This window comes from Pantoea sp. 18059 (assembly GCF_902706165.1).
Lineage (GTDB): Bacteria > Pseudomonadota > Gammaproteobacteria > Enterobacterales > Enterobacteriaceae > Pantoea > Pantoea agglomerans.
In genome coordinates this window covers 287,973-345,643 of the sequence record NZ_CACSJS010000002.1, presented here as the reverse complement: position 1 = coordinate 345,643, position 57,671 = coordinate 287,973, and the positions used below count along the sequence as shown (strand labels likewise).

Below are 57,671 nucleotides of genomic sequence, written 5' to 3'. Positions count from 1 at the left end.
GCAGCGGGATGTTTGGCTCCCGTAACAGCGCCAACTTCTTTGTGCGGCTTAAAGATTTTGATCAGCGCGATGCGACCGCCACCGAGGTGGCCAACCGGCTGACGCGCAAAACCAGTCACATCGCCGGGGCGCAGATGTTCCTGATGGCGGCGCAGGACCTGCACATTGGCGGACGCAGCGCCAACGCCACGTATCAGTACAGTCTGCAGGCGGACGATCTCGATCTGCTGCGCACCTGGACGCCGAAAGTGCAGGCGGCGCTGGCGGCGATCCCCGAGCTTAACAGCGTGGACTCCGATTCGCAGACCGGCGGCCAGGAGGTAGAGCTGAACATCGATCGTGATCGCGCCACCCGGCTGGGCGTCAACGTGAACATGCTGGATACGCTGCTGAACAATGCGTTCAGCCAGCGGCAGATCGCCACGCTCTATCACACCCTGAATCAGTATCACGTGGTGATGTCACTGCAGGATAGCGACACTGCCAATCCCGAGACGCTGCAGCAGCTTTATGTGATTAACGACAGCGGTGACCGCGTGCCGCTCTCCGCTTTTGTCCGCTTCAGCGGCGGCAACGCGCCGCTGTCGGTGGCGCATCAGGGCCAGTCCGCGACCAGCACCCTGGCGTTTAATCTCAACGAGGGGGTGTCACTGGAACAGGCGCAGGAACTGATAAAACAGGCGATGGCGAAGCTGGGCCTGCCGTCGACCCTTCATGCCGGTTTTGCCGGCACCGCCGCCGCCTTTTCTCAGCTGACCGCGACCATGCCGTGGCTGATTCTGGCGGCGCTGGCGGCGGTCTATCTTGTGCTCGGCGTGCTCTATGAGAGCTACATCCATCCGCTGACCATTCTTTCGACCCTGCCGTCAGCGGGCGTCGGCGCGCTGTTACTGCTGCTGCTGACCGGCACGCAGCTCACGGTGATCGCGCTGATTGGCATCATCCTTCTGATCGGCATCGTGAAAAAGAACGCCATCATGATGATCGATTTCGCCATCGACGCGGAGCGGCGGCAGGGCATGTCGCCACAGCAGGCGATCACCCAGGCGTGCCTGATGCGCTTCCGGCCCATCATGATGACCACGCTGGCCGCCTTTTTCGGCGCGTTGCCGCTGGCGCTGGGCAGCGGCGGTGATGCCGATCTGCGCAGCCCGCTGGGCATCGCTATTGCGGGCGGACTGGCGCTCAGCCAGCTGCTCACGCTGTTTACCACGCCGGTTGTTTATCTTTGGCTCGATCGTCTGGGCCGTGCCACTCAACGTCAATGGCGTCGTCTGCGCCCTACGGAATCCTGATCCATGAAACCGCTTATCCCCTTTGTTGTGATGCTGCTGCTGGGCGGCTGTAGCGTCGGTCCCGACTATCAGCGCCCCGCGATGGTGATGCCGGTCCACTATAAAGAGGCCAGAGGCTGGCAGCAGGCGACGCCGCTTGATGCGCAAAGCAAAGGCGAATGGTGGGCGGTTTATCACGACGCCACCCTGAGCGGCCTGCTGAACCAGGTGAGCATCTCGAACCAGAACGTGGCGAATTATGCCGCGCAGTACCGGCAGGCACAGGCGCTGGCGAGTGAGTCACGCGCGGCGCTGTTTCCCTCGCTGGGCTATGACGGCAGCGCGACGCGCAGCGGCAGCCACGCGACTGACAGCAGCTTTCGCACCACCAGCAGCAGCCATCAGGCGGAGCTGAGTGCCAGCTGGGAGCTGGATCTGTGGGGCAAACTGCGACGCACGCTGGAGGAGAACCGCGCCAGCGCCTCGGCCAGCGCGGCGGAACTGGCCAATATCACCCTGAGCGCCCAGTCTGAGCTGGCGCAGGACTATTTCCAGCTGCGCATCATGGATCAGAAAATCGCGCTCTATCAGCAGAGCGTTGACGCTTATCAGCGCTACCTGAAAGTGATTACCAGCCAGTATCAGGCGGGCACCGCGTCGCGTGCCACCCTGGCTCAGGCGCAGCTGCAGCTGGAGAGCGCCAGCGCCTCGGCGCAGGATTATCAGTGGCAGCGCGCGCAGATGGAGCACGCCATTGCGCTGCTGGTCGGCAAAGCACCCGCTGAATTCAGCCTGACCGCCGCACCGCTGACGGCCACGCTGCCCGCGATTCCGGCAGCCCTGCCGGGCGAGCTGTTGCAGCGCCGTCCCGACATTGCTTACGCCGAACGTAACATGGCCGCGGCCAATGCCGCGGTGGGCGTGGCGGTGGCCGGTTACTATCCCGACCTGACCCTGAGCGCCAGCGGTGGCGTCAGTTCTTCCGTGCTGCATTCGCTCTTCTCGCTGCCGAATCGCGTCTGGTCGCTGGGTCCTGAGCTGAGCGGCACGCTGCTGGATTTTGGTGCGACCGCAGCACAGGTCGATCAGGCACGAGCGAGCTGGGATGCCAGCGTTGCGACCTATCGTCAGACGGTGCTGACCGCAATGCAGGAGGTGGAAGATAAGGTGGTGGAGCTGAACACGCTGCAGGGTGAGATCGCCGCGCAGCAGCGCGCCACCGAAGCGGCGCAGACCTCGGCGCGGGTAACGCGTTTGCAGTATGAGGCGGGCATGATTACGTATCTGGATGTGGCGACCACCGAAAACAGCCGCCTGAGCGCGCAGCAGAGTTTGCTGACGCTGCAGAGCACGCAGTGGGTCAGCAGTGTGGCGCTGATTGCCGCGCTGGGCGGTGGCTGGCAGGCACCCTGAAGGCGGCGTCAGGTTACCGATAATTCTGTTGTCGAACCGCGTCAAATCCTGCATCGTGAGGGGCTATTTTCACGATGCTAAGGAGCCGGCATGGTTTTCACACTATTGCGCCTGATATTTCGCCTGTTATGGCGGGTCGAACTGCGTGGCGACGTCGCCGAACTGCATAAGCAGAAGGTATTGATCACGCCGAACCATATGTCGTTTCTCGACGGCATATTGCTGGCGCTATTTTTGCCGATTAAGCCGGTCTATGCGGTCTATTCGACCATCAGCGAAAGCTGGTTTATGCGGCTGGTTAAACCCTTTATCGACTATGTGCCGCTCGATCCCACCAAACCCATGGCGCTCAAACAGCTGGTCAGGCTGATCGACAGTGGCCGTCCGGTGGTGATCTTCCCGGAAGGACGCATTACCGTCACCGGATCGCTGATGAAGATCTACAGCGGGGCGGGTTTTGTCGCGGCGCGTTCGGGCGCGAATGTGGTGCCGATGCGCATTGAAGGCGCAGAGTACACGCCGTTTGGCCGTCTGGCGGGCGTGTTTAAACGTCGCCTGTTCCCGCGCATCACCCTGACGATTCTGCCCGCCACCCGCATTCCGATGCCGGAGGCGAAACGGGCGCGCGATCGGCGCGTGCTGGCCGGTGAGCATCTGCATCATGTGATGATGGAAGCGCGTATGGCGGTGCGTCCGCGTGAAACCCTGTTTGAAGCGTTTCTGGCGGCGCGTACGCGTTATGGCGCGTTTAAGCGCTGCATCGAAGATGTCAATTTCAAACCTGACAGCTACAACGGACTGCTGAAGAAGGCGCTGGGCGTGGGCCGTATTCTGGAACGCTACAGCCAGCCGCGCGAAGTGGTAGGGCTGCTGCTGCCCAATACCACCGTCACGGCGGCGGCGATTTTCGGAGCATCCCTGCGCGGACGCGTTCCGGCGATGCTCAACTATACGGCCGGCGTGAACGGCATGCGGGCGGCACTGACCGCCGCGCAGATCAAAACGGTCTTCACGTCGCGCCAGTTCCTGGACAAAGGCAACCTGTGGCATCTGCCGCAGGGGCTCGATGATGTGCAGTGGATCTATCTGGAAGATCTGAAAGATACCGTGACCAGTAAGGACAAACTGTGGATCGTCGCCCATCTGCTGATGCCGCATCGCGCACAGCTGCCCCAGCAGCCGGAAGACGCCGCGATGGTACTGTTTACCTCCGGCTCGGAAGGCAATCCTAAAGGGGTGGTGCATTCGCATAAAAGCCTGCTGGCGAACGTTGAACAGATCCGCACCATCGCCGACTTCACGCCGCGTGACCGCTTTATGTCGGCGCTGCCGCTGTTCCATGCGTTTGGTCTGACCGTCGGGCTGTTTACGCCGCTGATGACCGGCGCGCAGGTGTTCCTCTATCCCAGCCCGCTGCACTATCGCATCGTGCCGGAGCTGGTCTATGACCGCAACTGCACCGTGCTGTTTGGCACCTCGACCTTCCTCGGCAACTACGCGCGCTTTGCCGCGCCCTATGATTTTGCCCGCCTGCGCTATGTGGTGGCGGGGGCGGAGAAGCTGCAGGAGAACACCCGTCAGCTCTACATGGAGAAGTATGGCATTCGCATTCTTGAAGGCTACGGCGTAACCGAATGCGCGCCAGTGGTCGCGATTAACGTGCCGATGGCGGCGAAGGCGCACACCGTCGGACGCATTCTGCCGGGCATGGATTCGCGGCTGATGTCGGTGCCGGGCATTGAGCAGGGCGGACGGCTGCAACTGCGCGGACCGAACGTGATGAAGGGCTATCTGCGGGTTGAGAATCCAGGCGTGCTGGAAGTGCCGGTCGCCGACGATGGCGAAGGCAATCAGGAAGCGGGCTGGTATGACACGGGTGATATCGTCAGCTTTGATGACGGCGGTTTCTGCCAGATTCAGGGACGTGCCAAACGCTTTGCGAAGATTGCCGGTGAGATGGTGTCGCTGGAGATCGTCGAGCAGATCGCTCTGAAAGCGTCGCCGGACAAACAACATGCCGCCTCGCTGCGCCCGGATGGTCAGCGTGGTGAGGCGCTGGTGCTGTTCACCACCGACGCTGAACTGGCGCGCGACAGCCTGCAGAAAGCGGCCCGCGAGCTGGGTGCGCCAGAACTGGCGCTGCCGCGTGATATCCGGGTGATGAAGCAGTTGCCGCAGCTGGGCAGCGGTAAACCCGATTACGTCACGCTGAAAAAAATGGCGGAAGAGGAGCAGGCATGAGCCTTGATCGTAATGCGCCGCTGATGTCACGCGGCATGATCGCCGTGATTATCGCCCAGTTCTTTTCGGCCTTCGGCGATAACGCGCTGCTGTTTGCCACGCTGGCCGTGCTGAAAAGCCAGTTCTATCCCGACTGGAGCCAGCCGGTGCTGCAGATGCTCTTTGTCGCGGCTTACATTCTGCTGGCACCCTTTGTCGGTCAGGTCGCGGACAGCATGGCAAAAGGGCGGGTTATGATGCTCGCCAACAGCCTGAAGCTGCTGGGCGCGCTGGTGATCTGCTTCGGCTTCAACCCCTTCCTCGGATATACCCTGGTGGGCGCTGGCGCAGCCGCTTACTCTCCGGCTAAATATGGCATCCTCGGTGAGATCACCCACGGTGAGAAGCTGGTGAAAGCCAACGGGCTGATGGAGGGATCGACCATCGCCGCCATTCTGCTCGGCTCAGTGGCGGGCGGGATGCTGGCTGACTGGCATCTGCTGGCGGCGCTGGGGATCTGTGCGGTGACCTACGGCATTGCCGTGGTAGCCAACCTGTTTATCCCGAAACTGCAGGCGGCGCGTCCTGGTCAGAGCTGGCAGCTGGGTATGATGGTACGCAGTTTTTTCAGTGCTGCCGCGCTGCTATGGCGTGATGCGGAGACGCGCTTCTCGCTGCTAGGCACCAGCCTGTTCTGGGGCGCAGGCGTGACGCTGCGTTTTCTGCTGGTACTGTGGGTGCCGGTGGCGCTGGGCATCAGTGACAACACCACACCAACAACCCTGAATGCCATGGTGGCGATTGGCATCGTGATTGGGGCGGCGGCGGCGGCGAAGCTGGTGACGCTTGAAACGGTGCGTCGCTGTATGCCAGCCGGTGTGCTGATTGGTGTGATGGTCGTCGTCTTCGCGCTGCAGCATTCTCTGCTGAATGCCTATCTGGTGCTGATGCTGATTGGCGCGCTGGGCGGTTTCTTTGTGGTGCCGCTGAATGCACTGCTGCAGGCGCGGGGCAAAGAGAGCGTCGGTTCAGGTAATGCGATTGCGGTGCAGAATCTGGGTGAGAACAGCGCCATGCTGATCATGCTGGGGCTCTATACGCTGGCGATCAAGGCGGGTGCCCCTGCGGTGGCGACGGGCGTCGGTTTTGGCGTGCTGTTTGCGCTGGCGATAGCGCTGCTGTGGCTGTGGCGTCCGGCTAAGCGTTAAGCGATTCACCGCCTCTCTCCGGGATAGCCGGAGAGAGGCGGGCGCCCTCGTTAACAATAGATGTTAACAACGTAGATTAGCGACGAAGGGCAATCGCTTCGATTTCGATCTTCACATCTTTTGGCAGACGCGCCACTTCGACACAGGAACGCGCCGGGAAGTGCGCTTCATGCTCGGTGAAAAACGCCTCATAAGCCGCATTGACCGTGGCGAAGTCATTTAAATCCTTTACGAACACCGTGGTCTTCACGATGTCGCCGACCTTCAGACCCGCTGCTTCAACAATCGCCTTCACATTTTCCAGTGACTGACGCGCCTGTGCGGCAACGTCATCCGCCACCTGGCCGGTCGCCGGATCCACCGGGATCTGGCCAGAGGTGATGATCATGCTGCCCAGATCGACACCCTGAACATAGGGGCCGATAGCGGCAGGGGCTTTTTCAGTACTGATTTCACGAGACATCATTGCTCCTTTGATTACGTCGTCAGGCGGCGATGCCGCCGGTGTTGCCCATTATAAGGTCGGGCAGGGCGATTACCAGTGACCCAGCACCACATGGCGGGCGAACTCTTTTTCGCAATATTTGCACTTCAGATGCACATCGTCGGCGCGCTGCTTCACGGCAAAGCTGGAGAAGACCGGCTCGCTGCGGCTGATGCAGTTGCTGTTGGGGCAGGTCAGTACCCGTTCAACGTGGTCCGGCAGCGTCGGGGCGATCTTCGCGACCACTTCATAGTCGTCGATGCGGTTGACCGTGGCATGGGGCGCATAGACCGCCAGCTGATTGACCTGATCGTCAGTGAGAAAGGTGTTCTCAATCTTGATCAGATCTTTGCGGCCCATCTCGCCCGAGGGCAGATTCAGGCCAATGGTAATGCGCTGATCGGTTTCGGTCAGCCGGAACAGGGAGAGCAATTTAAAGCCGATCTGCGCCGGAATATGGTCGATGACCGTGCCGCGTTTGATCGCTTCGACCTGCAGTTTGTTGTCCTGCGTCATGGGGGTATCTCCTTACAGGGCGAGTTCGCTGTTTAAAACCAGTGCCAGCAGAGCCTGGCGCGCATAGATGCCGTTACCCGCCTGCTGGAAATACCAGGCATACGGGGTTTTATCGACATCGGTGGTGATTTCGTCGATGCGCGGCAGCGGGTGCAGTACCTTCATATTGTCGCGCGCTGTAGCGAGATCGGCAGCGCGCAGAATGAATTGCGCTTTGACGTTGGCATATTCTGACGGATCGAGCCGCTCTTTCTGCACCCGCGTCATGTAGAGGATATCGAGCTGCGGCATCACCTCTTCAAAGCTGTCGTGACGTGACCAGCTGATATTCTTCTCATCCAGCATATCGGTGATATAGGCCGGCATCGCCAGCGCATCGGGCGCGATAAAGAAGAAGCGGTTGCCGTCAAACTTCGCCAGCGCCTGGGTCAGGGAGTGCACGGTGCGGCCATACTTCAGGTCGCCGACCATCGCCACATTCAGCTGATTAAGACGGCTCTGCGTCTCCTGAATGGTGAAGAGATCAAGCAGCGTCTGGGTCGGATGCTGGTTCGCGCCGTCACCGGCGTTGAGAATCGGGATGCCACCGGAGAATTCGGTCGCCAGCCGCGCCGCGCCTTCCTGCGGGTGACGCATCACGATCGCATCGACGTAGGTGCTGATCACTGAAATGGTGTCGGCCAGGGTTTCGCCTTTTTTGCCCAGCGACGTATTACTGCCGTCAGCAAAGCCCACCGCTGACGCGCCCAGGCGATGAATGGCGGTTTCAAACGACAGGCGGGTACGGGTCGACGCCTCAAAGAAGCAGCTGGCGATAACCTTGTGCTTCAGCAGTTCCGGCTGCGGGTGGGCTTTCAGCTTTGCGGCGGTGTGCAACGCCAGTTCCAGCTCTTCACGACTGAGGTCGTTAATTGAAATAATGTGTTTGCGATATAGCGGGTTAGCCATAGCTTTCTCCTCTGCGCGGCCGGATTGCGGACAAAAAAAAGCCCCTGCTTAAGGGGCTTTTTTAAGATCGGGTCGATGACCGAAAGAAACAGTAGCACCGCCTGCGGTCAGGCGTGATTGAGCGTCAAATTGTCCGCTGTGCTGTAGCATATTTCCTCCGGCAAATTGGGCCGCATTATACCCGTTCGCGGTGGGGCAGCAAGAGGAAAACGTTTGCGCCTGCTTAGCCGATCGGAGGCCAGGCCAGATCAGGCGGATGAATAGGCCGGTATGAGCAGACGCGACTCAGCGTCCTCAGCTGCGCGGTGCTGGTCGATCAGCGCTGGCCCAGCGTGGCCACCATTACCGCTTTAATCGTGTGCATCCGGTTCTCAGCCTGGTCGAACACAATGCTGTGTGGTGACTCAAACACCTCGTTGCTCACTTCCATGCCGTTGGGCAGATCGTACTGTTCCGCCATCTGCTGGCCCAGCGTGGTCTGATCGTCGTGGAAGGCGGGCAGGCAGTGCAGGAATTTAACCTGCGGGTTGCCGGTCAGATCGAGCATCGCCCGATTCACCTGATAGTCACGCAGCAGCGCGATACGCTCGGCCCACACCGCTTTGGCTTCGCCCATCGACACCCAGACATCGGTGTAGATAAAGTCAGCGCCTTTCACACCGTCGGCAATATCTTCGGTGAGGGTGATTTTCCCGCCGGTCTGCTGCGCGGCTGCGCGGCACTGCGCCACCAGTTGCTCCTCTGGCCAGCAGCTCTTCGGTGCCACCAGACGCAGATCCAGCCCCACCTGTGCGGCGGCTTCCAGCATGGTGTTGCCCATGTTGTTGCGCGCATCACCTACATAAACCAGCGTCATCTCGCTGAGTTTTTTGCCCGGCAGATGCTCCTGCATGGTCAGCAGGTCGGCCAGCAGCTGGGTCGGATGAAACTCGGTGGTCAGGCCGTTCCACACTGGCACACCGGCATGTTCCGCCAGCGTTTCCACCAGTTCCTGACCGTAACCGCGATACTGAATGCCATCGTACATCCGGCCCAGCACCCGCGCGGTGTCGCGCATCGACTCTTTATGGCCGATCTGGCTGCCACTCGGGCCAAGATAGGTGACGTTTGCACCCTGATCGTAAGCGGCAACTTCGAAAGAGCATCGGGTACGGGTCGAGTCTTTTTCGAAGATGAGCGCGATGTTTTTACCTTTCAGATGCTGCACTTCCTGGGCGCTTTTTTTCGCCCGTTTCAATTCAGCGGAAAGGGTAAGCAGGTGATCAATCTCGGCGGGCGTAAAATCCAGAAGTCTGAGGAAATGGCGCTGATACAGCTGACTCATACAACACTCCGGTAATCATTAAAGTGAATTAAAATTCAATCTAACCGGATGAATATGCATTTTCAAGTGCGGTGCTAATAAACTTTTCGTTTTGTGTAGTGGCGCGACGGGCAGTATGGGAAAATAATTGATTATTGCCGAACTCAGAGAGGATATCGTCATGGCATATGAAGCATTACTGGAAGAGCAGCAGGAAGAGACGCGGCAGATTATTGAAGAGCTGCTGGAGGATGGCAGCGATCCTGATGCGCTCTATACCATCGAGCACCATCTCTCATGCAATAATTTTGATTCGCTGGAAAAAGCGGCCGTTGATGCGTTCAAGCTGGGTTATGAAGTGACCGAGCCGGAAGAGCTGGAGCTGGAAGATGGCACCACCGTGATGTGCGTCGACATCATCAGCGAATCCGCCCTGAAGCCTGAACTGATCGATGTGCAGGTTGAGCAACTGGTGAACCTGATTGGTAAGTACAACGTCGATTACGACGGCTGGGGCACCTATTTCGAAGATCCCGATGCCGAAGATGAAGATGACGACGCCATCGAAGATGAAGATGATGATGGTATTCGCCACTAAGTAGCCGGGGCGGAGAGTTCTCCGCCTGTCACCCCTGCCACCTGTTTTAACATCATGAACTACGCACCCTTACTTGAACCTATCTATCAGTTTCTGCACTGCCGCACGCCACAGGCCTGGATTGATGAGGCGCGCAAGCCGGAAAATCTGACCCTGCTGTTAACCGACCATCTGGTGTGCGAACTGAAAGCCGCGCAGACCGCGGTGTGGTTGATCCGCAAATATGTTGCCGACAAACCCAGTGGCGACGCCATTCTGGCGTGGCTGAAACCTTATGAAGATTTTATCTTCCGCGAAGATGGCGACAGCGACTTTATCAACGCCCATAAGAACCTGACAAAACGTATCATCGTGCGCAATGCGCTGCCGTGGGCGGATGAGCTGGTGGAGAAGATGGTGCTGCTGATTAAAGAGGAGCTGCATCACTTCTATCAGGTGTGGGAAATTATGCAGTCGCGCGGGCTGGTCTATCAGAAGATCACCTCCAGCCGCTATGCCAAATCGCTGCTGCGCGAAGTCACCACCCATGAACCGGAAACGCTGGTGGATAAGCTGATATGCGGCGCTTACATCGAGGCGCGCTCCTGCGAGCGTTTCGCCAGTCTGGCACCTTATCTTGATGACGAACTGGCGAAGTTCTATCTGTCGCTGTTGCGCTCAGAGGCGCGGCATTATCAGGACTATTTAACCCTGGCGGCGCAGATTGCCACCAGAGATATCACGCCGCGGGTGCAGGTGATTGGGGCAACAGAAGGGCGGTTAATTAGCGAACCCGACAACGAATTACGCTTTCACAGCGGCGTACCGGCGTTCTGATTAGAGTAAACGGCGCTCTTACGATGGCCGTTTGTTTTTTATATTGAACCGGGTTGATTTTATTAAAAATAAAAATATAAATATTAACTATTAATCTAATGTGAACGCGTTACTTCCGCTAAATATAATTTGAGTGACCCCTCACAAAATATTTTATCTCTTCTGTTTTTTCTTTGCGGAATAACTATAGTGCTCTTGCCGGATTAGGGTTGTTATTTTCAAGCAAAACCTGATTCATAACGCCTCTTTGCCAGAGAGGGTTGTGAATCAGGTTTTTTTTTGCACCGGCTATAGCCGGGGAAAAGAATCAGCGACTTTTTTCGCCCGGCCAGTTTTGCTAATAAGCATTTAATGGAAGGAGTCATTAACATGAGGGGAAAGCGCGGTATTCCGTTATTTATTTTACTGTTTTTGCAGCCATCTGGCGCATGGGCTGACTTTTCCGACGCATTATCGTTCTCTGACACTGCTTTCCTGCGTGATTCGCAACTCGATCTCAGACTGCGTAATCACTGGAAGTATCTCAAGGAAAATGAAGCGCAGCCTGCCACCGTTCATAATGCCTGGGGACAGGCGGCAAGCCTGAATTTTCGTTCCGGCTATCAATGGGACTGGCTGGGTTTCGATGCAACTTATACCCGAGCGATCAGGCTGGGAGCCAGCGACTACTTTGCCACGCGCGGCCTGCTTTACGACAGCGGCGGTCATCAGCAAAAAGCTGACGCGCACGGCTTCAGCAAGTTTGGTGAACGCTATCTGAAAGTGAAGCTGGGGGACGCGAATGCGGGATTTAAAGGAAAAGCGGGCTGGCAGGAGTTAAAAAACATCGGCGTGCTGACCACCACGGACCGCTTGTCACGCAACAGTTACTCAGGCTATAGCGGCGCGCTGAACGTGCAGAAGATACGGCTGGATTTGGCTTACGTGACCAAAACGCTTCGCCACGACTCGCCGAAGAGTCTTGCCCTGCAAACCCAGGACCGACGAAAAATTAATGCGATCTATACCGGCGCACTGAGCTATACCGCTGATCGCGGACGTCTCGCCTACGCATTTGGCGAAGCGGAAGCCTACCAGCGGCGTCATGTTATCGAAGCGAATTATTCGCTCTCGCCGGACTGGCGCTTGTCCTCTCAAATTTATGGCAGTCAGGGGCTGGAAAATTATAAAAGCATGGCGGCCAGCAAAAGATCGTTCGATAACCACGCGTGGCACTATGTCGGTGAAGCAGACTGGATTAACGACAGATGGACACAGAAATTCGCTGCCGCCTGGACTTCGGCGCCCAAACATAATGCGGTGGGATATTATGTGCGCCCGCTGACAAAAAATACCCGTGGGCGTTTCAACGCCCTGACCTCTGCCGGAAAAGATTATACCCGTGATAAAGAACTGGCGCTGGTGTCGCAGACGGAATTTGAAATTTCAAAAGGCATTTTTAGCGGATTTCAGATTAACTATGGACAGTTTAATTATCGTAATACGCGTATACGTTCGGGGGAAGTCGCGCTCATAAACCGCTTCATCGAACCCCATCCGGTCCTGAAGGATTTATCGGTCTTTACGCTATTCGGTTATGGCTGGTCATATAAGAATAATAAAGAAACCCCGGTTTTTAATGCGCAAGGGAAATATATGCGTTCTCCCAGCCTTTCTGCAGAGATCGCGGTTGAATATAAATTAAATCTGTTCAGATAAGGAAAATACGATGAAAAGAATTTTTAAAGCGTTGCTGATTCTTATTGTGGTTGGGGCTGTCGCAGGCGAAGCCTTTGCCGCCGATGTCACTCTCTACGTTACGCGGCATGGTAAAACGATGTTCAACACGGTGCATCGCGCGCAGGGATGGGCAGATACTCCGCTAACGCCAGCGGGGGTAGAGGTGGCGCAAAAGCTGGGACGCGGTCTGCAGACGATCCCGTTTATCGCCGTCTGGTCCAGCGATGCTGGCAGAGCGAGAGAAACCGCGCAGCTTGTGATGCAGGCATGGAAAACGCCGCTGCCGCTGAACGAACGCCGGGAATTGCGGGAAGTGGGCTTTGGCCTGTATGAGGGCGATCTGAATAATAATATGTTGAACGATGCCGCCCATCAGTTGGGATTTGCATCCGAAACGGCGCTAATGGAGGCCTATGGCAAAGGCAAGGTTCATGTAGACAGGATCATAGACGCTATCCGGCAGGCGGAAGCGTCAGGCACGCCGGCACTGAGAGGCATTAAATCAGCAGGCATGGCCGAAAGCTACCAGCAGGTTGCGAAGCGAATGGTCGATAGTCTGACTGAGATAGCGCAGCAGGCCCGGCAGCAGGGCGGCGGTAACGTTCTGGTGGTCACGCATGGCCTGGCGATTACAGCGCTACTGCAGGCGCTTGGCGATACGTCGTTAAACCAGACGCTGGACAATGCGAGCGTAACCCGGCTGCGCTATACCGACAGCGGAGAGTTCGTGATTGAATCCATCAACGATATGAGTTACGTAGAGCGCGGCTTATAACTTCCGCAACATACGCACTTCGCAGTCGACATGGCCGGTGCAGCCCATCGCGCTATCGATATGCTCAAAGCCGAGTGACTCATAAAGTTTAATAGCCCGCGTCAGGCTGGCGGTGGTTTCCAGATAGCAGCGACGGAAACCGTGGCTGCGTGCATGTTCTATCGCCCGCAGCGCCAGTTCGCGAGCCAGACCCTGACCGCGCACCTCTGGTAGAAAGTACATCTTTTGCAGTTCGCAGATATCGGGCGCGCTGCAGGCGAGCGGCGCAACACCGCCGCCGCCGACCACCTTGCCCTGATACTCAACAATCCAGTAGGCGCTCTGTTCGGCACTGTAGAGCTCAAACAGCTGGTCGAGCTGCGGATCGGAAACGGTGTAGCCCTTGTCAGCCGTCAGGCCGAACTCCGCGGAAACGTCGCGGATCACCTGGGCGATATGCGGATTATCGGCGGCAGTAATCGGCCGCACCTGGAGGTGCTGAGAGTCAGAAATCATGTGGGAGTTGAGCTATGTAAATCGGTTAGACATTTACCAGAAGTAACATTATCGTCATGTAAAAGCAATATTCCTGACAATGCAGGGAGGCTTTAAAAGCGTCATGTTTTTTAATGTCACTTGAAAATCTGTTTTATCATTTATACCTTACTATGTTCAGTAATAAGGAATTGTTTCTATCTTCTGGTCTTAATAGTGCTGATTACTTCACAATCAATTTGTTTGTCTTAATTGATGTGAATCAAAAATGCTGACTGCTACTCCTGTAAGTTAATACCTTTAACGCTAATTAAAGGATTGATTTCATGGCAATTCCAGCTTACCTATGGCTGAAAGATGATGGTGGCGCAGATATCAAAGGATCAGTTGACGTCCAACATCGAGAAGGAAGTATTGAAGTACTTAGTTTCATGCATGGTTTGAGCATACCGGTCGATCCTCACACCGGTAAACTCACAGGGACGCGTGTTCATAGTGCATTAGAATTCGAAAAAGAATTCGACTCATCCAGCCCTTATCTCTATAAAGCAGTCTCCTCCGGGCAAACACTCAGGTCAGCTGAAATAAAATGGTACCGTATTAATCACGCTGGCCAGGAAGAGGAGTACTTCAATATGTTCATTGAAGGAGTGAAAGTGGTGTCGGTTAATCCACTCATGCATAACATCAAATCCATTGAAAATATGAACCATCTTGAGTCAGTAACGCTGCGCTACGAAAAAATCACCTGGAAGTACTGTGATGGCAATATTCAGCACTCCGATTCATGGAAGGAACGCACATAATTCAACTATCAATGGCGCAGCAATTCTGTGAGTCATTTTAAGGAGCGTGTATGACATGGGGCTATGACGTCAGAAAGCGATCTTTTACACGAGATGGTGTCTATAAATTCGATGCGTTATATGCCGGGGCTGAAGGATATAAAGACGATCCTGCATTAGCATGTGAGGTGAACAAAGGTCCTTTGCCAGCAGGAAAGTATAAGATTGCCAGTCCTATGGCAAAGCATCCTACAGCCGGACGATTTGTTCTCCGTCTGATACCTTATGCGGGTAACAATATGTGTGGTCGCGCCGGATTTCTTATTCATGGAGATAACGGCTTAGGTACCGCTTCGAATGGCTGTATTGTCGCGTCTTTCAATGTAAGAAAAAGTATTGCGGATAGCGGCGACAGGGAGTTAATAGTGAAATGAAATGGCTCATTATTTTGCTATTAGCATTGTTTTCCGTCTCCTGTTCATCAGGAAGGTTCAATTCTGCAGAACATGTTTTGTCAGATAAAGTGATTACGGCATCCCGCAATAATGACAGCAGTTCACTTTCAGATGCTGATTATGACAAGATAACAGAATATCTTTCTCAGGGCCGGACACGCTGGATTGAACTTTACCCCATTCTTAATCGATCGCCATTCTTAGGCGCAACCTCTTTTCAGGAAGGTCTGGACATCGCGATGGCCTATGCCTTACCTGAAAATCCTGGCGCGGTAATGAAATACGTTAATCAAGGCAATGTTAATAAGCTATGCGGCATGCCATTTATTGAGCTGACTCCGGATGAAACAGATGCGTACTTTTTAAAAGCCCGCACGGCGCTTACTCAGTTAACGTCAGAAAGTGACCGGGAAAAAAGATGCCTGTCTGTATTAGAAAAGAGTCATGATCATCTTGCTGCTGAAACAAGGACGAGAAGGGTGTCATCGAAAAAATGATATAAAAAACCCCGCGCCAGAGCGCGGGGTTTTTTTCAGAGCGAGGAATCAATCAGAGCGCCGCAATGACCGCCTGCTGTTCAATCAGTTTTGCTTTTGATTGTTGCAGGTCCGCTACGCGTTCGCGCTCTTTCGCCACTACCGCTTCCGGGGCGCGCGAAACAAAGCCTTCGTTCGCCAGCTTGGTCTCGATCTTCTCGATTTCCACATCAAGCTTAACCAGCTCTTTCGCCAGACGCTCCAGCTCAGCGGTTTTATCCACCAGATCCGCCATCGGGATCAGCAGCTCTGCGCCTTCAACCAGTTTGGTCACCGACACCGGACCTTTCTCGCCCGCAGGCAGAATGGTCAGGCTTTCCAGACGCGCCAGGCGCGACAGGAAGTTGCGGTTGGCTTCAACTCGACGCAGTGCCGCAGGCGAGCAGTCACGCAGCAGCACATCCAGCGGCTTGCTCAGTGCGATGTTCATCTCGGCACGGATATTACGCACCGCCACGATCGCCTGTTTCATCCACTCGATGTCCGCTTTCGCTTCGGCATCTTCTTTCGCCGCATCGTACTGCGGGAAAGGCTGCAGCATGATGGTGTCGTCGCTGATATTCTTCAGCCCCTTCACGCGCTGCCAGATGGTTTCAGTGATAAACGGAATGATCGGATGCGCCAGACGCAGCAGCGCTTCCAGTACGTGAACCAGCGTATGACGGGTGCCACGCAGTTCAGATTCACTGCCGCTGTTCATGACCGGCTTGGTCAGCTCCAGATACCAGTCGCAGAACTGGTTCCAGGTGAAGTCATACAGCAGGTTAGCCGCGATATCGAAACGGTAGCTATCCAGCGCTTCACGGTACGCTTTCACCGTGTTGTTGAACTCGGTCAGGATCCAGCGATCTGCCAGCGACAGCGTCATTTCGCCGCCATTCTGTCCGCAATCCTGCTCTTCGGTGTTCATCAGCACAAAGCGGCTGGCGTTCCACAGCTTATTACAGAAGTTGCGATAGCCTTCCAGTCGCTTCATGTCCCAGTTGATGTCGCGACCGGTAGAGGCCAGCGCCGCCAGGGTGAAACGCAGCGCATCGGTGCCTGATGGCTCGATGCCGTCCGGGAACTGCTTCTCGGTACGTTTGCGGATTTTCTCCGCCAGCTGTGGCTGCATCATGTTGCCGGTGCGTTTTTCCAGCAGCGCTTCCAGTGAAATGCCGTCGACCATATCCAGCGGGTCAATCACGTTGCCCTTGGATTTCGACATCTTCTGACCTTCTTCATCACGGATCAGACCGGTCATGTAGACGGTTTTAAACGGTACCTGTGGTTTGCCGTTTTCATCTTTGATGAAGTGCATGGTCAGCATGATCATGCGGGCAATCCAGAAGAAGATGATGTCGAAGCCGCTGACCAGCACACTGGTCGGATGGAAAGTACGCAGCGCTTCGGTGTTTTCCGGCCAGCCCAGGGTGGAGAAGGTCCACAGACCTGAGGAGAACCAGGTATCCAGCACGTCATCATCCTGACGCAGCGCCACATCGGCGGCCAGGTTATTCTCGGCGCGCACTTCGTCTTCGGTGCGGCCGACGTAGACGTTACCGTTGTCGTCATACCACGCCGGGATGCGGTGACCCCACCAGAGCTGACGGGAGATACACCAGTCCTGAATATCGCGCATCCAGGAGAAGTACATGTTTTCGTACTGCTTCGGTACAAACTGGATGTCGCCGTTTTCAACGGCTTCAACCGCGACTTTCGCCAGCGGTGCGGTACGCACATACCACTGGTCAGTCAGCATCGGCTCGATAACCACGCCGCCACGGTCGCCGTAAGGCACGGTCAGATCGTGAGGTTTGATCTCTTCAAGCAGGCCGAGTTCATCGACAGCGGCAACAATCGCTTTACGCGCCGCGAAGCGTTCCATGTTCTGGAAAGCCGCCGGGATCTCATCGGAACAGGCATCGCTGGCTTCGCCATTGGTGTCATACACCTGAGCACGGTCGCGGATATCGCCGTCGAAAGTCAGGATGTTGATCATCGGCAGTTTGTGACGACGGCCGACTTCATAGTCGTTGAAGTCATGCGCCGGGGTGATCTTGACGCAGCCGGTGCCTTTTTCCATGTCGGCATGTTCGTCGCCAACGATAGGGATAAGACGGCCAACCAGCGGCAGCATCACAAATTTGCCGATCAGATCTTTGTAACGTGGATCTTCCGGGTTAACGGCGACGCCGGTATCGCCCAGCAGGGTTTCCGGACGGGTGGTGGCGACCACCAGATAATCTTTACCGTCGGCGGTTTTTGCGCCGTCAGCCAGTGGATAGCGGATATGCCACATCGAGCCTTTGCTCTCGCGGTTTTCCACTTCCAGATCGGAGATTGCGGTACGCAGTTTTGGATCCCAGTTCACCAGGCGTTTGCCACGGTAGATCAGGTTCTCTTTATAGAGGCGAACAAACACCTCTTTCACGGCGTTGGAAAGGCCATCGTCCATGGTGAAGCGCTCGCGCTCCCAGTCGACGGAGTTGCCCAGACGGCGCATCTGGCGGGTAATGGTGCCGCCGGACTCTGCTTTCCACTGCCAGATTTTGTCGATGAACGCATCACGGCCATAATCCTGGCGCGTCTTGCCCTCTTCAGCCGCAATTTTGCGCTCAACCACCATCTGCGTGGCGATGCCCGCGTGGTCCGTACCCGCCTGCCACAGGGTATTTTTCCCCTGCATGCGCTGGTAACGGATCATGGTGTCCATGATGGTTTGCTGGAAGGCGTGACCCATGTGCAAGCTACCGGTGACGTTCGGCGGCGGGATCATGATGCAAAAGCTTTCCTGGCTGGTATCGCCATTCGGTTTGAAGTAGCCCTGCTTTTCCCAATGCTCGTAAAGCGGCTGCTCGATATCTTGCGGGTTATATGTCTTTTCCATTTCTGCTATGTCGTTTGCGGCTGTGGTGGCGCTGCCGTATTCAATTGGAATCCAACGCTGCGATACGCTTTATAGCGGTCGCGCGCCAGTTGTTTGAGCGTGTCTTCGTAAGGAACGAAGTCTATCACTTCATGGAAAGCAGTAGCAAAATCTGCGAAGTGGGGCAGCAGGCTAATCAGCAGGTCACGCGGTGAACTGCCGCGACGCTGTGGCCAGGCCAGCTCAACCGGCGCACCGTAGCGCGGGCCTTCACCCGCCAGGTTATGCGGCACGAAGGCGTTTGCCGGTCGTTGCCACAGCGCTTCGTCGAGACGAATGGCTTGCTGTTCATCTTCGCAGGCGATCAACACCCGCTTTCCGGCCCGCCAGCGTGTTTCCGCCAGATTGCACACCAGCGCTTCAACGGCGCTAAGGCCATCGCTCGTTGCATCGGTTTCCAGCACGTAGAAGGTTGCGTTTTTCATCGGTTTGCTCATCAGAAGATCAAGGGCGGAATGATATCCGCCCTTGCTGTCAGAAAAGAGGGCGCTTAATCGTCGCCGTTCAATCCTGCCCGATTCAACAGAAATTGCGACAGCATCGGCACCGGACGTCCGGTGGCGCCTTTGGCCTTGCCGGAGCGCCAGGCGGTACCGGCGATATCCAGGTGTGCCCAGTTATATTTGCGGGCAAAGCGTGCCAGGAAGCAGGCGGCGGTAATCGCGCCGCCGGGACGTCCACCAATGTTCGCCATATCGGCAAAGTTGGACTCCAGCTGCTCCTGGAACTCATCCGCCATCGGCAGACGCCAGGCGCGATCGCCTGACTGCTCCGAGGCGCTGATCAGCTCATGCGCCAGCGGATTGTGGTTCGACAGCAGGCCACTGATGTGATGACCCAGCGCAATCACGCAGGCACCGGTCAGCGTCGCGACGTCAATCACCACTTCCGGATCGAAACGTTCAACATAGGTCAGCGCATCGCACAGGACCAGGCGGCCTTCGGCATCGGTGTTCAGCACCTCAACCGTCTGGCCAGACATGGTGGTCAGCACGTCGCCCGGACGCATCGATCGGCCATCCGGCATGTTTTCACAGCCCGCCAGCACGCCAACCACGTTCAGCGGCAGATTCAGCTCTGCCACCATACGCATCACGCCATAGACGGCGGCCGCGCCGCACATGTCATACTTCATTTCGTCCATGCTGTCGGCAGGCTTGATGGAGATGCCGCCGGAGTCAAAGGTCAGCCCTTTACCCACCAGCACAATCGGACGTGCTTCCGCATCCGGATTGCCTTTGTACTCAATCACCGACATCAGCGATTCGTTTTGCGAACCGGCCCCGACAGCGAGATAGGCGTTCATGCCCAGCTCTTTCATCTGCTGTTCGCCAATGACGCGGGTGGTGACATTTTTGCTGAAGGCATCCGCCAGCTGACGCGCCTGTGACGCCAGATAGGCGGCGTTACAGATATTAGGTGGCATGTTGCCGAGATCTTTAGCCGCTTTCATACCGGCAGCGACCGCTAATCCATGCTGGATCGCCCGTTCGCCGCTGGTCAGTTCACGGCGGGTCGGCACGTTAAAGACCAGCTTGCGCAGCGGACGACGTGGCTCTGCTTTGTTACTTTTCAGCTGGTCAAAGTTGTAGAGCGCCTCTTTGGAGGTCTCTACTGCCTGACGCACTTTCCAGTAGGTGTTGCGGCCTTTGACATGCAGCTCGGTCAGGAAGCAGACCGCTTCCATTGAGCCGGTGTCGTTGAGCGTGTTAATGGTTTTCTGAATGACCTGCTTGTACTGGCGTTCATCCAGCTCACGCTCTTTACCGCAGCCAATCAGCAGAATACGCTCGGACAGGATATTTGGCACATGATGCAGCAGCAGTGTCTGGCCCACTTTTCCTTCCAGCTCGCCGCGGCGCAGCAGGGCGCTGATGTAGCCGTCGCTGATTTTATCCAGCTGCTCGGCAATCGGTGACAGACGACGCGGTTCGAAAACGCCAACGACAATGCAGGCACTGCGCTGTTTTTCCGGGCTTCCGCTTTTTACACTGAACTCCATGCACTCTCCTGAATCTTAAAGACAACGGCCGCTGCTGCCGCTAGAATGTAGCGCGCTCATGACCCATTTATTCATCGTCGCAGCATGACATTCTGCTGCTGGAGGTCATAATGAATCAGGGTGACAAGATGTTGTTTTTTCACCACCCGGACGCGTTTTTCATACAAATTTAGCTACGGCGACGGCCATTGATGAAGAAAAATGGCTGATAAGCGTTGAAACTAGCGATTTTCCTGCAAAAAGACAAGTTTTCACAGGCGTACTAAGCGTGATCATCATTAGATATCTGGTTCGGGAAACGCTCAAAAGCCAGCTGGCTATCCTGTTTATCCTGCTACTCATCTTCTTTTGTCAGAAGTTAGTCAGGATCCTGGGTGCCGCGGTGGATGGCGAAGTGCCGACAAACCTCGTTCTGACCTTGTTAGGACTCGGTGTGCCTCAAATGGCACAACTTATACTGCCCTTAAGTCTGTTTCTGGCGATCCTGATGACGCTGGGGCGGCTCTACACGGAAAGTGAAATTACCGTGATGCACGCCTGCGGCCTGAGTAAGGCCGTCCTGGTGAAAGCGGCGATGGTGCTGATGCTGTTTACCTCGATAGTGGCGGCCGTGAACGTCATCTGGCTGGGGCCGTGGTCATCCCGCTATCAGGATGAGGTGACGCAGAACGCCAAAGCGAACCCGGGCGCGGCGGCAATGGCTGCCGGGCAGTTCCAGACCTCCAGCGACGGCAGCGCCGTGCTGTTTGTCGAGGATGTGAAGGGCAACAACTTTGGTAACGTGTTCCTGGCGCAGTTACGGCCAAAGGGTAACGCGCGACCGTCGGTGGTGCTGGCTGACAGCGGTCATATGGAGCAGCATAAAGATGGCTCGCAGGTGGTGACGCTGGATAAAGGCACCCGTTTTGAGGGCACCGCTCTGCTGCGTGATTTCCGTATCACCGACTTCACCAATTATCAGGCCATCGTAGGCTATAAAGCGGCAACGCTCGATCCTAACGATGCAGAACAGGCAAGCCTGACCGACCTGTTCGCGAATAAGACACCTGAGTTTCAGGCCGAGCTGCACTGGCGTCTGACGCTGGTGTTCTCGGTGCTGGTGATGGCGCTGATGGTGGTGCCGCTCAGCGTGGTGAACCCACGTCAGGGGCGCGTGCTGTCGATGCTGCCCGCCATGATGCTCTATCTGATTTTCTTCCTGTTGCAGAGCTCGCTGAAGTCGAGCGGCGCGAAAGGGCGGCTCGATCCGGCGCTCTGGATGTGGGTGGTGAATATCAGCTATCTGGTGCTGGCGGTGCTCCTTAACCTGTGGGATACGGTGCCGATGCGTCGGATTCGCGCCCGCTTTACCCGCGGAGGGTCGGTCTGATGTTTCGCGTACTTGACCGCTATATCGGTAAAACCATTTTCAATACCATTATGCTGACGCTGTTCATGCTGGTGTCGCTTTCCGGCATCATCAAGTTCGTCGATCAGCTGCGCAAGACCGGCCAGGGCAGCTACAACGCGCTGAGCGCCGGTTACTACACGCTTCTTAGCGTACCGAAAGATATTGAGATCTTTTTCCCGATGGCGGCTCTGTTGGGCGCACTGCTGGGACTGGGCGCGCTGGCGCAGCGCAGTGAACTGGTGGTGATGCAGGCGGCGGGCTTTACCCGCATGCAGGTTGCGCTGTCAGTGATGAAAACTGCGATTCCGCTGGTGTTGCTGACCATGGCGATTGGCGAGTTTGTTGCGCCCTCGGGCGAGCAGATGGCGCGTAACTACCGGGCGCAGCAGCTTTACGGTGGCGCACTGGTCTCGACGCAGAATGGTCTGTGGGCGAAAGATGGCAATAGCTTTATCTTTATCGAGCGCATTAAAGGCGACAACGAAATTGATGGCGTCAGCATCTACAGCTTTAACGATCAGCGTCGTCTGCAGAGCGTGCGTTACGCGGCGACGGCGACCTGGGATGCGGCTAAGAAGCGCTGGATACTGTCGCAGGTTGATGAGTCTAACCTCACCGATCCGAAGCAGATTACCGGTTCACAGAGCCTGAGTGGCGAGTGGAAAACCAATCTGACGCCGGACAAGCTGGGTGTGGTTGCGCTGGATCCTGACGCGTTATCGATTCGCGGTCTGCATAGCTACAGCAAATATCTGAAGCAGAGCGGTCAGGAATCGGGACGTTATCAGCTGAATATGTGGAGCAAAATTTTCCAGCCGCTGTCGGTGGCGGTGATGATGCTGATGGCGCTGTCGTTTATCTTTGGTCCGCTGCGTAGCGTGTCGATGGGTGTGCGTGTCGTAACCGGTATCAGTTTTGGCTTCCTGTTCTACGTGCTGGACCAGATTTTTGGCCCGCTGAGCCTGGTTTACGGTCTGCCGCCGATTCTGGGAGCGATTCTGCCGAGTTTTGCGTTCTTCGCTATCAGTATGTTTATGTTGATTAAGCGGCGCTAAGCGCAATGAATGCAGTAAAAGAAAAGGCCGCGCAAGCGGCCTTTTTTGTTTTTAAAGTGAAGGCTCAGGGAGCATTACGTTTGGTATCCGTCTGGAAGAGGCGGTTCCAGCGACTGGGAGCAGCTTTATTCTGCGCTGATGCCCTGTTTATGCGGAGTGCCGGGTGGTCTCCTGAAGTGTACTGATGAGTTGCTCTCTGTTCAGGGCTACGCAATAGGCGGGCGTCCCACGCTCGAAACGCCAGCCTTCCGCTAACGATCCCGCATCCACCGCATCAAATCCAAAGGCTTCATATAATGTCGTGGCGGTCGCTTTCCCTTCGCTATCATCTCCCGCCAGCGGTAACGCCTGCCGGTTAGCATCGCCCGGCGGCAGGCCCTGAGTTTCAAGATCGGTCATGCGGATGGCATTGAATGCCTTGGTGACGCGGCTGTCAGGAAGCAGGCGGGCAAGCCGTTCACTGGTGCTGATGCGGCCATTGAGCAGCTCTTCAATTTCGCCATCGCGGTCGGGATAGTAATTGACCGCATCAAGCACGATTTTTCCCCGCAATTCTGTGGCCGGAAGTTGTTCCGTAGCCGTGAGCGGCACGGCAATCACCACCACGTCGCCGAACTCTGCGGCCTCGGTGGCGGTGCCGGTTTCACAGCCAATCATCGGTTTCAGGCTGAACAGCGTTCGTGGATCACGCGAGTTGCTGAGCATCACCTGATGTCCCGCCTGAATCGCCAGTTTTGCAATCGCCCGGCCAACAAAGCCTGCGCCAATAATGCCTATTTTCATACGTTTCTCCTTGATGAGTTTCACGCACTGACCTTAATTAAAAACAGGAGGTGAATAAATCGACAAACAGACGCAATATAAACAACCAACAGGAGGGAATCATGGATCGGCTTACCAGCATGAACGTGTTTGTTACCGTCGCGGAATCGGGCTCGTTTGCCGCCGCAGCCGGGCATTTGCAAATCTCACCGCAGATGGTGGCGAAGCATATCGCCATGCTGGAGAAGCATCTCGGTACGCTGCTTCTGCATCGCACCACCCGACGACAAAGTCTGACGGATGTGGGCCGCAACTATTTCGAACGCTGCAAAATCGTGCTGGCCGAGGTGCAGGAAGCGGATGCAATCGCGCTGGATATGCAGCAGCGGCCGTCCGGTACGCTGAAGGTCAGCGCCCCGGTCACGTTTGGTTCTTTTAGCCTGGCGCCGTTTGTGACCCGCTATCTTGACCGGTTTCCGGAAACGCAGGTCGATCTTGAACTGAGCGATCGGCTGGTCGATCCGTTTGAAGAGGGTTATGAAGTGGTGATCCGGATTGGTGCGCTGGCAGACAGTTCGATCATCGCCCATCCACTGCAGCCCTACCGGCTGATAGCCTGCGCGTCGCCAGCCTATCTGGCGCGGCACGGTGTGCCCGCCACGCCAGCAGAGCTGGTGAACCACGCCTGTCTCGTTTATGGCATCTGGTCGCCCTCAAAACCCTGCCGCTGGGTATTCAGCCAGGCCGGTAAGGTTGAAGAGGTACATCCGCAGGGGCGCATGCGGTCGAATGACTGGAAAGCGCTGCTGCATGCGGCGCTGGAGGGTTATGGCATTACCCTGGGACCGGCCACCATTCTCTCTGAAGAGATCAGACAGGGCCGGCTGGTCCAGGTGCTGCCCGATTATGCCGGGCCAGCACGCCCCATGCATGTGCTGATCCCGGCGGGCCGCCGCCAGACGGTGAAAATCCGCAGCTTTGTTAGCGCCATTATTGCCGAGTTTGGCCTCTATCCAACCACATCCGGCTAAACCAGGCGGTTATCGGCTCAGCAGCGGGAGTAACTGGGGCAGCTGCGACAACAGGTAGAGGATCAGCCCGATGGTGCCGCCAACCAGCGTGCCGTTGATGCGGATAAACTGCAGGTCTTTGCCGATATTAAGTTCGATCTGCTGCGACATGTCGCGTGCATCCCAGCTCTTCACGGTGTCGCTGATGTGACGCGTCAGGAAGCCAGCAAACTCTGGTGCAACGCTGCGTGCGGCCTGTTCCAGATGCTGATTCATCGAGTCACGCAATGCCGGGTCGGCCGCCAGGGTTTCGCCCAGCCATAAGGCTGCACCACGCACTTTCTCCTGCACCCGTGAGTCATCACTGCTGAGATCCGCCTTGAGCCAGTTGCGCATATCATTCCACAGCTCGCCGATGTAACGATTGAATGAGGCATCTTCTTTCAGCCAGCCTTTGATCTCCTCGGCACGCTCTGCCATTTCCGGGTCGTTCTGCAGTTTAACGATCAGCTTGTCGACCGCCCGGTTGAAGCCGAGGCGCAGCTCATGCCCCTGATCCAGCGCCACATCATCCAGCAGTGAATCGACCGCGTTTGCCACCAGCTCGGCGCTGTGTTCGCCCAGCCATTCGGTTGGCAACATTTTGGCTTTGATCGGATGCTCGCGTTTCAGCCAGCGCACCAGCTGCATGGCAATAAACTCGCGGGTACTGGGCTTGTGCAGCAGCTTCAGCAGTTGTTCGATTGCCGCGTCCAGCAGCGCCTGATGACGGTTGTTTTTCGTCAGGCTCTCCAGCAGCAGGGCGCTGGTCTGGCTGAGATCGACCTTGTCGATGGCGCGATGTACTGCGCGGCGCATGAAATTCTGGATCCGTGTGTCATCGGTCAGATCAAGGAAGCCGCGCATGACCTGCAGCAGATGGCGGCCAATGCGGTCAGCATTGCCCGGCGCATTCAGCCATTGCGCCAGCAGGTTGGAAGGATCGTGACGGCGAATCAGATTCAGCAGCGAGTCGGTATCAAGAAACTTCTCCTGCACAAAGCGACCGAGGTTTTCACCGATACGATCTTTGTTGCGCGGAATGATGGCGGTATGACGCGAGATAAAGGGCACCGGCACGCGCCGGAACAGTGCGACCACCGCGAACCAGTCCGCCAGCGCGCCGACCATCGCAGCTTCCGCAATCGCTTTTATGCCGCTGACCCAGAAGCCGGGCGGCAGAAAAAGCGTAACGATAAAGGTAATTGCAGCCAGCAGTAACAGCAGCAGCGCCAGACGTTTCGTCCGTTTCAGTTCGTGTTGTTTATCCATATCCTGATCTTAGCAGAGAGCCGGTTTCATCGGCGACGACCACCCAGCAGGCTGCCGAGTACGCCGCGGATGATCTGATTGGTAATCTGGCGCGTGGCGCTTTTCGCCATGGTCTGTACCACGCCATCGTGCTTGCCGCCGCGCGGGCCGGTTCGGCCAAACAGGATCTCTTTCAGCCCGCCGAGAATGCCGTTATCTACCGCGACGTCGTCGCCTTTCGCCGGAGGCGCACTGGCCTGATCGCTGGCGGCCTGAAACCCTTTTTGCAGCTTCTCAAATGCCGATTCGCGATCAACTTCGCTGTCATATTTACCATAGAGCGGTGAATGGTTGATCGGGCCGTTGCGTTCATCGCCTGTGACCGGACCCATACGTGAGCCAGGTGCGATCACCATGGCGCGTTCTACCACCGACGGGCTGCCTTTGGCATCCAGGAAGGAGATCAGCGCTTCGCCGGTGCCCAGCGCCTGAATCGCCTCGACGCTGTCAAACGCCGGATTGGCGCGCAGGGTATCGGCGGCGGTTTTTACCGCTTTCTGATCTTTGGGGGTGAAGGCGCGCAGGGCGTGCTGAACGCGGTTGCCGAGCTGGCCCAGCACCCGATCGGGAATATCCGCCGGGTTCTGGGTGACGAACCAGACGCCGACCCCTTTGGAGCGGATCAGCCGCATGACCTGTTCTATTTTCTCCAGCAGCACCGGCGGCGCGTCGGTAAACAGCAGGTGCGCCTCATCAAAGAAGAACACCAGCTTTGGCTGATCGAGATCGCCCGCTTCCGGCAGGTGCTCATAAAGCTCCGACAGCAGCCACAGCAGGCTGGTGGCGTAGAGTTTCGGCATCTGGTAGAGCTTCTCAGCAGAGAGGATGTTGATGACGCCTTTGCCGTTGCTGTCGACACGCATCCAGTCGGCAATATCCAGCATCGGTTCACCAAAGAAGTGCTCCGCGCCCTGTTGCTCCAGCGTCAGTAACCCGCGCTGGATGGCGCCGACCGAGGCGCTGTTGATATTGCCGTAGTGGGTCTGGAAGCTTTTGGCGTTGTCACCGATGTACTGGGTCATGGCGCGCAGATCTTTGAAGTCCAGCAGCAGCAAACCCTGGTCATCGGCGATGCGGAAAATAATCTGCAATACGCCGCTCTGCACCTCATTCAGGTTCAGCAGCCGCGCCAGCAGCAGCGGCCCGAGATCGGAGACGGTAGCGCGAACCGGATGGCCTTTCTCGCCGAAGATATCCCATAGCACCACCGGATTGCTCTGCGGCTGCCAGTTGGTGACGCCGATTTTCGCCAGCCTCTCCTGCAGCTTTTCGCTGGACTGGCCAGCCATCGCCACGCCGGTCAAATCGCCTTTAACATCAGCCATAAAAACCGGCACGCCGCTGGCGGAGAACGATTCAGCCAGTTTCTGCAGCGTAACGGTTTTACCGGTGCCGGTCGCGCCGGTGATCAGGCCATGGCGGTTGGCCATTTGCGGCAACAGATGAAGTTCGACGTCTGGCGTACGGGCAATCAGTAGCGGGGAAGTCATGATTTCCACTCTCAGGCATTGGGTTATGCCTGAAGGATAGCAAGCCGGAGCGGCACAGGAGGAGAACTATTCACCAAAAAAAGGCCGCTGCCCGGGGAGCAGTGGCCTGCAACAGTGGTTTACTTCTGCACCTCTTCAAAATTGAGCAGGCTGACCCCGATGCCCTGCTGCAGGTGACTGAGGTTGCTGCGCACCGCCACCTGGGTTGCGCCCTGTAACAGCATGACAAACGGCGAATCCTGCTGGATGCGGGTTTGCAGCCCGGTGTAGAGGTTGCGACGTTTCACCGCATCGCTCTCTCCGGCGGCGGCGCGGGTCTGTGCACTCAGCTCCGGAATCGTCCAGCCGACGCGCCACGCCAGGGTTTTGCCGCCGCCCGGCACGTTATAGGCAAAGGTGCTGGCATTGGTATTGGGATCGATGTAGTCCGCGCCCCAGTAAGTAAAGATGGCCTGGAAGTCACGGCTGCGCATTTTGCTCCACAGCTCCGATTCCGCCACCGGCTGGATATCAAGCTGCACATCCGCTTTGGCAAAGCTGGCCTGCAGCGCCTGCGCCACATCAATGTAAGGCGGCTGGTTCACCACCGTCAGCGCGATATGGGTGCCAGGCTTGATGCCGCCTTTTTGCAGTATCGCCTGCGCCTTTTTCAGATCGTAATGGAACGGTGTCGTGTTCAGCGCACCATCGAAGCCGTCCGGCAGGAAGCTCTGATGAATGCGGTACTGACCTTTCAGCAGCTGGTTCGCCAGGCTGTCATAGTCAACCAGCCAGCGCGCCGCCTGCCACAACGCCGGATTCCCCAGCGCCGGTTGCTGCGGGCTTTGGGTGTTAAAGCCGATGTAATAAACCAGGCTGGACGGGAAGGCGTCGACACGCACATTCGCCACATTTTTCAGCGCGGTAATCTGATCCGGGCCGAGCTGATAGGCGACATCCACATCGCCCTGCTGGATCAGCAGACGGCGGCTGCCCGGATCGGCCACACCTTTCAGCAATACCCGCTTCAGATGCGGCTTCCGGATGCTGTTGGGATTGGCTTCCAGCACCAGCGCCTGCAGCGGGACAAACTGTTTGATGGCATAGGCGGCGCTGCCGGCGGAGTGCACCTTCAGCCAGCTATTGCCGTAATCGTTGTTGCTGGCGTGTTCTTGTGCCAGTTTGCTGTCGACGATGGAGGAGACCGGCGCGGTCAGCAGGCGCAGCGCCAGATCGCTGCCGATCTCCGCTGGCCAGCGCAGCTCAAGCTGGTGGTCGTTGATCACCGTGAACTGCTGATCGATATTTTCTGGCGTCCAGCCAAATTCACCCAGAATAAAAGAGGGCGCTTTATTGAGTTTTACCGCGCGGGTTAATGAGAAGACCACATCCTGTGCGGTCACGGGATGACCACTGGCGAAGCGGGCCTGCGGATTAAGATCAAACACCAGGCTGTGAGGCGTTTTGCCTGCCTGCCAGCGCGTAGCCGCCAGCGGCGAGAGCTGCTGCGGATTCTGATGGTCCGGCTCCAGCAGCGTCTGGTAGATATTGCGCAGGCTGCTGTTACTGACGGTCTCAAAACTTTCAGCCGGGTCGAAACTGATGATGCCATCAAGCGGAACGGCAATCACCAGGGTGTCGCCAGGCGTGGCGGCGTGTGCCGGGTGAACCAGTGCCAGAGCCGTAAACAGGGACAAGAGTGTTTTTCGCATGGAGGGTTATCCTGAGTCGTTGATAGCTCTACTCTATCGGGCGCCGGATATTCTCCAAATGCGGGTTTCTTATGAGCTTTGCACAATTATTAGCGTAGTCATTCAGGCAAAGAGACAAAATAAGATAATGACGGTCAGTAATTATTTTATTGTCATTTTACAGCGGGCGGAATAAAGCCGGTTTTACTCAGCCGATCACAAATTGCGCACAGTCTGATTGTATGACTATCAAAGTCACTATAGTGTTAACGATGAGAATGATTCTCTTGTATGGAAGTATGATATTTTTTTATCGGTTATCTGGCGTGATGATGACAGGGCGAAAATAATAACCCTCATTCCTGCGTTAAAAGAGTTAAATACCCGATGTTTATGCGGTTTTACCCCCGATTTCCGCGCTGTAAATCTTTTACCTCTCCGCAACCCTTTCGCAACACCATGATAAACTTTTACTAAGACACATCTTAAATTCAATTTTTACATCCAGACATATCTATATCCCTAAGATTGCCAGGTTATTAACCGATAAGTTCCGTTAGTCACCGAACCATAATTCTACCTGCCCTTGTCTGTTCTGCCGTCGTCTGTGCCGCGTGCGTTGATCTCTGCGGGGAATTTTCCGCCTGCACTCAGCCTTTCAGCTTCATAACAAATAAAGCGGGTATTTAGCAGATGAGAGTCGTGCGGATATGCTTTTAGAAAAACCCACCACCAGGCGTAAATTTTTGCTCGGTTCACTGCTGGCGTTGCCATTAAGTGAACTGGTCTTCAAAGGCATTACTGCGGCACAGGCGGCAGAGATGGCCGCACCGGAGTTAGCCGATTACAAACCGATCTTTTTTAGTGCCGATGAGTGGCAGTTTATCCTGGCCGCCACTGACCGTTTGATTCCGGCAGGCGGCAAAGGCAAAGCGCCGGGCGCGCTGGAAACTAACGTGCCGATCTTTATCGATCAGCAGCTGCACAGCGAAGCGTTTGGCAGCGAAATCTACATGCAGGGGCCGTTCAATACGCAGGCGCCCGCAACCATGGGTTACCAGATCCCGTTCCGCCCACAGCAGATGTATCAGACCGGTATCCGGCTGATTAATCAGTGGTCGCAGAACACCCATCAGAAAGCGTTTCATGCGCTGACGCTGGAAGAGAAAGATGCGGTGCTGACCCAGGTAAACAAAAACGAGATCGACTTTGCTGCACTGGGCGAAGCCGATCTTAAGCCTGCGCATTTCTTCAGCCAGCTGCTTTCCGATACCAAGCATGGCTACCTTGCTGACCCGATGTACGGCGGTAATAAAGGCATGAAAGCCTGGATCGCCATCGGCTTCCCCGGCGCGCGTGCCAGCTTCACCGAATGGGTGAAACAGCACAACGTTCCTTATCCGCTGGGTCCGGTCAGTGTGAAGGGCGAACGCGCGTAGGGCGCGTCCACATCAGGTATTTGAAACAGGATTATCATGGCACAGGTTACTAAAAAAGAAGTCGACGTCGTGGTCTGCGGCCTCGGCTGGGCAGGCTCGCTGATGAGCATCGAGCTGGCACTGGCAGGTCTGGATGTGCGCGCCCTTGAGCGCGGCGGCGATCGCGATTATGACGAGTTCGCCTACCCGAAACCGGCGGATGAATACGCCTATGCGGTGCGCAATAAAGTGTTTGCCACCCCCGCCGAAGTGGCGGTCACCGTGCGCTACAACAGCAGCCAGACGGCATTGCCAACCCGTAAATGGGGTGCATTTGCACCGGGCACCGGCGTAGGCGGTTCCGGCCTGCACTGGACCGCAGTACTGATCCGTCCGACACCGACTGATATCAAACTGAAGACTTATGTCGATGAGGCTTACAAGCCGGGCATTCTGCAGGATGATATGCGGGTGATGGACTTCCCGTTCAGCTGGGAAGAGATCGAACCTTACTACTACAAATTCGAACTGATTTGCGGCCAGTCGGGCAACACCGGCAACCTGCGCGGCAAAATCCTGGAAGGCGGCGATCCGTTTGAAGGCCCGCGTTCTGAGCCTTATCCGCTGCCTGCGCTGGATGACACGCTGAACAACGTGATGTTCAAAGAGGTGGCGACCAAACTCGGTTACCATCCGTTCACGAACCCGTCGGCCTGTGTGTCGCGTGCGTGGAAAAACCCGTACGGCAACCAGATCGCGCCGTGCAACTACTGCGGTTATTGCAGTAAATATCCCTGCCTGAACTACTCCAAAGCGTCGCCGCAGACCGCCGTAATGGATTCACTGAAGCGTATGCCGAACTTCTCCTATGAAGTGAATGCGGAAGTGATCAAGGTCGTGCTGAACGATGATAAGAAAACTGCGAAAGGCGTGATCTACATCGATGCACAGGGCAACGAGTGCTTCCAGCCAGCGAAAATCGTGGTGCTGAGCAGCTTCCAGCTCTACAACGTGCGTCTGATGCTGCTCTCCGGCATCGGCAAGCCTTACAACCCGATTACCGAAGAAGGTGTGGTAGGGCGTAACTACGCGTTCCTGTCCAACGGCGGCGCGACGCTGTTCTTCAAAGATAAAAACTTCAATCCGTACGCTACGGCGGGCGCGACCGGCCAGATGTTCAACGACATCTCGCCAGGCAACTTCGACGGCCCATCCCTCGGCTTCCTGGGTGGCGCGAAGATCCACAGCTCACAGGCAACCGGTACGCCGATCAGCACCGCGCTGCCAAAAGGCACGCCGACCTGGGGCATGGGATACAAGGAAGGTCTGGAGGAGTGGTACGGTCATTCGATGAAGATCAGCATCACCACCACCTGTCAGTCTTACCGCGATATCTATCTGGATCTCGATCCGAACTACAACGATCACCGTGGCCTGCCACTGCTGCGCATGACCTTCAACTGGAAAGAGAATGAGCTGAAGCTGCAGCAGCACCTGAAAGGCATCGTCGGCAATATCGCGAAAGAGCTGAACCCTGACAGCATGAGCATGAGTTTCCTGCCAATGGGTGCGGATTTCGATCTGACCAAATATGTCTCTACCCACAACGTGGGCGGTGCCGTAATGGGCGATAACCCGAAAACCTCGGCGCTGAACAAGTATCTGCAGAGCTGGGACGTGCATAACGTCTTTGTGCCGGGCGGCAACGCTTTCCCGCAGAACTTCCAGGCGAACCCGACCGATACCATCGGTGCGATCACCCTGATGGCGGCACAGGCGATCAAAGATCAGTATCTGAAAAATCCCGGCCCACTGGTACAGGCATAAGCGCATGAATAAGCTGAAACTGAAATCTTTTATCTTTGCCAACGCGGTGCTGTTAGCCAGCGGATTTGCGCTGCCGGCTCACGCCGAAGATGAAGCGCAACTGATTAAGCAGGGCGAATATCTCTCGCGGCTGGGCGACTGCATGGCCTGCCACTCACTGCCTGGCAAGCCTGACTATTCGGGTGGGCTGGCGATTGAGTCGAACCTTGGCACCATCTTCTCCACTAACATCACGCCCGATAAGCAGCACGGTATTGGCAACTACAGCGAGCAGCAGTTCTCTGACGCAGTGCGCAAAGGGGTATTACCGGACGGTTCGCATCTCTATCCGGCGATGCCTTATCCTGATTACGCCAAAATCAGTGATGCCGACATCCACGCGCTTTACGTCTATTTCATGAAAGGCGTGCAGCCAAGCGCAGAACAGCCGCCGGAAACCGATCTGAGCTTTCCGTTCAGCCAGCGCTGGGGCATGCGTTTCTGGAACTGGGCGTTCGCCTCGGATAAGCCGTTCCAGCCGATTGGTGGAGCTTCTGAAGAGGTCAACCGCGGTGCCTATATCGTGGAGAGTCTGGGCCACTGCGGCAGCTGTCATACGCCGCGCGGTCTGGGCATGAACGAGAAAGCGCTGGATAGCGGTGACGATAAATTCCTGGCAGGCGGCAGCCTGAACAACTGGGATGTGCCGTCACTGCGTGGCCTGCCACGCTGGAGCGAGCAGGAAGTGGTGGACTACCTGCAGACCGGCCGTAACGATAAAGCGGCGGTGGGCGGCGAGATGACCTCGGTGATTGAGCACAGCAGCTCACACATGACCGACGCCGATCTGAAAGCCATCGCGGCCTACCTGAAGTTCCTGGGCGGCAACCCGCCATTGCAGGCGTACAACGTGCAGGCGCAGCAGGCAACAGAAGCGAAACTCACTGCCGCGAAGAACCTGAGCGAAGGCGAGCGTCTTTATCTGGATAACTGCGGTGCCTGTCACTTCGTGACCGGCAAAGGCGCCCCGGGGATCTTCCCGGAGCTGGATCAGGCGACGATCGTCAATGCCAAGGATCCAACCGGATTGATCCACACCATCCTGGCTGGCGCACAGCAGCCTTCCACCGCGAAGGCCCCGTCGAAACTGGCGATGCCAGGCTTTGGTCAGCGTCTGAGTGATGAAGAGGTGGCGCAGCTGGCGACCTTTATTCGCCAGGGCTGGAGCAACACCGCGCCAGCGGTGAGCAAAGATCAGGTTGCTGAAGTGCGTAAAACGCTGAAGTAATCGGTCCTGAGTTTTCCCCTCTGCCCGTCAGGAGAGGGGAAATCCCGGATTAGTGAAAGGTGCGCACCACTTCCAGCACGCCGTTAATGATAAACTGCACGCCCATACAGACCAGTAAAAATCCCATCAGGCGCGATATCGCCTCAATGCCGCTTTTACCCACCAGCTTCATGATGGCACCCGAACTGCGCAGTGAAATCCACAGGATCAGACTCACCAGCAGGAAGATCAGCACTGGCGCGACGGTGATGACCCAGGCCGGAAAGTCGACGCCGCTTCTTACCGTCGAGGCAGAGGAGATGATCATCGCAATGGTACCCGGCCCGGCCGTGCTTGGCATCGCCAGCGGCACAAAGGCGATATTCACCGGCTCTTTGGCTTCATCCAGCTCATCCAGTTTCTGCTTTGCTTCGACAGAATGGCCGGCAGGTTTAGCCGGGAACAGCATCCGAAAACCGATAAAAGCAACGATCAGGCCGCCCGCCATGCGCAGGCCAGGAATGGAGATGCCGAAAGTATTCAGCACCGCGCTGCCCGCATACCACGCCACCATCATGATGGCGAAGACATAGATAGAAGCCTGGCGCGCCTGTCGGTTGCGCTCCTGGAAGTTCATCTCACCCGCCAGCCCCAGAAACAGCGCCACGGTGGTGAGTGGATTGGCGAGCGGCAGGATCACCACCAGCCCCAGACTGACTGCTTTAATTAACTCCAGCATGACAAATCGCCTTTTCCGTGGTGATTAGTGCTTCGGACGCTCCAGCGCCTCAAGCAGTTCCGGAAAGAAGTCCTGCAGGATTTCAGGCGTCATCAATTCAGGATACTGCATCAGATGCTCGCGGATACGCTCATTGATGTCCGGCAGCAGACGCTGGGCCGCGGCGCTGGCGGTGATTTTGTGCTTCTTCATGGCGCGCAGCAGATCGCCTGGCAGCGCGTCTTCATCGTCGGCGTCATCCACCATCTCCAGCGCGTCCAGCTCGTCGAACATCTCCATCAGCGCTTCGGTCTGCGGCGTGCGCGACTCATATTCACGCGGATGTTCATCTTCCAGGAAACGCAGCATGGCGCGCATTGGCGTGCCGTCTGGCGTGGATGGCGGCTCGGTAGCGAACCAGCTCAGTAGCTGATGCATGGTAACCTGATGAACGCGAAAGCCGCTGTCGACCAGCTCATCGGCCAGCAGCTCGGCGGTTTCGTTTTCAATCACGCAGATGTGAGTACGTTTGGGTTCGTACTGCTCCAGCCACTGGTAGATCTCTTCAATCACGCCATCGTCATACTCGAATTTTTTGGTGACATAGCTGTCGTCCTGTTCGTGAACGCAGGCCTGAATCTGATCGGGGTCGAAGTAAAGTGCGATGTTGATGCCTTTCATGCGTGCTGTCCTGTAGAAATCAAAACAACACTATAGCGCTCAACCCCAAGTTAAGGGAATGTCAGGCGTCACAGCATGGGGGGCGTTTAACGCTCCCCTCAGAGCAGAGAGGGGAGAGAGAAGGGAAGGAGATCAGGAGATAAAGTTTTTGCCCTGCTTCAGCACTACGTCACAGGCTTTGGTTTTCAGCTTCTCACCCATTGGCGAGTTGCTCAGGCTTTGCAGATTCAACTGCTGGCCATTACCGGTATTCAGCAGACCGGCCACGCCCTGGGTGTAATCGGTTTTCTGTTCCTGCGCGGTGGTGGTGTTCAGACCGAGCTTGCTCAGCACCTGGTCTTTGACCGACTGCACGTTGTTTTTCACCACGTTGTGTTCGACGCAGTACTGCATCACACCAGCGGCGTTGGTCATGCTGTTGGCGCTGACCGCTTTATCGCCGCCACCCAGCATGCTGGTAATGGTAGAAAGCGACATGCCGCCATTCTGCTGCGTGGTGCCGGTGCTGCTGCCGTTGTTTTGCTGGCTGAGCTGTGACGCTGCACTGCTCAGCTGATCCTGCCAGCTTGCCGCTGATGCACTGCCTGCGACCAGAAGTGCCGCCAGTCCCCATCCCCACGCACTGCGTTGTGCTTGCTTCATTTCAACCTCGGTATGTGCTTATTCAGTTTTCCTAAGAAAGGCTGACGGGCAGAAAGTTCCTGACTTCCTTTTATAAAAATCGTCTTAAATAGCACTTTGGGAATCTTCTGTAATAAGAGCGATAAAATATTCAGATGCTTATGGGTGTTATTATTGTGTGAAGTAATTAACTGAAGGCAGTAATAAGCACATTCCGCGGAAACATTATTTAATATCCTCACGATGTTTATCAGGAATCGTCCTGGTTTAAATTAAAGTTACCGCTTTTCTTATAGCGTGTTTTCTAAGCGATTGCGTCTGGGTTGGTAATATTTACCTGAGGAATTAAATTTATATAAATGCATGAATTTTGGTTGTTTTTTGTTTTTATCGTAGCGGCTATTTAAGCCGTACCGCTGTTTTTTGATGCGATTTTCTGTGCCGTAATTAAATTGAGTTGGCAGGGTTTTTTATTATTCAGGCTTGCGAAATCAGCCAGAGTGTTCATGCTTAATCACTGTGTCAGGCAGTTGTGGCAGATATTTAATTTAACGGGAGCGATATTATGGCTGGACAGCCAGAGCACAATAATAATGCAGAGGTCACGCTTAAACTCGCTGAAGAGCAAATAGCCCTGACGAAGCAAAAGATTGTGGATGGACATGTCCGTGTTACCCGTTCCACAACTGAGCATGACGAGGTCATCAGTACACTGCTTAACCGGGAGAAGGTTGAGGTTGAGCATGTAGCGAAAGCGCAACCCGTTGAAACGATGCCCGAAATCAGGGAAGAGAACGGTGTACTGATTGTCCCGGTAGTAGAGGAAGAAATCCAAATCGTCAGAAAGCTGGTGCTTAAAGAAGAGATCCACATCCGAAAAGTGCAGGAGAATGTTCCTTTTCAGGAAGTGGTGACCCGACGTGAGCAGCAGGTGAACGTTGAAAGAGATGACGATCAAATTAGCTAACAGAGAGGAACCTATCATGGCACATGAAAAAATCGTAACACTGTTCGATTCTGCAATTCAGGCAGAGGCCGCGAAAAGAAATCTCGTGAAAGCAGGCTTTTCTGATCGGGACATCAGTCTTATCAGTGGAGAACGTTTGCAGGAGGAAGGACACTCTATCCGCCATCCGAGCATCTGGCAGCGTCTTTTTGGTCACTCCGTTGATAAAGAGCAGGCCGATGTTTATACCAGAGCGATGGACAAGGGCGGCGTAGTGCTGACCATCCGCACCGAAGAGGAGAAGCTGGCTCGCGCCATGACCATTCTCCATTCTCATGACTCGGTGGACGTTCCGTCACGTATGCAAACCTCGGTTGAGAATGGCACCACCGCGCCGGGCATCAACCCGACGACGGCCGGTAAGCAGTTTGCCGGTGAGACCAACGACCGCCAGGTTGAACCGCGACGCACCTCACTGACCGGTGATGAGAGCGAAGCTGATATTCTGCGTCTGGCCGAAGAGCAGGTAGAAGTGGGTAAACGTCTGGTGAGCGAAGGCTCCACCCGCGTACGCCGCTATACCGTGACCGATACCGTATCTGAAGATATCTCGTTGCATGAGCAGCACGCTGACATCTTCCGCCGTTCGGTGAATGAACCCGCGCTGGCTGGTGAAGTGGACTGGTCAGAGAAAACCGTAGAAGTCGCTGAGACGCATGAGCAGCCGGTGATCAACAAAACGACCCACGTGAAAGAAGAAGTGGTGGTGCGTACCGACGGCAGCGATCGTACCGAGACGATTAATGACACGGTACGTCGTCAGGAAGTGGATATCGACCATGCACGAGGTGGTCTGGAGCGCGAACTGCCGGGTACGACCGCAGGGGTAAAACCTGCGACCGCCGCCGCAGGCACGCAGTCACCAGGTGCACATAACCGTGACCACAAAGAGAGCCTGACTGAGAAGGTGAAAGATAAAGCCGGCGAAGTGAAGAATAAGGTCGAAAACAAGCTGCATCATGACCATACGCATTGAGGCGCTCATCCTGACAACAACAGGCGCTGATGGGCACTGATAATGCCTGATGCTGAGCATGTGATATGCAAGAAAGAGCCAACCGCGAGGTTGGCTCTTTTGCGTTTGTGGGGGAGGAGCCAAGACTTTTTTACAGGCCAGCTAGAAGATTAAACTTTTTCTGATAATCGCATTCAGCCAGACTTCGTCGCCGCGTCCGATACGAACATCACCGGTCTGCCAGATTTTATCTATTTCAAGAGCAAATCTCTTTACCGCTGTGTCCTCAGAGCCAGCCTCACTTTTTATCTCCATCGTATTTTTAGTCAGGAGGCTGCCGCCGGGAGTATTAATCCTCTCGATCAGTTTCTGTAACCCAGCCCTATCCATATCCGTAAATCTGCGCCCATCCTTTTCCCGTTCGCCGCGGCCATATTTAAAAGAGAGATACCCTACGCCGCCAGGCTTCAGCGCCATTGTCAGTTTTGTCATGACGCCGGGTAGTTCAGCTTTGGAAACATGCAGCAGCGAGGCGCAGCACCAGATACCATCATATCTTTCAACCGCATCCACATCCTGAAAGCGCATCTGCGCTACAGGCTTTCCGGATAACTGGCGGGCCAGCGCAACCAGCTCCGCCGAGGCATCAAAGGCTTCGACGGCAAAACCCATTTCGCTGAAGGCTTTAACGTCACGACCTGAACCACAGCCTGCATCAAGAATGCGAGCGCCCGGCGGCAGGCAGTCAATAAAAGGCGGGTAAAGCGCAGACATATCCACGCTTGCCGTATCGGTAAAAAATCGTTGAGCATTCTGTCGGTAATAATCTTCGTTGCTCAAAACAGGCTGTCCCCTTGTGCCGCTGGCTGCCACTCGTGGAGCAGGGAAAATTTTGCCGTATCCCAGCTGTTTTGCAGGAAACTATGCCGCAGTATCGGCGTTGCGCCGGTCTGGCGGATTAACGTCTCCCGCAGTGGCAGATGACTGTTAATAAAGTATTCGTTTCGATCATGCAGTCGCTGCAAAAGTGTTATCGAAGGGATACGCGCAAACTTACCCTGTGCGCCGCGATTACAGGTCTGGCAGGCCAGCACCAGATTCCAGACGCCGTTGAGGTTGCCGATTTGCTCGCTGAGCATCAGCGGCAGAAAGTGATCGACATCCGCCAGGTTCTCTTCGCCACCCGTCACGCCAATGGCACGAAAGCAGTAAAAGCACCGGCCTTTCTGGTAGCCATTCAGGCTGCTGCGGCAGCTGGTAATGGTGACGCGGCGACCGCTCTGACGGCTGAAAAGCATCTTGTCATTATCGTCATAATCAACCGCAATCAGGTTGCGTGAAACGTTCATCGCCCAGGCTTCTTCTACCAGCCGCCATCTGGCATCCGTTTCCGCTTTCAGACTGGCAAACTGTTCGTTTTCCGTCAGCTGATAAAAGTTATCCGTAAGCCTAATGCCTTTATGGCTTCGCCGTTCATCCATGAAAAAGCGTTTGTCGATCTCGGCGTGATTCACATTATGAAAAGCATCGATGACGTTTGCGAACCCGCGCTTAACGGTAATAGCAATTAATTGCTCTTCGCTGATTTCGCCTGCGTTGAATTGTCTGCATGCCTCCAGAAACTCGCTGCTTTTGCTGGTGATCTGCTTTGGCGCATGACGCAGGTGGGCACACAAATGCCGCACAAAAGGCACGGCCAGCGCTTCCAGCGTAATCAAATCGTTGTCCGGCTGCTTCAGGTCGTACAGCGCATGGGCGAGGGCAAATTTATAGGAGGCGACGTTTTTGCCAAAAAGGATAACGCCGCGCCAGTAGTTTTCAAGGCGGGGATCGGCCTGGTAAAAGCGCATGCAGGATCCTGTTTTGCGAGACAGCTCGAAAAAATCACGTAACAGGATCACATAACAAATGCAGGTAAATGTAAACCGTAAAGGTGGGGAGGCGTTTGGGCGTTTCTAAGGGCGAACAGGCGCTGTAAGACAATCAAGACAACATCAGCGTGAATGGTAAGTAGAGGGAGGATGCACAGGCTAAAGCGTTGGGTCATTGCCGATTTTATTCAGGCAACTCAGTCATGGGGCAGGCGCTCAGCGCTGTCTGGAACTGGCACTCGTCAGACAGATCGTACTGCACTGAAAGATGAGCGGGCAGGGCGGTAAAAACGGATAACGGCGTCATTTCTTCTTCGATATAATCAGGAGCTATCCGAACAGGTCGGGTCATTTAAATGCATCAGTTTGTTTATTTTATTTTCTCACTGCTGTCGTTAGCTTTCTTCATTTTGCTCATCTGCTATTGCTTCAGGCCTTTGCCCTTTAAAAAAGGGCTCCCTCCTTCTCCAGGAGAGATGAAAAAGATATCGGCTAATACGCCGATATTGAAAAAATTGGGCATGAACACGGAAGATTATTACTATGACAGCGACTTCCTGTATCAGCAGCGTGAAGGCGAAACGCTTTGCAAAGTTCCGCTGGAAAATATTATCAGGATAAAAGTTACCGGAACTGAAGTCAGCAATCGCCGGGTATGGTTGGTTCGTTACGTTACCGGAGCTTATAAAACCGAAAGGGAGTTCAGAGTCCTGAACAACTACACCCTTTTCAATCGGGATTTTGCCGGTTTTCTTGCCGCCGTGAAAGAGGCCAATCCAGCGGCTGAGGTGCAGGAAATGACCTTAGGACGACTGTAAATTGGCAGGATAGCGCGGAGCGCTTTAGCATGAGCAATGATATGGAACCCTCAATGGCGGACGTTATCGCTTTTGTCCGCGATTTTGCAGGATGCAGACGTGAAATAATCGATGAAAATACCTGGCTGGAAAAGGATCTGGGGATTACCGGCGATGATGGTGTTGAATTGCTGGAGGAGGCCGAAAAAGTTTTCGGTGTGAGCTTTTCTGCAGAAGAAGGTGGTTTCCGTAAGACATTTTCCCTGAAAGAAAACGAATATCTTTTCCATAGTGAAGGCATCGATTTTTTTGGCATTGTTTATCTTTGCAGACGACTGCGCGGTATTCCTGCGCCTGTCATCCGCGATCTCTCTGTCGGCCAGCTGCATAGCGTGCTGGTTGAAGCGCTTAACAAAAAAGAGAGAGTGACCCGATAGGCGCATCGCCCAGGACGGGGCGTAGCCTTTTTTCAAAGCCTGGCGGCGATTAACAATGGCTTTGGGTTCCCTTACACCGATGGTGAAAGAGTGATACCTGTGCTGATATCAGAAATAAAACCTGAGGGAATAAAGTGAACTATAAACCGATGCTTTTCGTACTGGCGGCGTTCTCCCTGTCGGCTCAGGCCGCCCAGAGCGGAAAAACGCTTGAGCACAAAGACTGGGAAGTTGTCTGCGATAACACCCTGACCTGTCGCATTGCGGGTTATGCCAAAGAAGAGGATCCCTCCGGCTCCATCCTGCTCACCCGCGCCGCTGGACCTGGAACAGAGCCAGTGGGAGAGGTGACGCTGGGCGACACCGAAGATGACAGCGAACCGGCAGAAAAGCTGACGCTGTGGATCGACGGGAAATCAGCAGGCGATCTGGTGGCGGCTGACGATAACTGGCGAATGTCGGCCAGCCAGACCTCTGCGGTAATCAGCGCCGTCAAAGGCAGCGGTAAAGTTGAATTTAAAGGCGGTACAAAGCCATTCCTGCTTTCTGGCGAAGGCGCTTATGCCGTGCTGCTGAAAGCGGACGACGTGCAGGGCCGTATCGGCACGCCAGGTGCACTCACCAAAAAAGGCAATAAACCGGAGAGCAGCGTGGCTAAGGCTGTGCCCGCACCGGTTATTCAGGCGGCAAAAACCCTCAGCGGCGAACCCCGTTTGCTGACCGCACCAGAAATCGACGCGCTGAAAACCCGACTGCTTTCAACGGTCAATCACAATGACGATGACACGTGCGACAGCCTGTATTCACCTGCAGAAAACAGTGATCCGGAAACCGATGGACTCACGCTTACGCCACTGGACGACACACACGCTTTGCTTTCAGCGCTCTGCTGGCGTGCCGCTTATAACGAAGGATATGGCTACTGGGTCATTGATGACCAGCTAAAAGGCACGCCGGTACTGGTGACCATTTCCGGGTCGGATTACGACAAAGGTGAGATTACCAATGTGCAGAAAGGCCGCGGTATTGGTGACTGCATGAGCCAGGAAAGCTGGGTTTGGGACGGCAAGGCCTTCCGCAAAAGCTATGAAGGCGGGACCGGCATGTGCCGTTATATCCATGCGGGCGGCACCTGGGATCTGCCAACTCTGGTAACGGATGTGAAGCCTGTTTCGGGTTAAGCAGGTGAACCTGAGAACCCAAAAGACGGTTTTTTCAGCAGTTGCACCTTCGCCTGCCGATAAGGGTTGCGGAAACAGGGGGTAACGGTATAATCCTCAACGTTTTCCGCATACCCTTCAGTGCCGAAGTGGCGAAATCGGTAGACGCAGTTGATTCAAAATCAACCGCCGCGAGGCGTGCCGGTTCGATTCCGGCCTTCGGCACCATCGGAACATCAATAGACGTCAACGGACGTCTTTTTTTGTGCCTGAAATCCAGTATTTACCCATCATTCCCGTTATATTAACTCTCTCAAGGTCAACCGACTTCAACGTACATCTACCAACAGATGTTGGTATAGATGATGGTATTTCCGGTTCGATAATGCTTGTACCAACAGGGAGGGGATAAGCATGGCGTTAACAGATATCAAAGTCAGAACAGCCAAGTCAACGGATAAGCAATACAAACTGACCGATGGCAATGGTATGCATCTTCTCGTCCACCCAAATGGTTCAAGATACTGGCGTCTGCAGTACCGCTATGGCGGAAAGCAAAAGATGCTGGCTTTAGGTGTTTACCCTGACGTATCTCTTGCAGATGCTAGAACTCGTCGCGATGACGCTCGTAAGCTTTTAGCAAACGGCATCGATCCGGGAGATAAAAAGAAAAATGATAAGATTGAGCAGGAGGAAGCACGTACTTTTGAGCAGCTTGCTATTGAGTGGCATGCCACAAATAAAAAGTGGTCAGAAGAACATAGTCGACGAGTGCTTAAAAGCTTGGAGGACAATCTCTTCCCTGCCATAGGTAAGCGGAATATCGCTGATCTTAAAACTAGAGACCTGCTGGCCCCAATCAAAGCGGTAGAGTTGTCGGGGCGACTTGAGGTGGCATCCCGTCTACAGCAGCGCACTACTGCAATTATGAGATATGCCGTTCAGAGTGGTTTACTTGATTACAATCCCGCGCAAGAGATGGTTGGTGCTGTCGCTTCGAGTAACCGTCAGCATAGACCTGCGTTAGAGTTGAGACGTACTCCCGAACTGCTTCAGCGCATTGATAGCTATACCGGCAGGCCTTTGACTCGTCTTGCCGTTGAGTTAACCCTCCTTGTCTTCATCCGCTCCAGCGAATTGCGTTTTGCTCGTTGGTCTGAGATCGATTTTGAAACATCTATGTGGACGATACCTGCAGAGCGGGAAGCTATTGAAGGGGTAAAGCACTCACAGCGTGGCTCAAAAATGCGCACACCTCATCTGGTGCCACTTTCTCGTCAGGCGTTAGCAATCCTTAAACAGGTACACAAGCTTAGTGGCGATCGTGATTTTGTTTTCATTGGCGATCACGACCATCGCAAACCGATGAGCGAAAACACAGTGAACAAGGCGCTGCGCGTTATGGGTTATGACACGAAGGTTGAAGTTTGTGGGCACGGTTTCAGGACAATGGCTTGTAGTTCATTGATTGAGTCTGGATTGTGGTCGAGGGATGCAGTGGAACGGCAAATGAGCCATATGGAACGTAACTCAGTACGTGCAGCTTACATTCATAAGGCTGAGCATCTTGATGAGCGGCGACTAATGCTGCAGTGGTGGGCTGATTTTTTGGATGCGAATAGGGAAAGCGAAGTTAGTCCTTATGACTTTGGCAAGTAGTCTAATTCCTGATGCTTGCTATGTTTGAATTCGAAAAACCGGCTTGAAGTATAATCCATACTTTTTTATAACTGTATTATTCAGGCGACTGTGAGGTGCACTATGAAAACTTTCGATGCCCAACTTGCGATGAGCATTGTATCGCACTCAACTGGAGGTTTTAGTTACGACACTCTTTCTAGGGCTATGATTTCTAAGGATAAAAATGAAAGCCCTGACGTGCTTCTTGAATCATGTCGAGACTTTTGTTTATCCCTTGAGGAAAAAGGCATTTTGAGACGATGCCAAAGATGTTCTCATTCTCAAGATGAGTATTTCGAGTACATTCTCCACTAACATAAGACCCTAGGAAAAATTTCTAGGGTCTTTTAACTCCGTTCTTGTCATCCCCCTTTTTCTACTGTAGCTTGTGTAGCACGATTCGGGGGGCGATTGTGAGCAACATCAATTTAATAACTACATGTACAAATGGAAAACACTGCGGTAGCGGAGATATATTGAGTCTGAGTCAATTTTCATCAGGTCTAATCTCTTCAAGTGTGCTAGTGAATTCTTGGTGTAATGCTCTGAATGAAGCTATATCTACATCTGCAACTGTATGTGCAGAGAATCTTTATAAAGGTGGGCACTGGGCGACAGCTAAAGCGATATTAAATGAATATCCTATTGATTTATGGGTGCTTTCTGCTGGATTGGGCCTCCTCCACCACAAAGACAATGTAGTACCGTATAAAGCGACATTTGCTGTTGGATATGACGAATCAATACCTTTGTATTCTCAAGAATATGTAGGGAAAAGTTTTCATAGAACATGGTGGAAAGAAATAACTAATAGATCAATTTTTAGATCTAAGCATCCTACATCTATTTTAGAATTAATGAAAAAAAACAAAAAAGACTATTATATTATTTGCGGTTCCCCAGATTATATTAATGCAATTGAATTGGATATTATTAATGGTATTGAGTATTTGATTGATGCAAAAAAACAACTGCTTATTGTAACTTCCAAAAAAATCAATGACAGGTTGACTGCATATCTTTTCAAAACCAACCAAAATATGGCTCTGTGGCTAGGATGCAATATGCTCATGCTTAATATCAGTGTGGCAAAATACATTGTTAAGGAATTTACGTCAAAACAACTCAATGATTTAAATGAGTTATCTCACAAGTTAATTGAAGAACTCAAGGAGTTACCTGAGCGTGAAGTGAAAAAAGGAATTCGTCGTACCCCGGAGGAAGTTAAGTTTTTCATTTTAAAGCTTATGGAACAAAATCCTAGTATCAGTGCAACACATGCGTTGCGTGAATTTCGTGACTCGGGAAATTCATTTGAGGAAAAACGTTTTCGGGCTGAGTTTAAGGTCCTGAGAGAGGCTAAACCTTAATGCTACTTGCTTGGGTTTCATGGTAGAATCCCCCGTTTTTTGAGGCTTTGCAGTGGTGTCACAGGAGAGTAAGTTGTCGAAGCTAAAGTATTTTTTCCCTGATAGTCAGGATTTTATCGATCCCAGTTTCGACTTCTTCCGCGAAACGCGAAACGAACATCGCGTGCGTCAACGTGACGATCATTATCCGCATGAGGTTTTTCCTCATCCTTACGATGGTATGCTGGTTTCTAAAGCCGTAGTAGATGGTCTTGGCGGTGGCGAGAGCAAATATACGCGTGCCCAACGTTTGCGTTACTTCCGTAATGGCATGAAGCACTTCTTCCGCTTGCCGGAAAATATGGAAACTATGGGGGATTGCGGAGCCTTCACTTATGTTAACCAAGACGTCCCGCCATACCGTGTGGAAGAGGTGATTGAATTCTACGAAACCTCCCGCTTTAACCATGGCGTTTCTCTCGATCATATCGTTTTTGGCTATGAGAAACCTGGTGAGGTATTCAGTGGCGAAGTGTTGGCTGAATGTCGCCGACGCCAGGATATTACGCTGACCTTGGCGCAAGAGTTTTTGAACAAGTCGCAAAAGTCCTGTTTCGCTGCCTTTGGCGTTGCACATGGATGGAGCAAAACCTCCTACCGTCAATCTGTAGAGGCCCTGCTGGCCATGGGATACAAAAATATCACCATGGGGGGGATGGTGCCTTTGAAAACGGTGCAGATCCTTGAGACTCTCGAAGAGATTAAACCTCTGCTGAAAAGTGATACACGTGTTCACTTGCTTGGTATTGCCCGTCCAGAGAGTTTCGCCGACTTTATCAAGTTTGGTGTGACCAGTATTGACTCGACTACACCGCTTCAGCAGGCCTTCAAAGATCGGAAAAACAACTATCATACGCCTGATGGCCCGGCCTATACCGCTGTGCGTGTCCCTCAGTTTGATGCGAATCCAAGTTTGAGTCGCAAAATTAAATCTGGCGTGATTGATCAGGATATTGCGCGGCATCTTGAAAAGGATGCCATGAATGCCCTGTTCGAATACGATAAAGGGGCTTTGTCCCTTGAGAAGACGCTGGAAATAGTACTGGCATATGAACGTCTTCATTCGGGCGAGAAAGAAGCCGAAAAAATCCGTGCTGACTACGAACGTACGCTGGGTGATCGTCCATGGAAGCAATGCAAGTGCAATATCTGCAAGGCCATTGGCATCAACGTTATCATTTTCCGCGGCGCAGAACGCAACCGTCGCCGTGGTTTCCATAATATTCAGGTGTTGTACAACCGTTTACAGCACACATTGTCATTACGCTCAGAGGAACTGTCATGAGTGAGTATCGTGTTCCCGCCCTGCGAATCCGACAGGGTGAGGAGAGGCAACTCTACAGCCTTGCGATAGAAGGTAAACAAATCAGCAAGATTGCAGCGATTTCACGTATCCGTCGCGGCGAAGAGAGTTTGGTTGGTTATCAGCGTCCAGAAGTACGTAACCATATTCGCGAAATTCAGCGCTACATTGAGAGCGCAAATCCGATGATACCAAACCCGGTGATTATCGCTTTTGATAAGCGTGTGCGTTTTGAACCGCTTACAGATAATGGCGATATGGGACATCTGGTAATACCTTTCTCCGAAGATAAGGATTTTGAGAAGCCAGGTTTTATTGTGGATGGTCAACAACGTACCGCTGCTTTGCGGGATGCAGAAATCGACTCGTTCATGATGCCGGTCTCCGCTTTCATTGCTAATGACGCGGAAGAACAGCGTGAACAGTTCATGCTGGTTAACTCCACAAAACCGTTGCCCAAAACGTTGTTATACGAACTGGCACCGCATACCCACGGTCGTTTGCCATCCGATCTGCAAATGCGTAAGTTTCCTTCACTGCTGACTCAACGACTGAACTTCGGCGAAGGTCCACTTGCAGGGCGCATCAAAACGGCGACCAATCCTGATGGGGTTATTGCTGACAACTCGATGATCAAAATGATCGATGCCAGTCTTCGTGAGGGAGCATTGTATCGCTTCCGTGACCCCGCGACAGGGTTGGGGGATGAAGGGAAGATGGTGAAACTGCTGAATAACTTCTGGTCTGCTGTGGAAACTGTGTTTACTGATGACTGGGATAAAAAGCCGCGCTATTCCCGCTTGTTACATGGCGTTGGTATTCTTGCGCTTGGCAGCTTGATGGATGAAATCGATCAGGTTCATCAGGACTATAAAGGTGAACCAGGCTGGACTGAGATCCCTTCCTATACTCGTTTTGTCGAAGAGTTAAACCGTATTAAGCCGCTTTGTGCATGGAGTAGTGGCGTGTGGAACTTCGGCACAGATGTTGATGGTCAGCCTATTGTTCGTAAATGGAATGAACTGCAAAATCTCTCAAAAGATATATCTGTGGTTACTGATTATCTGGTAGCCAATTATATTAAAGTAGCTAATGCTGACATTTAAAATTTAAGTTTAATCTAAAGCCTCATATTGTTAAATGGAGGCTTTATTTTTTTAATGAAATAATTTCATGGTGAAACTAGTGGGTATGTAGATAAGGGGTGTTTAACTTTCTTTAATTTGACGGTATTAACTGATTGATTCAAATGTATAAATTTTGTGGCCGAGATCACCTACCATTTACGTAGTGGCCCGACCTCTCCCTCCTGCAGATTTGCTTCATTGGCCCATTCGCCGTATATTCATTCTAGATTTATTCGTTTATTGCGAATTACTTTCACTTCCTGACTGTTAAAAAATCATAATGACTACACATACTGGCGTGTTTTCTGAAGGTGACCTGGTAATATCGCCATTATTTGACGGTATTGCTAAAATTGTGAGTATTCTCTCTACTGAGCGTGCCGAGATTGCCTGGTTCTACTCTCCTTTAGAGGAGGAGATTAACCGTCAGGAGGTGGATATCCGCGCACTGACGGCAGCGACGCTCTATGAGGAAAGCACCGTTTATTTTCGCTCTCCTGATAGCGGCATCTGGTGCCGAGGCCGCTATGGCGGGCCCCGACCGGATAATAAGCACTTACTGATTATTCGCTCTGGCGATCACGCGGTCATTGATCTAGCAGAGATGTACTATCCCAACTATGGGCAGGGGCAGGCGATGAACCCGGCTCATTTTCTGGCGGCCCGTTCAAATGATGCTCCGTTTTTCTATCCACTACGTGAGCGGTTTGTCAGCGCGTGGATTAAGCAGCGTGCAGCATGCCGCTCTATGTCTTCATTAATCAGTAGTCGTGTCGAGGTAGAGCCTCATCAGATCGCTGTTGTACGCCGAATATTGCAGGACCAGAATCCCAAGTATTTATTGGCGGATGAAGTGGGGCTCGGCAAAACCATTGAAGCTGGGTTAGTCATTCGAGAACATATTCTGGAATGCAAAAGAGAAGCCCGCGTATTAGTGGTGGTGCCGCCGGTATTGCAAGGGCAATGGACGCAGGAACTGGTTGATCGCTTTGCACTACAGGAAGTAATGAGCGGAGGACGGAACAACCAGATCCGTCTGTGCTCTCCGGAAGAACTTTGTCAGCCAGAACTGATCGGCTGGAAGCCCACAATGGTGGTAATCGACGAGGCCCATCAATTAGCCCGGCAGGCATGGGTCGATGATGAAGACGAACAGGCACAATATGTCGCGATGACTGAGTTGTGCCATCAGGCACGCATTGTGTTGCTCCTGTCTGGCACGCCGATGCATGGTAGCGAGCGTCACTTTCTGGCTATGCTGCACTGCATAAACCCACAGGCGTGGCCACTTAATGCAGTGGGAATCGAAAAATTTATGCGCCGCGTGGTAGAGCGCGAGCGTCTTGGTGGAATTTACAGTTCCCTGACCCCTGAAACGCCAAATGGGGTACTGGAAGAGGTTGTCGAAGAGTTACGTCAGCTTTTTGCCGATGATGAGCAACTGCAGGCGCGGATTGATGTGCTGAGTCCTCTGGTCGACTTTTTTGCCCCTGATGAAAGCGAAGAGCGAACGGCGGCCATTCTGGCATTACGCCAGTGGATCGGCGAGCGCTACCGCCTTTTTCATCGCTTGCTACGTAACCGGCGTGAAGATCCCGCATTGGAATATCTCTTTCCTGGACTGGCTGGCCTGGAAAAATGTGTCTGGCCCGTCTCCTCGACCGAGATCACGCTGGATGAAACCTTTGATGCCTGGCGTGCCGCCGCCTTGCGCAATCCCGTGCAGCACAAACATCTGGATGCCACGACGCTTGATGAATGGGTCGACGCTCTGTTTCTCAACCCGCTGGTGATGTCCCGCCAGGCTAAAAATGCACTGGCAAACGGGACTGTCAGCGAAGAAGAGTCCAATTTTCTTGAGCAGATTATTGAAACGTCTCAGCAAGAGCAGAAAGCCAAAGATGCGGCGCTAATGAAGGCGCTGACTGGCTGGTTTGAAAAATATCCTGATGGCAAAGCGGTCATCTTTTGCGGTGAAAGCTCTGAAGCTGCCTTCCTGTCTACCAAACTGCAAATTCAGGCCCCCTGGGCGGTGGTTCGTCATTCGCCGGACCTGCGTAAGCAGAGCGAACTTCAGGATGACAGTTGGCAGGTACTGATCTGTGACAGACGCGGTGAAGACGGACTGAACCTGCACGGAAAAAATCGTCTTGCGGTCCACTATAGTCTGAGCCGCGACTTTAACCGTTTTGAACAGCGGTTGGGGCGCTTTAACCGCTATTCTGGAAATCTACGAGGCGTGAAGCCTGTGAAAAGCCTGATTTTGCTGCCGGAACGTGATGGGCTACGTGCGGACTGGGTGAAATTATTGGACGAAGGCACGGGGTTGTTTCATCGAAGCGTAGCCAGCCTGCAATTTGTTCTGTCTGAACAATTAGAGATGGTATGGCGTGATTACGCCGGGCAGGGGCTTGCCGTCTTCCATGAGGCGCAACAGCGCCTTTCGGGGGAAAACGGCTTTATCGCCCAAGAGCGTAAGCGCGTTCTGGCTCAGGAAAACTTGTTATCTATGGAGCAGGAGGTCATTGCTGCACGCGAGTTTTCTGAGCAACTGGCCGAATCTGAAGATAAGGCTGAAGCGCAGGCAAAAGATATGCTGACCTGGATGCGTAAGGCATTAGGGTTTAAGCGGGAGCAATATCCTGAAGGAGGATTTCGTCTGCGCTTCGAGCGTGGCGAATATCAACGGCAAACGCTGGTGGACGTAGGAACGTTTATTGATAATTGCCTGCTTGGTCTCGATTTTTCAGAAGGATACCCCCCTTCCACAGCGTTGATGAGTTTGTCTCGAACGGAAGCCGGTAACTACAAACACGTTTACCCCTTGCGCTATGGGCAGCCTTTCGCCGAAAACGTATGGCAACTGATGCAGAGCGATCCGCGAGGAGCCAGTATGGCGCTGCTTCGGGTTCTCTCCCCGGCTGTTTCGATGAAGCAACCGCGCACCTGGTTCCATTTCCAGTGGCTGAGTGAAGCTCAGGTTGAAGGTGAAAACCAGCTAGCCGCGCAGCGTCGTGGTGATGAGTGCTTCAGCCCGGAGGTTCACAATTTCTGGCTGGATGACGGTGGTAAAGAGGCGGATCCGCAGGTCGTTGTCTCCCTGCTGGATAAACCTTACGATGAAGAGGGCAACAGCTTGTTCCAAGATATCAATCTTCGGGAAGAGGTCTGGATGCGAATGCCGGATTGGTTTGAGCCGCATAACTGGAAAGAAACCGTACTCGCTGCTGAGGAGCAGGCCCGGCGAAACGTGGCTGCTCAATATGGAGATCGTCCCGTCCGCCATCAATTGCTTGCAATGAAGGCGATTATTCTGTGTACCCGCGACATGCTGTAATCGGAAGCAACCATGGAAAACCAGTGGCAACAACTTCGCGCGACTCTGAACGGAGAACACAGCGAACGCGACGGGCTGAGAGGGCAGTTTTTTAACCGCCTGCTTTACTGTCTGGATGATGTGCAGGCGGGAGAATGCGACCGCCTCCACGCATTTTATGATGCTCTGCAATGCGCGCGGGCATTTGGGTTGACGCCGTTAAGGCTGCCGTATCGACACATTATCGAAGGCGTAATGCTCCAGCATTTTGGTTTGAGACGGGATCGTGACTACCCAGGTGAACTGCTCCTGACGCGCGAAGCGGAAGAGATTGATTCCTCTCTCTTACTCGTCTGGAAAGGCGAGCAGCGCCGTTTTCTGGAAACCCCACCGCTGGATGTCCTTTTGCCCACTGTGCTCAACGATCTGTGTTATACGCACTACACATCAGCAGGGCAACAGCAGGCGGTACGCACGGTGTTGACCAGCGACAGAGATAAAACGCTGCTGGTGAATCTGCCCACCGGAGCCGGCAAAACTTTTGTGATTCACTCCCAGATGCTGACTTCACCGAGTAGGTTTCTGACGCTAGTGATTGTGCCAACCGTAGCGCTGGCAATTGAACAGGCTCTGCGAGCGCAAGAGGTGATGCAACAGGCCGGGCAGGATCACGGTGGCAGCTACGTCTGGCATAGCGGCCAGTCGATTGAAGAACAGAATATGATGAAATTGCGGCTGGGATCCGGCGAACAGCGAGCGTTATTTTGCTCTCCGGAAGCAGCGACAGGTGGGCTCTTGTTACAGCTGTTCTCGCTTGCGGAGCGCGGACTACTGGGCGCCGTGATTGTGGATGAAGCTCATCTTATCGATCAATGGGGGGCGGAGTTCCGTCCCGAGTTTCAGCTACTGGCACCCTTAGTGCGATCGTTGAAGGCTACCTCTTCAGACGGTGTCAAAGTGGTGCTGCTTTCTGCCACGTTTAGTCAAAGTACTCTGAATACGCTCAAAGCGCTCTTTGCCGGTAAACGACAGGCGTCAGTGATTGAAGTGAATGGCAGTTTTCTGCGTCCGGAACCCGTGTGGTATGTCAGCGAAGCTGCCAGTCACGAGGATTACCTTAAGCAGGTGGAAAACGCCATTGCTCGCTTGCCGGCGCCAATGATCCTCTACACTACCGAAGTCGAACAGGCTAAATTCTGGTACCAGTATCTACGTGAGCGTGGTTATCGGCGCTGTGGATTGTTCCATGGTGCAACGCCAATGCAGGAACGCGAAGGTCTTATCCACGCCTGGCGTAACGATGGGCTGGATATCATGGTGGCGACTTCGGCATTTGGCGTGGGGATGGATAAAAATAATGTCCGTTCCGTTCTGCATGTCGCAGTGCCAGAAAATTTTGATCGTCTCTACCAGGAGAGCGGTCGTGGCGGTCGTGATGGTAAAGCATCGGTCGCTCAAATTATTTTCCATCACAAACAACTACAGATCGCACGCAACATTAACCGAACCAAACTGATCGGGGCCAGCAAAGGATATTTGCGCTGGGCCAAGATGCACCAGTTGCGCGAGCAGCATCAGCCGGGTCAGTTCACTGTCCCACTACGCGCGAAGCATGCCGACATTCGCATGGATTCGCAGAGCAATGTGGACTGGAACCTGCGTACCTTACTGTTAATGCAGCGCGCCGGTTTTATCGATATCACCTATCCACCGCCGGATCTTAGCGCTATCGCTCCGGACGAGCGTGATGAGTCCAGGGCCCATGCGTGGTTTGACCATTATTTCAACCATATTCAGATTTCCGTGCTCCGTGACGGTCATATGGATGAAGCGCAGTGGCAGAAGGGGATTCAGGCACACCGTTCGCATGAACTGGCGATGCGTAAACAGGGATTTAGCGCCTTAGAAGAGTGGCTCAATGACCCCACAATCTCGCTGTGCCAGACGTTAGCACATTTTTATACTCTCGATGGTTTTGTACCGGAAATAGCCTGCGGCGGGTGTCCGGCCTGTCGGAGTAAAGGGTATCCTCCCTTTACTCCGACGCTCGGTCGTATAGCACACGTGACGGGCGAGACGGTGCGGAACGTCATGGGAAATGAGCAACGCGTTTATTTTTCTACGACGCTGACGAACCGGCTACTGCTGCGTCAGTGGAGTGACTGGATTGCCCGACTGCTGGCCAATCGTCAGATTCAGGCTATCCGCGCCAGCCAGAGCGTGCTCGCCCGGCTTGGTGAGGTCCTGCCCGCAGGTTTGCCTTTCTGGTGTTCACTTGCTGTTGATGAAGAAAACACCTGCTGGGATGAACTGGTGCTGGTGTTGCCCGGCGAAACGATGCCTGAACTGGACATCTTCGCCAGCATCAATCGCATTATTGTTGCACCGGAACGTTTACAAGAACCGGGCTACCGTGGGCGTCGCTGGTGGGATGTTGATACCGGTGCAGTGGCATTAGAACAATTTCAGAGGAATATCAGCTAGTGGCAATTACCAATAACGCTGCCGCAGGGAGCCAAATCCGTCTGCTCTGCATGATCGATCGGGTGCTGAATCGGCGACTTGGACAGACCATCCCGATGGCAGATTTGATTGAATTATTGCGCCCGGAGATGCTGCCCGTCAGCGACGGAGCGAGAAAACGCCTGCCTGCCGAAGTCTCTTTCTGGGCAAAAGAAGGGTTATGGAAAAATGAGAGTGTTGGCCTCAGTCAACAGTCGCCACTTTCCAGCGAACATAACCTGCCCGCACGAGTTTTGCGTACGCTAATTTACAGTGAGAAAACGACGCCGCTGTTGACCGGAACGCGCGGTCAGCCCTTGCTAATATGCGTAACCTCCATGCTGGCACAGGACAAATATACGATCCGCGGAAACACGCCGCTGACAAAAGAGGCGGTGCCGATGGCTGTTGGCCCGATGATTAACAATAAATTAGCCGGTGAGGGGCGACGTAACCTCAACTTCTCTAACGAAGCGGAGCCCTTCCTCGATTACGCATATTTCCTCGGTTTTACAGAACCTTTTCTGAATGGCTGGGTGATGGATCCTACCCGCGCCATTGAAGGGGTTTTGGATAACCTTTCACTTACCGCCGCGATGCCAATCCAGGAATTCCTCAGCCAACTGGCGGAGTTTCTGCCAATGCTGGATGGAGGAGCCTACCGTCAGCAGGTCGAACCGATGATCTCCGCTGACAACTGGCAACCTCTGGAGAAACATATGATCAGCGCCGCATTGAGCCAGGCGCTGCTCCGGCTTGAACTGACAATGCAGTTGGTTTTCGCAACTCGTTCCGATGACCCTGACGCCATGGTCCTGCAAGCTCCGGATGGCAGTCTGCGTCGTATCAGTACCGTGAGTCCAGGGGAGGCAAGAAAATGAGAATGATCGATTACTGGCCTTCCCTGCAAAACATCAATGAATGTATTCGCACCGAGGCGGAAGAGTTGGCGGAGTACACCTTACTGGCAGTGCATCAGTCGGTGGATTTGCTGCGTCTCGATAAAGACGGCAACAACTTAGGACATGCTAAAGAAGAGGATTTGCTCAATCACTTTCTGGAAACGCCACGCCCAATTCCGATTGTGGGCAAGGCCGGAGTGGGTAAATCGCACATTATCCGCTGGCTGGATGCGAAACTGCGGTTGCGTCAGGAGTACAAAGACAAGAAGTGGCATATTGTCCGTATTCCAAAAAGTGCCAGCTTGCGTGAAGTTCTTACCTCTATGCTGGCGGGCCTGGAGGGTGAGATCTTTGACGAAGCGCGGGAAGACATCAATAAGGTGTCGGAAAAACGTACGCCTCGCGAGATCGCTGAATGGCTGCTGATGCTGATGGGGCAAGAGCTGCGCAACCTTCATGAACGTAACAAGCAGGATATGGAAGCGCTGAAAAAACAGATGGCGGGAAGTACGCCTGAGCAGTTAAAAGCTATCAAACCACAGGCGACTCGGCTACAGAAAATCCACGTCCACGCTGAAGAAAATGCATTACCAACGCTGATTAACGATGCCTACTTCAAGAAGTTTTTGTTGAAAGAAGAGCATTGTCTCTATCGGTTTGCCAACCGTCTGACCAACGGTACAACCAGCAGCGATCTCGACGAAGGGGAACAGCAACTCCAGGCCAAAGATCTTGATTTCAGTTTTAATATTAACGATCTCAGTCTGCCAGCGCGTCAGTATATTCAGAAAAGCCGCCTGAATACGCATGAGGATGGGCGCAAAGATGCCTCGGAGATCCTCAACCTAGTGCTAGTTAAAGCGACGCAGGCGCTGTTTAACCAACTCTTCAACTTCCGTGGCCGCAGTTTCTCCGACCTGTTTACTCAGATCCGTCAGGCGCTACATGAAAAGCAGATGACGCTGATGGTGCTGGTAGAGGATATGTCGCTTATCACCGCGATCGAGGATGTGCTGATCGACAGCCTAGAGAGGGAAGGGATCCGCGACGGGAAAGAAGTGCTATGCCCGGTGTGTTCGGCTATTGCTGTTACTGACGGTTATCAGGGGTATGCCCGCCGTCGTCAGGGGATGCTAGATCGCGCGAAGGGTGAATGGGTGATCGAAGAGGTAGGGAACGAGCGCGAAGAGACGCGATTGCGTATCGTCGATTTTTGTGGTCGATACATCAACGCGGCCCGCTTTGGGGGTGAAGCCTTACGCCAGCGCTGGGAGCAATCTGCCGATAAATCACACTGGCCGCCTGACTGGGAAGCCAGCGCAAACGGCGACGAAATGGCTGAAGTGTTTGGTCGCAGCGAGCAAGGATTTTCGCTGTTTCCCTTCAACACAAACGCCATCCATGCATTGGCAGAGGCATTCTGCCGCGACGATCGCAAAGAATTAAAATTCAATCCACGTCAGATCATCAACCAGATTCTGTTGCGTGTACTGCAGCACTGTCGCCGTGATGCCGATGAGGGACGTTTTCCGCCACCGCATCTTGGCGATTTTGCGGCGCCGGCAGGGCTTCGAAGCTGGCTGTTCCGTCAAGGCTTCGCCGACACCGAGCGTGCTGAATCCGTGGTTGCTCTGTGGGGCTATCCCGCCGATTCCGATGGCACTCTGGCCAGCACTCTGCCGCCTGATGTTGCCCGTAGCTTCGATCTGGACGATCTGGCGCAGGTGCTGGAAAACACAAAAAGTGCCCCGGTCCATATTCAACCGGTGGTACCAACGCGGGTGACCAAAGTTGAGGCGCAGGTTAAAAAAACTGTTAAGCCAGAACCCACGACAGTCAAACCCAAAGTGAAAGAAAATAAAGATACGCTGGCTATCCGAGCGCTGGATGCGGCGGTGGGTGACTGGATGCTAAAAGGCGCGACGCTTGAGATCGATCCCGCGCGTTATATCAAAAGCTCCCTGGCCTTCTTCTTTGATAAGCGCGTTGTGGCGGAATGGGCGGGCAGCACCTATCGGCCAACACTTTGGTTAGGTAAATCCAACTTTGTCGCCGTTGAGTTACCTAATGCACAGGGTAACCGTGGCGTGCATGTGGTGAAATTTATTCCTCAGGCCGAATACGATAAGCGATCGGTGCAACTAACGGATGCCGCGATGGCGCTGGCGCGGTTTGGCTACTACAGAGAAAACTCCGTACCTAAAACCGAGGACTGGAGCTACACAGAGGGCAAAACGGATTACCTGATTATTCAGAGCTTCTGCGATCGCTGGGTCAACTATGCGCTGACAGAACTCGTTAAGCATAAGCGCAACGATTTGCCGCTGCTGCTCAGCGAGCAGATTGCGCTGGCCGATGTGCTGGGTGCCATTAAAGCAGCGGATGGTTCGAAAGAGGTGCTTGCGCGGCTGCTGCAAAACAGCAAAACGCTTTCTGTGCAGTTTCGTTCCGGGATCACGAAGGCAATCACCGAACTGCGGGCAGAGGCATTAGCGAAGTGGGATGATGCCAAGGACGCATGGCTCAGCCTAGTGGCGCTGAACGATCATGCGCTGGAAGGCGATCTCCTGCTGAGTGAGATACAAAAGGCATTGAAGAAACGCTCAAAAAATACACATGCCGCCGTGGTGAAAAAGTCGCTCAGTGAAATCCGCCCTGAACTGGATACTGCTGCTCTGTTTGCAGACTGTGAAAATGCGGATGATTTTTCCGAATTCGTCACCGACCTGGCTAAGTTAGTAAAATCCCTTGGGGACAGCGGCGATTATCCTGCGGATATATCACCGGACAGCAGCACGCTGACGGATTCACTGAATGCGCTAACGGAGGGGGGCGTCTGGATGACGATCCTCAAATTGCGAGGTATTAATCAATCTGAAGATCCGCTGCGTCAATGGCAGTTACTTTGCGAACTGGATGGTGTTTTAACTAACCGGCTTATGATGACAATGCAAAGCTGGCAGCAGGTCCACAAACGGGTACTGGCGAATATTACCGCCTACAACCATTCACACGGTGGGCAGCAGATCAGCGAATTTCGCACGCAGATTGAAAGCACGTTGCAGGAACTTCATCAGGTCCTCGACGCCATGCAGTCCGTCGCAGGGGAACAGAATGACAACGCTTAAGACCCAACTTACGCAACTGCGGGAGCAGTATCAGATAAAACAGCAGGTTCAGTCGCTAGAAGAGGTCTACGATCGGTACCGTACCATTCGTGACGGCCTGCTGGATGTTGCCGAACCGCTGCAAAAAGCCCAAAAGCAACTTGAGGTGATCGGCACGCTACCGGAACCACACTCCACTATCGATTTTTCGCAGGAGGCGGCGCTTTTCGGCGGTGCCAAAACGCAGTTGGATGCGCTGACGGCACGCTTCAAAGAAAGTGGCGATAAAACTGAGCAGAGCGGGTTTTGGGAAACTGTACGGGTTCTGAAGAGCGTAAATGAAATTATTGATGATAAGGTGGATGCAACCTGGAAAGCGTTTGTTGCCTATCTTGAAGCGCGCGCAACGCTGGATTCCGTCTTTCTG

Annotated in this window: 48 protein-coding genes and 1 tRNA gene (2 of these 49 cut by a window edge); 32 read left to right on the top strand and 17 right to left on the bottom strand. The window is 54.1% G+C overall.

The genetic code is table 11. From position 1 onward, the window contains the following. The 4 genes from GVJ63_RS08390 to lplT all read left to right on the top strand — a co-directional run. Positions 1-1,295 carry the final stretch of a multidrug efflux RND transporter permease subunit gene (locus GVJ63_RS08390; RefSeq protein WP_159226707.1) on the top strand. Its footprint begins 1,807 nt before the window's first position, so only the last 1,295 of its 3,102 coding nucleotides appear in the window; the start codon falls outside the window, past its left edge; the stop codon is at positions 1,293-1,295. Between the two features lie 3 nt (positions 1,296-1,298). Next, the gene (locus tag GVJ63_RS08385; protein ID WP_159226706.1) at positions 1,299-2,687 is read left to right on the top strand and encodes an efflux transporter outer membrane subunit; all 1,389 of its coding nucleotides are present in this window, start codon (positions 1,299-1,301) and stop codon (positions 2,685-2,687) included. Between the two features lie 90 nt (positions 2,688-2,777). After that, complete coding sequence (gene aas, locus GVJ63_RS08380; protein WP_010671792.1) at positions 2,778-4,928, top strand: bifunctional acyl-ACP--phospholipid O-acyltransferase/long-chain-fatty-acid--ACP ligase; 2,151 nt, start codon at positions 2,778-2,780, stop codon at positions 4,926-4,928. Further along, positions 4,925-6,115, top strand: a complete 1,191-nt coding sequence (gene lplT / locus GVJ63_RS08375) for a lysophospholipid transporter LplT (protein WP_010671791.1) — start codon at positions 4,925-4,927, stop codon at positions 6,113-6,115. Before aas ends, lplT begins: the two co-directional genes overlap by 4 nt. A gap of 76 nt (positions 6,116-6,191) precedes the next feature. On the opposite strand, the gene ridA is transcribed toward lplT, so the two are convergent. From ridA to argF, 4 genes are all read right to left on the bottom strand, one after another. Further along, a complete protein-coding gene (gene ridA / locus GVJ63_RS08370; protein ID WP_010251687.1) occupies positions 6,192-6,578 on the bottom strand; it encodes a 2-iminobutanoate/2-iminopropanoate deaminase in 387 nt (128 codons plus the stop codon). Between the two features lie 72 nt (positions 6,579-6,650). After that, the gene (pyrI, locus tag GVJ63_RS08365) at positions 6,651-7,115 is read right to left on the bottom strand and encodes an aspartate carbamoyltransferase regulatory subunit (RefSeq protein ID WP_010251684.1); all 465 of its coding nucleotides are present in this window, start codon (positions 7,113-7,115) and stop codon (positions 6,651-6,653) included. Positions 7,116-7,127: 12 nt separating this feature from the next. Next, positions 7,128-8,063 (bottom strand): aspartate carbamoyltransferase, encoded by a 936-nt coding sequence (gene pyrB / locus GVJ63_RS08360; RefSeq protein WP_010251681.1) that lies wholly within the window; start codon positions 8,061-8,063, stop codon positions 7,128-7,130. A 316-nt stretch (positions 8,064-8,379) separates the two neighbouring features. Continuing rightward, the gene (gene argF / locus GVJ63_RS08355) at positions 8,380-9,387 is read right to left on the bottom strand and encodes an ornithine carbamoyltransferase (RefSeq protein WP_022625300.1); all 1,008 of its coding nucleotides are present in this window, start codon (positions 9,385-9,387) and stop codon (positions 8,380-8,382) included. A 160-nt stretch (positions 9,388-9,547) separates the two neighbouring features. Here argF and rraB point away from each other — a divergent pair, with 160 nt between their 5' ends. From rraB to GVJ63_RS08335, 4 genes are all read left to right on the top strand, one after another. Continuing rightward, positions 9,548-9,964: a ribonuclease E inhibitor RraB gene (rraB, locus tag GVJ63_RS08350; RefSeq protein WP_010251675.1), complete on the top strand. Its 417-nt coding sequence runs from the start codon at positions 9,548-9,550 to the stop codon at positions 9,962-9,964. Positions 9,965-10,018: 54 nt separating this feature from the next. Then, positions 10,019-10,780 carry a tRNA-(ms[2]io[6]A)-hydroxylase gene (locus GVJ63_RS08345; RefSeq protein ID WP_010671789.1) on the top strand — a complete coding sequence of 254 codons (762 nt, stop codon included), beginning with the start codon at positions 10,019-10,021 and terminating at the stop codon, positions 10,778-10,780. Positions 10,781-11,149: 369 nt separating this feature from the next. Continuing rightward, the gene (locus tag GVJ63_RS08340) at positions 11,150-12,478 is read left to right on the top strand and encodes a hypothetical protein (RefSeq protein ID WP_159226705.1); all 1,329 of its coding nucleotides are present in this window, start codon (positions 11,150-11,152) and stop codon (positions 12,476-12,478) included. Between the two features lie 10 nt (positions 12,479-12,488). Further along, positions 12,489-13,274, top strand: coding sequence for a histidine phosphatase family protein (locus tag GVJ63_RS08335; protein WP_159226704.1), 786 nt, complete (start codon positions 12,489-12,491; stop codon positions 13,272-13,274). Here GVJ63_RS08335 and GVJ63_RS08330 read toward each other — a convergent pair. Then, positions 13,269-13,769, bottom strand: a complete 501-nt coding sequence (locus tag GVJ63_RS08330) for a GNAT family N-acetyltransferase (protein ID WP_010671786.1) — start codon at positions 13,767-13,769, stop codon at positions 13,269-13,271. The genes GVJ63_RS08335 and GVJ63_RS08330 overlap by 6 nt on opposite strands. Positions 13,770-14,074: 305 nt before the next feature. Here GVJ63_RS08330 and GVJ63_RS08325 point away from each other — a divergent pair, with 305 nt between their 5' ends. From GVJ63_RS08325 to GVJ63_RS08315, 3 genes are read left to right on the top strand one after another with little or no spacing between them, the layout of a single operon-like run. Further along, positions 14,075-14,554 carry an Hcp family type VI secretion system effector gene (locus GVJ63_RS08325; protein ID WP_010671785.1) on the top strand — a complete coding sequence of 160 codons (480 nt, stop codon included), beginning with the start codon at positions 14,075-14,077 and terminating at the stop codon, positions 14,552-14,554. Between the two features lie 50 nt (positions 14,555-14,604). Further along, a complete protein-coding gene (locus tag GVJ63_RS08320) occupies positions 14,605-14,967 on the top strand; it encodes a tlde1 domain-containing protein (RefSeq protein WP_159226703.1) in 363 nt (120 codons plus the stop codon). Next, positions 14,964-15,485: a hypothetical protein gene (locus GVJ63_RS08315; protein ID WP_052061771.1), complete on the top strand. Its 522-nt coding sequence runs from the start codon at positions 14,964-14,966 to the stop codon at positions 15,483-15,485. The genes GVJ63_RS08320 and GVJ63_RS08315 overlap by 4 nt, the downstream gene beginning before the upstream one ends. Before the next feature lie 52 nt (positions 15,486-15,537). Here GVJ63_RS08315 and GVJ63_RS08310 read toward each other — a convergent pair whose 3' ends face one another. The 3 genes from GVJ63_RS08310 to pepA all read right to left on the bottom strand — a co-directional run bounded on the left by GVJ63_RS08310 (position 15,538) and on the right by pepA (position 20,434). After that, entirely contained in the window at positions 15,538-18,393 is a 2,856-nt protein-coding gene (locus GVJ63_RS08310) for a valine--tRNA ligase (protein WP_010671782.1), read from the bottom strand. 5 nt (positions 18,394-18,398) lie between these two features. Beyond that, positions 18,399-18,857: a DNA polymerase III subunit chi gene (locus tag GVJ63_RS08305; protein ID WP_010251657.1), complete on the bottom strand. Its 459-nt coding sequence runs from the start codon at positions 18,855-18,857 to the stop codon at positions 18,399-18,401. Between the two features lie 65 nt (positions 18,858-18,922). After that, complete coding sequence (pepA, locus tag GVJ63_RS08300; RefSeq protein WP_010251654.1) at positions 18,923-20,434, bottom strand: leucyl aminopeptidase; 1,512 nt, start codon at positions 20,432-20,434, stop codon at positions 18,923-18,925. Between the two features lie 268 nt (positions 20,435-20,702). On the opposite strand from pepA, the gene lptF reads away from it, so the two are divergent. Both lptF and lptG read left to right on the top strand, forming a co-directional pair. Next, the gene (gene lptF / locus GVJ63_RS08295) at positions 20,703-21,803 is read left to right on the top strand and encodes an LPS export ABC transporter permease LptF (RefSeq protein ID WP_010251651.1); all 1,101 of its coding nucleotides are present in this window, start codon (positions 20,703-20,705) and stop codon (positions 21,801-21,803) included. Then, positions 21,803-22,879 (top strand): LPS export ABC transporter permease LptG, encoded by a 1,077-nt coding sequence (gene lptG / locus GVJ63_RS08290; RefSeq protein ID WP_010251648.1) that lies wholly within the window; start codon positions 21,803-21,805, stop codon positions 22,877-22,879. The genes lptF and lptG overlap by 1 nt, the downstream gene beginning before the upstream one ends. A 147-nt stretch (positions 22,880-23,026) precedes the next feature. Here lptG and GVJ63_RS08285 read toward each other — a convergent pair whose 3' ends face one another. Continuing rightward, positions 23,027-23,662: an NADPH-dependent F420 reductase gene (locus GVJ63_RS08285; RefSeq protein WP_159226702.1), complete on the bottom strand. Its 636-nt coding sequence runs from the start codon at positions 23,660-23,662 to the stop codon at positions 23,027-23,029. 101 nt (positions 23,663-23,763) lie between these two features. On the opposite strand from GVJ63_RS08285, the gene GVJ63_RS08280 reads away from it, so the two are divergent. Continuing rightward, positions 23,764-24,672, top strand: coding sequence for a LysR family transcriptional regulator (locus GVJ63_RS08280; protein WP_159226701.1), 909 nt, complete (start codon positions 23,764-23,766; stop codon positions 24,670-24,672). Positions 24,673-24,681: 9 nt separating this feature from the next. Here GVJ63_RS08280 and GVJ63_RS08275 read toward each other — a convergent pair whose 3' ends face one another. The 3 genes from GVJ63_RS08275 to GVJ63_RS08265 form a co-directional block, all read right to left on the bottom strand. Further along, positions 24,682-25,962 (bottom strand): DUF445 domain-containing protein, encoded by a 1,281-nt coding sequence (locus tag GVJ63_RS08275; protein ID WP_132499323.1) that lies wholly within the window; start codon positions 25,960-25,962, stop codon positions 24,682-24,684. A 26-nt stretch (positions 25,963-25,988) separates the two neighbouring features. Then, positions 25,989-27,491 carry a helicase HerA-like C-terminal domain-containing protein gene (locus GVJ63_RS08270; protein WP_159226700.1) on the bottom strand — a complete coding sequence of 501 codons (1,503 nt, stop codon included), beginning with the start codon at positions 27,489-27,491 and terminating at the stop codon, positions 25,989-25,991. 119 nt (positions 27,492-27,610) lie between these two features. Further along, a complete protein-coding gene (locus tag GVJ63_RS08265) occupies positions 27,611-29,182 on the bottom strand; it encodes an ABC transporter substrate-binding protein (RefSeq protein WP_154209847.1) in 1,572 nt (523 codons plus the stop codon). Positions 29,183-29,871: 689 nt separating this feature from the next. Between GVJ63_RS08265 and GVJ63_RS08260 the strand changes: the two genes are divergently transcribed. Genes GVJ63_RS08260 through GVJ63_RS08250 form a run of 3 tightly spaced genes read left to right on the top strand, consistent with a single transcriptional unit; the run spans position 29,872 to position 33,673 of the window. Continuing rightward, on the top strand, positions 29,872-30,600 hold the full coding sequence (locus GVJ63_RS08260) for a gluconate 2-dehydrogenase subunit 3 family protein (protein ID WP_010251628.1): 729 nt from the start codon (positions 29,872-29,874) through the stop codon (positions 30,598-30,600). 36 nt (positions 30,601-30,636) lie between these two features. Then, positions 30,637-32,406: a GMC family oxidoreductase gene (locus GVJ63_RS08255; protein WP_159226699.1), complete on the top strand. Its 1,770-nt coding sequence runs from the start codon at positions 30,637-30,639 to the stop codon at positions 32,404-32,406. Between the two features lie 4 nt (positions 32,407-32,410). Next, positions 32,411-33,673: a cytochrome c gene (locus tag GVJ63_RS08250; protein ID WP_122459369.1), complete on the top strand. Its 1,263-nt coding sequence runs from the start codon at positions 32,411-32,413 to the stop codon at positions 33,671-33,673. 49 nt (positions 33,674-33,722) lie between these two features. On the opposite strand, the gene GVJ63_RS08245 is transcribed toward GVJ63_RS08250, so the two are convergent. From GVJ63_RS08245 to GVJ63_RS08235, 3 genes are all read right to left on the bottom strand, one after another. Then, complete coding sequence (locus GVJ63_RS08245; protein ID WP_010671772.1) at positions 33,723-34,391, bottom strand: MarC family NAAT transporter; 669 nt, start codon at positions 34,389-34,391, stop codon at positions 33,723-33,725. A gap of 24 nt (positions 34,392-34,415) precedes the next feature. After that, positions 34,416-35,051: a hypothetical protein gene (locus GVJ63_RS08240; RefSeq protein WP_010251615.1), complete on the bottom strand. Its 636-nt coding sequence runs from the start codon at positions 35,049-35,051 to the stop codon at positions 34,416-34,418. A gap of 132 nt (positions 35,052-35,183) precedes the next feature. Continuing rightward, positions 35,184-35,693, bottom strand: a complete 510-nt coding sequence (locus GVJ63_RS08235; protein WP_010671770.1) for a DUF2501 domain-containing protein — start codon at positions 35,691-35,693, stop codon at positions 35,184-35,186. Positions 35,694-36,237: 544 nt separating this feature from the next. Here GVJ63_RS08235 and GVJ63_RS08230 point away from each other — a divergent pair. Continuing rightward, positions 36,238-36,639: a DUF2382 domain-containing protein gene (locus tag GVJ63_RS08230; RefSeq protein WP_010251609.1), complete on the top strand. Its 402-nt coding sequence runs from the start codon at positions 36,238-36,240 to the stop codon at positions 36,637-36,639. 16 nt (positions 36,640-36,655) lie between these two features. Beyond that, positions 36,656-37,654 carry a YsnF/AvaK domain-containing protein gene (locus tag GVJ63_RS08225; RefSeq protein ID WP_159226698.1) on the top strand — a complete coding sequence of 333 codons (999 nt, stop codon included), beginning with the start codon at positions 36,656-36,658 and terminating at the stop codon, positions 37,652-37,654. Positions 37,655-37,795: 141 nt separating this feature from the next. On the opposite strand, the gene GVJ63_RS08220 is transcribed toward GVJ63_RS08225, so the two are convergent. Together GVJ63_RS08220 and GVJ63_RS08215 are read right to left on the bottom strand one after the other, a co-directional pair. Continuing rightward, positions 37,796-38,473 carry a bifunctional 2-polyprenyl-6-hydroxyphenol methylase/3-demethylubiquinol 3-O-methyltransferase UbiG gene (locus tag GVJ63_RS08220; protein ID WP_159226697.1) on the bottom strand — a complete coding sequence of 226 codons (678 nt, stop codon included), beginning with the start codon at positions 38,471-38,473 and terminating at the stop codon, positions 37,796-37,798. Further along, entirely contained in the window at positions 38,470-39,483 is a 1,014-nt protein-coding gene (locus GVJ63_RS08215) for an HNH endonuclease domain-containing protein (protein ID WP_159226696.1), read from the bottom strand. Before GVJ63_RS08215 ends, GVJ63_RS08220 begins: the two co-directional genes overlap by 4 nt. Before the next feature lie 377 nt (positions 39,484-39,860). Here GVJ63_RS08215 and GVJ63_RS08210 point away from each other — a divergent pair, with 377 nt between their 5' ends. The 13 genes from GVJ63_RS08210 to dpdI all read left to right on the top strand — a co-directional run. Continuing rightward, a complete protein-coding gene (locus GVJ63_RS08210; RefSeq protein ID WP_159226695.1) occupies positions 39,861-40,322 on the top strand; it encodes a hypothetical protein in 462 nt (153 codons plus the stop codon). A gap of 41 nt (positions 40,323-40,363) precedes the next feature. Next, positions 40,364-40,738, top strand: coding sequence for a hypothetical protein (locus GVJ63_RS08205; RefSeq protein ID WP_187495850.1), 375 nt, complete (start codon positions 40,364-40,366; stop codon positions 40,736-40,738). Positions 40,739-40,887: 149 nt separating this feature from the next. After that, complete coding sequence (locus tag GVJ63_RS08200; RefSeq protein WP_159226747.1) at positions 40,888-41,919, top strand: DUF1176 domain-containing protein; 1,032 nt, start codon at positions 40,888-40,890, stop codon at positions 41,917-41,919. A gap of 122 nt (positions 41,920-42,041) precedes the next feature. Next, a tRNA-Leu gene (locus GVJ63_RS08195) sits at positions 42,042-42,126 on the top strand. A 186-nt stretch (positions 42,127-42,312) separates the two neighbouring features. Continuing rightward, a complete protein-coding gene (locus GVJ63_RS08190; protein WP_159226693.1) occupies positions 42,313-43,557 on the top strand; it encodes an integrase arm-type DNA-binding domain-containing protein in 1,245 nt (414 codons plus the stop codon). Positions 43,558-44,096: 539 nt separating this feature from the next. Continuing rightward, positions 44,097-44,948 (top strand): hypothetical protein, encoded by an 852-nt coding sequence (locus GVJ63_RS22225; protein ID WP_200843111.1) that lies wholly within the window; start codon positions 44,097-44,099, stop codon positions 44,946-44,948. Positions 44,949-45,021: 73 nt separating this feature from the next. Next, the gene (gene dpdA / locus GVJ63_RS08180) at positions 45,022-46,272 is read left to right on the top strand and encodes a tRNA-guanine transglycosylase DpdA (RefSeq protein ID WP_028715992.1); all 1,251 of its coding nucleotides are present in this window, start codon (positions 45,022-45,024) and stop codon (positions 46,270-46,272) included. Next, complete coding sequence (gene dbpB, locus GVJ63_RS08175; RefSeq protein WP_028715993.1) at positions 46,269-47,396, top strand: DGQHR domain-containing protein DpdB; 1,128 nt, start codon at positions 46,269-46,271, stop codon at positions 47,394-47,396. The genes dpdA and dbpB overlap by 4 nt, the downstream gene beginning before the upstream one ends. Before the next feature lie 301 nt (positions 47,397-47,697). Beyond that, complete coding sequence (gene dpdE / locus GVJ63_RS08170; protein WP_159226692.1) at positions 47,698-50,754, top strand: protein DpdE; 3,057 nt, start codon at positions 47,698-47,700, stop codon at positions 50,752-50,754. Positions 50,755-50,766: 12 nt separating this feature from the next. After that, positions 50,767-53,217 carry a protein DpdF gene (gene dpdF, locus GVJ63_RS08165; RefSeq protein WP_159226691.1) on the top strand — a complete coding sequence of 817 codons (2,451 nt, stop codon included), beginning with the start codon at positions 50,767-50,769 and terminating at the stop codon, positions 53,215-53,217. Then, on the top strand, positions 53,217-54,116 hold the full coding sequence (dpdG, locus tag GVJ63_RS08160) for a protein DpdG (RefSeq protein WP_159226690.1): 900 nt from the start codon (positions 53,217-53,219) through the stop codon (positions 54,114-54,116). Before dpdF ends, dpdG begins: the two co-directional genes overlap by 1 nt. 2 nt (positions 54,117-54,118) lie before the next feature. Next, positions 54,119-57,265, top strand: coding sequence for a protein DpdH (gene dpdH / locus GVJ63_RS08155; RefSeq protein WP_159226746.1), 3,147 nt, complete (start codon positions 54,119-54,121; stop codon positions 57,263-57,265). Then, positions 57,252-57,671, top strand: the 5' portion of a protein-coding gene (dpdI, locus tag GVJ63_RS08150) for a protein DpdI (RefSeq protein ID WP_028715998.1). It continues 315 nt past the right edge of the window; only the first 420 of its 735 coding nucleotides appear in the window; it begins with the start codon at positions 57,252-57,254; its stop codon lies beyond the right edge, outside the window. The genes dpdH and dpdI overlap by 14 nt, the downstream gene beginning before the upstream one ends.

Bases quoted from the DNA above. Each gene is read 5' to 3' on its own strand.
- GVJ63_RS08385 (WP_159226706.1), top strand. From the start codon at position 1,299: ATGAAACCGCTTATCCCCTTTGTTGTGATGCTGCTGCTGGGCGGCTGT.
- aas (WP_010671792.1), top strand. From the start codon at position 2,778: ATGGTTTTCACACTATTGCGCCTGATATTTCGCCTGTTATGGCGGGTC.
- lplT (WP_010671791.1), top strand. From the start codon at position 4,925: ATGAGCCTTGATCGTAATGCGCCGCTGATGTCACGCGGCATGATCGCC.
- ridA (WP_010251687.1), bottom strand. From the start codon at position 6,578: ATGTCTCGTGAAATCAGTACTGAAAAAGCCCCTGCCGCTATCGGCCCC.
- pyrI (WP_010251684.1), bottom strand. From the start codon at position 7,115: ATGACGCAGGACAACAAACTGCAGGTCGAAGCGATCAAACGCGGCACG.
- pyrB (WP_010251681.1), bottom strand. From the start codon at position 8,063: ATGGCTAACCCGCTATATCGCAAACACATTATTTCAATTAACGACCTC.
- argF (WP_022625300.1), bottom strand. From the start codon at position 9,387: ATGAGTCAGCTGTATCAGCGCCATTTCCTCAGACTTCTGGATTTTACG.
- rraB (WP_010251675.1), top strand. From the start codon at position 9,548: ATGGCATATGAAGCATTACTGGAAGAGCAGCAGGAAGAGACGCGGCAG.
- GVJ63_RS08345 (WP_010671789.1), top strand. From the start codon at position 10,019: ATGAACTACGCACCCTTACTTGAACCTATCTATCAGTTTCTGCACTGC.
- GVJ63_RS08340 (WP_159226705.1), top strand. From the start codon at position 11,150: ATGAGGGGAAAGCGCGGTATTCCGTTATTTATTTTACTGTTTTTGCAG.
- GVJ63_RS08335 (WP_159226704.1), top strand. From the start codon at position 12,489: ATGAAAAGAATTTTTAAAGCGTTGCTGATTCTTATTGTGGTTGGGGCT.
- GVJ63_RS08330 (WP_010671786.1), bottom strand. From the start codon at position 13,769: ATGATTTCTGACTCTCAGCACCTCCAGGTGCGGCCGATTACTGCCGCC.
- GVJ63_RS08325 (WP_010671785.1), top strand. From the start codon at position 14,075: ATGGCAATTCCAGCTTACCTATGGCTGAAAGATGATGGTGGCGCAGAT.
- GVJ63_RS08320 (WP_159226703.1), top strand. From the start codon at position 14,605: ATGACATGGGGCTATGACGTCAGAAAGCGATCTTTTACACGAGATGGT.
- GVJ63_RS08315 (WP_052061771.1), top strand. From the start codon at position 14,964: ATGAAATGGCTCATTATTTTGCTATTAGCATTGTTTTCCGTCTCCTGT.
- GVJ63_RS08310 (WP_010671782.1), bottom strand. From the start codon at position 18,393: ATGGAAAAGACATATAACCCGCAAGATATCGAGCAGCCGCTTTACGAG.
- GVJ63_RS08305 (WP_010251657.1), bottom strand. From the start codon at position 18,857: ATGAAAAACGCAACCTTCTACGTGCTGGAAACCGATGCAACGAGCGAT.
- pepA (WP_010251654.1), bottom strand. From the start codon at position 20,434: ATGGAGTTCAGTGTAAAAAGCGGAAGCCCGGAAAAACAGCGCAGTGCC.
- lptG (WP_010251648.1), top strand. From the start codon at position 21,803: ATGTTTCGCGTACTTGACCGCTATATCGGTAAAACCATTTTCAATACC.
- GVJ63_RS08285 (WP_159226702.1), bottom strand. From the start codon at position 23,662: ATGAAAATAGGCATTATTGGCGCAGGCTTTGTTGGCCGGGCGATTGCA.
- GVJ63_RS08280 (WP_159226701.1), top strand. From the start codon at position 23,764: ATGGATCGGCTTACCAGCATGAACGTGTTTGTTACCGTCGCGGAATCG.
- GVJ63_RS08275 (WP_132499323.1), bottom strand. From the start codon at position 25,962: ATGGATAAACAACACGAACTGAAACGGACGAAACGTCTGGCGCTGCTG.
- GVJ63_RS08270 (WP_159226700.1), bottom strand. From the start codon at position 27,491: ATGACTTCCCCGCTACTGATTGCCCGTACGCCAGACGTCGAACTTCAT.
- GVJ63_RS08265 (WP_154209847.1), bottom strand. From the start codon at position 29,182: ATGCGAAAAACACTCTTGTCCCTGTTTACGGCTCTGGCACTGGTTCAC.
- GVJ63_RS08260 (WP_010251628.1), top strand. From the start codon at position 29,872: ATGCTTTTAGAAAAACCCACCACCAGGCGTAAATTTTTGCTCGGTTCA.
- GVJ63_RS08255 (WP_159226699.1), top strand. From the start codon at position 30,637: ATGGCACAGGTTACTAAAAAAGAAGTCGACGTCGTGGTCTGCGGCCTC.
- GVJ63_RS08250 (WP_122459369.1), top strand. From the start codon at position 32,411: ATGAATAAGCTGAAACTGAAATCTTTTATCTTTGCCAACGCGGTGCTG.
- GVJ63_RS08245 (WP_010671772.1), bottom strand. From the start codon at position 34,391: ATGCTGGAGTTAATTAAAGCAGTCAGTCTGGGGCTGGTGGTGATCCTG.
- GVJ63_RS08240 (WP_010251615.1), bottom strand. From the start codon at position 35,051: ATGAAAGGCATCAACATCGCACTTTACTTCGACCCCGATCAGATTCAG.
- GVJ63_RS08235 (WP_010671770.1), bottom strand. From the start codon at position 35,693: ATGAAGCAAGCACAACGCAGTGCGTGGGGATGGGGACTGGCGGCACTT.
- GVJ63_RS08230 (WP_010251609.1), top strand. From the start codon at position 36,238: ATGGCTGGACAGCCAGAGCACAATAATAATGCAGAGGTCACGCTTAAA.
- GVJ63_RS08225 (WP_159226698.1), top strand. From the start codon at position 36,656: ATGGCACATGAAAAAATCGTAACACTGTTCGATTCTGCAATTCAGGCA.
- GVJ63_RS08215 (WP_159226696.1), bottom strand. From the start codon at position 39,483: ATGCGCTTTTACCAGGCCGATCCCCGCCTTGAAAACTACTGGCGCGGC.
- GVJ63_RS08210 (WP_159226695.1), top strand. From the start codon at position 39,861: ATGCATCAGTTTGTTTATTTTATTTTCTCACTGCTGTCGTTAGCTTTC.
- GVJ63_RS08205 (WP_187495850.1), top strand. From the start codon at position 40,364: ATGGAACCCTCAATGGCGGACGTTATCGCTTTTGTCCGCGATTTTGCA.
- GVJ63_RS08200 (WP_159226747.1), top strand. From the start codon at position 40,888: ATGCTTTTCGTACTGGCGGCGTTCTCCCTGTCGGCTCAGGCCGCCCAG.
- GVJ63_RS08190 (WP_159226693.1), top strand. From the start codon at position 42,313: ATGGCGTTAACAGATATCAAAGTCAGAACAGCCAAGTCAACGGATAAG.
- dbpB (WP_028715993.1), top strand. From the start codon at position 46,269: ATGAGTGAGTATCGTGTTCCCGCCCTGCGAATCCGACAGGGTGAGGAG.
- dpdE (WP_159226692.1), top strand. From the start codon at position 47,698: ATGACTACACATACTGGCGTGTTTTCTGAAGGTGACCTGGTAATATCG.
- dpdF (WP_159226691.1), top strand. From the start codon at position 50,767: ATGGAAAACCAGTGGCAACAACTTCGCGCGACTCTGAACGGAGAACAC.
- dpdH (WP_159226746.1), top strand. From the start codon at position 54,119: ATGATCGATTACTGGCCTTCCCTGCAAAACATCAATGAATGTATTCGC.